The organism is Xanthobacter sp. NM-59 (assembly GCF_021401125.1).
Lineage (GTDB): Bacteria > Pseudomonadota > Alphaproteobacteria > Rhizobiales > Xanthobacteraceae > Xanthobacter.
Genome location: NZ_JACBFQ010000010.1, coordinates 56,922 through 113,989, shown reverse-complemented (window position 1 = coordinate 113,989; position 57,068 = coordinate 56,922). Strand labels below are relative to the sequence as shown.

General features: G+C 68.7%; 48 protein-coding genes (1 of these 48 only partly in view). 33 read left to right on the top strand and 15 right to left on the bottom strand.

The annotated features are described in order from the left end of the window. The 10 genes from galU to L0966_RS17060 form a co-directional block, all read left to right on the top strand. Window positions 1-167: the final stretch of a UTP--glucose-1-phosphate uridylyltransferase GalU gene (gene galU, locus L0966_RS17105; protein WP_234053179.1), read on the top strand. It extends 718 nt beyond the left edge of the window; only the last 167 of its 885 coding nucleotides appear in the window; its start codon lies off the left edge, out of view; the stop codon is at window positions 165-167. 142 nt (window positions 168-309) lie between these two features. Continuing rightward, window positions 310-945 carry a DUF1007 family protein gene (locus tag L0966_RS17100; RefSeq protein WP_370640786.1) on the top strand — a complete coding sequence of 212 codons (636 nt, stop codon included), beginning with the start codon at window positions 310-312 and terminating at the stop codon, window positions 943-945. Next, window positions 942-1,991, top strand: coding sequence for a nickel/cobalt transporter (locus L0966_RS17095; protein ID WP_234053178.1), 1,050 nt, complete (start codon window positions 942-944; stop codon window positions 1,989-1,991). Before L0966_RS17100 ends, L0966_RS17095 begins: the two co-directional genes overlap by 4 nt. Window positions 1,992-2,310: 319 nt before the next feature. Beyond that, window positions 2,311-5,796 (top strand): indolepyruvate ferredoxin oxidoreductase family protein, encoded by a 3,486-nt coding sequence (locus L0966_RS17090; protein ID WP_234053177.1) that lies wholly within the window; start codon window positions 2,311-2,313, stop codon window positions 5,794-5,796. Window positions 5,797-6,995: 1,199 nt separating this feature from the next. Continuing rightward, a complete protein-coding gene (locus L0966_RS17085; RefSeq protein ID WP_234053176.1) occupies window positions 6,996-8,225 on the top strand; it encodes an ArgE/DapE family deacylase in 1,230 nt (409 codons plus the stop codon). A 1,314-nt stretch (window positions 8,226-9,539) separates the two neighbouring features. After that, entirely contained in the window at window positions 9,540-10,631 is a 1,092-nt protein-coding gene (locus L0966_RS17080) for an LLM class flavin-dependent oxidoreductase (RefSeq protein ID WP_234053175.1), read from the top strand. A 93-nt stretch (window positions 10,632-10,724) separates the two neighbouring features. Then, complete coding sequence (locus L0966_RS17075; protein WP_234053287.1) at window positions 10,725-11,528, top strand: ABC transporter permease subunit; 804 nt, start codon at window positions 10,725-10,727, stop codon at window positions 11,526-11,528. Continuing rightward, window positions 11,525-12,235 carry an ABC transporter ATP-binding protein gene (locus L0966_RS17070; protein ID WP_234053174.1) on the top strand — a complete coding sequence of 237 codons (711 nt, stop codon included), beginning with the start codon at window positions 11,525-11,527 and terminating at the stop codon, window positions 12,233-12,235. Before L0966_RS17075 ends, L0966_RS17070 begins: the two co-directional genes overlap by 4 nt. Before the next feature lie 42 nt (window positions 12,236-12,277). Beyond that, window positions 12,278-13,273, top strand: a complete 996-nt coding sequence (locus L0966_RS17065; protein WP_234053173.1) for an NrtA/SsuA/CpmA family ABC transporter substrate-binding protein — start codon at window positions 12,278-12,280, stop codon at window positions 13,271-13,273. A 36-nt stretch (window positions 13,274-13,309) separates the two neighbouring features. After that, window positions 13,310-14,536, top strand: coding sequence for an acyl-CoA dehydrogenase family protein (locus L0966_RS17060; RefSeq protein WP_234053172.1), 1,227 nt, complete (start codon window positions 13,310-13,312; stop codon window positions 14,534-14,536). Window positions 14,537-14,766: 230 nt separating this feature from the next. Here L0966_RS17060 and L0966_RS17055 read toward each other — a convergent pair whose 3' ends face one another. The 6 genes from L0966_RS17055 to L0966_RS17030 form a co-directional block, all read right to left on the bottom strand. After that, the gene (locus L0966_RS17055) at window positions 14,767-15,660 is read right to left on the bottom strand and encodes an ABC transporter permease (RefSeq protein ID WP_234053171.1); all 894 of its coding nucleotides are present in this window, start codon (window positions 15,658-15,660) and stop codon (window positions 14,767-14,769) included. Then, complete coding sequence (locus L0966_RS17050) at window positions 15,653-16,456, bottom strand: ABC transporter ATP-binding protein (RefSeq protein WP_234053170.1); 804 nt, start codon at window positions 16,454-16,456, stop codon at window positions 15,653-15,655. Before L0966_RS17050 ends, L0966_RS17055 begins: the two co-directional genes overlap by 8 nt. Before the next feature lie 10 nt (window positions 16,457-16,466). Further along, window positions 16,467-17,732 (bottom strand): ABC transporter substrate-binding protein, encoded by a 1,266-nt coding sequence (locus tag L0966_RS17045; RefSeq protein ID WP_234053169.1) that lies wholly within the window; start codon window positions 17,730-17,732, stop codon window positions 16,467-16,469. A gap of 42 nt (window positions 17,733-17,774) precedes the next feature. Next, a complete protein-coding gene (locus L0966_RS17040) occupies window positions 17,775-19,010 on the bottom strand; it encodes an acyl-CoA dehydrogenase family protein (protein WP_234053168.1) in 1,236 nt (411 codons plus the stop codon). Window positions 19,011-19,044: 34 nt separating this feature from the next. Further along, complete coding sequence (locus L0966_RS17035) at window positions 19,045-19,389, bottom strand: DUF3088 domain-containing protein (protein WP_234053167.1); 345 nt, start codon at window positions 19,387-19,389, stop codon at window positions 19,045-19,047. Between the two features lie 116 nt (window positions 19,390-19,505). Continuing rightward, window positions 19,506-20,480, bottom strand: coding sequence for a TauD/TfdA family dioxygenase (locus L0966_RS17030; RefSeq protein WP_234053166.1), 975 nt, complete (start codon window positions 20,478-20,480; stop codon window positions 19,506-19,508). Between the two features lie 194 nt (window positions 20,481-20,674). Between L0966_RS17030 and L0966_RS17025 the strand changes: the two genes are divergently transcribed. The 14 genes from L0966_RS17025 to L0966_RS16960 all read left to right on the top strand — a co-directional run bounded on the left by L0966_RS17025 (window position 20,675) and on the right by L0966_RS16960 (window position 37,195). Continuing rightward, window positions 20,675-22,339, top strand: a complete 1,665-nt coding sequence (locus L0966_RS17025; protein WP_234053165.1) for an ABC transporter substrate-binding protein — start codon at window positions 20,675-20,677, stop codon at window positions 22,337-22,339. A 35-nt stretch (window positions 22,340-22,374) separates the two neighbouring features. Further along, window positions 22,375-23,361 (top strand): ABC transporter permease, encoded by a 987-nt coding sequence (locus L0966_RS17020; protein WP_234053164.1) that lies wholly within the window; start codon window positions 22,375-22,377, stop codon window positions 23,359-23,361. Continuing rightward, complete coding sequence (locus tag L0966_RS17015) at window positions 23,361-24,368, top strand: ABC transporter permease (RefSeq protein ID WP_234053163.1); 1,008 nt, start codon at window positions 23,361-23,363, stop codon at window positions 24,366-24,368. Before L0966_RS17020 ends, L0966_RS17015 begins: the two co-directional genes overlap by 1 nt. Next, window positions 24,365-25,366 (top strand): ABC transporter ATP-binding protein, encoded by a 1,002-nt coding sequence (locus L0966_RS17010; protein WP_234053162.1) that lies wholly within the window; start codon window positions 24,365-24,367, stop codon window positions 25,364-25,366. The genes L0966_RS17015 and L0966_RS17010 overlap by 4 nt, the downstream gene beginning before the upstream one ends. Continuing rightward, window positions 25,347-26,297 carry an ABC transporter ATP-binding protein gene (locus tag L0966_RS17005; protein ID WP_234053161.1) on the top strand — a complete coding sequence of 317 codons (951 nt, stop codon included), beginning with the start codon at window positions 25,347-25,349 and terminating at the stop codon, window positions 26,295-26,297. The genes L0966_RS17010 and L0966_RS17005 overlap by 20 nt, the downstream gene beginning before the upstream one ends. Before the next feature lie 11 nt (window positions 26,298-26,308). Then, window positions 26,309-27,424: an aldo/keto reductase gene (locus L0966_RS17000; protein ID WP_234053160.1), complete on the top strand. Its 1,116-nt coding sequence runs from the start codon at window positions 26,309-26,311 to the stop codon at window positions 27,422-27,424. Window positions 27,425-27,477: 53 nt separating this feature from the next. Continuing rightward, on the top strand, window positions 27,478-28,845 hold the full coding sequence (locus tag L0966_RS16995) for an LLM class flavin-dependent oxidoreductase (protein ID WP_234053159.1): 1,368 nt from the start codon (window positions 27,478-27,480) through the stop codon (window positions 28,843-28,845). Window positions 28,846-28,955: 110 nt separating this feature from the next. Beyond that, on the top strand, window positions 28,956-30,161 hold the full coding sequence (locus tag L0966_RS16990; RefSeq protein WP_234053158.1) for an LLM class flavin-dependent oxidoreductase: 1,206 nt from the start codon (window positions 28,956-28,958) through the stop codon (window positions 30,159-30,161). Window positions 30,162-30,206: 45 nt separating this feature from the next. Beyond that, the gene (locus tag L0966_RS16985; protein WP_234053157.1) at window positions 30,207-30,809 is read left to right on the top strand and encodes a nitroreductase family protein; all 603 of its coding nucleotides are present in this window, start codon (window positions 30,207-30,209) and stop codon (window positions 30,807-30,809) included. 170 nt (window positions 30,810-30,979) lie between these two features. Beyond that, window positions 30,980-31,828, top strand: a complete 849-nt coding sequence (locus tag L0966_RS16980; protein ID WP_234053156.1) for a MetQ/NlpA family ABC transporter substrate-binding protein — start codon at window positions 30,980-30,982, stop codon at window positions 31,826-31,828. A gap of 39 nt (window positions 31,829-31,867) precedes the next feature. Continuing rightward, the gene (locus L0966_RS16975; protein ID WP_234053155.1) at window positions 31,868-33,070 is read left to right on the top strand and encodes an acyl-CoA dehydrogenase family protein; all 1,203 of its coding nucleotides are present in this window, start codon (window positions 31,868-31,870) and stop codon (window positions 33,068-33,070) included. 34 nt (window positions 33,071-33,104) lie between these two features. Beyond that, window positions 33,105-34,529 carry an LLM class flavin-dependent oxidoreductase gene (locus tag L0966_RS16970; RefSeq protein WP_234053154.1) on the top strand — a complete coding sequence of 475 codons (1,425 nt, stop codon included), beginning with the start codon at window positions 33,105-33,107 and terminating at the stop codon, window positions 34,527-34,529. Window positions 34,530-34,547: 18 nt separating this feature from the next. Continuing rightward, window positions 34,548-35,366 carry an NADPH-dependent oxidoreductase gene (locus tag L0966_RS16965; RefSeq protein WP_234053153.1) on the top strand — a complete coding sequence of 273 codons (819 nt, stop codon included), beginning with the start codon at window positions 34,548-34,550 and terminating at the stop codon, window positions 35,364-35,366. A 470-nt stretch (window positions 35,367-35,836) separates the two neighbouring features. Beyond that, window positions 35,837-37,195 (top strand): LLM class flavin-dependent oxidoreductase, encoded by a 1,359-nt coding sequence (locus L0966_RS16960; RefSeq protein WP_234053152.1) that lies wholly within the window; start codon window positions 35,837-35,839, stop codon window positions 37,193-37,195. 21 nt (window positions 37,196-37,216) lie between these two features. On the opposite strand, the gene L0966_RS16955 is transcribed toward L0966_RS16960, so the two are convergent. Both L0966_RS16955 and L0966_RS16950 read right to left on the bottom strand, forming a co-directional pair. Next, the gene (locus L0966_RS16955) at window positions 37,217-38,389 is read right to left on the bottom strand and encodes a cytochrome-c peroxidase (RefSeq protein ID WP_234053151.1); all 1,173 of its coding nucleotides are present in this window, start codon (window positions 38,387-38,389) and stop codon (window positions 37,217-37,219) included. 41 nt (window positions 38,390-38,430) lie between these two features. After that, window positions 38,431-39,300 (bottom strand): transporter substrate-binding domain-containing protein, encoded by an 870-nt coding sequence (locus L0966_RS16950; RefSeq protein WP_234053150.1) that lies wholly within the window; start codon window positions 39,298-39,300, stop codon window positions 38,431-38,433. 186 nt (window positions 39,301-39,486) lie between these two features. Between L0966_RS16950 and L0966_RS16945 the strand changes: the two genes are divergently transcribed. From L0966_RS16945 to L0966_RS16930, 4 genes are all read left to right on the top strand, one after another. Further along, entirely contained in the window at window positions 39,487-40,563 is a 1,077-nt protein-coding gene (locus tag L0966_RS16945) for an ABC transporter substrate-binding protein (protein ID WP_234053149.1), read from the top strand. 73 nt (window positions 40,564-40,636) lie between these two features. Continuing rightward, the gene (locus L0966_RS16940; protein ID WP_234053148.1) at window positions 40,637-41,485 is read left to right on the top strand and encodes an ABC transporter permease; all 849 of its coding nucleotides are present in this window, start codon (window positions 40,637-40,639) and stop codon (window positions 41,483-41,485) included. A gap of 25 nt (window positions 41,486-41,510) precedes the next feature. Continuing rightward, on the top strand, window positions 41,511-42,290 hold the full coding sequence (locus L0966_RS16935; protein WP_234053147.1) for an ABC transporter ATP-binding protein: 780 nt from the start codon (window positions 41,511-41,513) through the stop codon (window positions 42,288-42,290). Between the two features lie 89 nt (window positions 42,291-42,379). Continuing rightward, complete coding sequence (locus L0966_RS16930) at window positions 42,380-42,769, top strand: M48 family metallopeptidase (protein WP_234053146.1); 390 nt, start codon at window positions 42,380-42,382, stop codon at window positions 42,767-42,769. 155 nt (window positions 42,770-42,924) lie between these two features. On the opposite strand, the gene L0966_RS16925 is transcribed toward L0966_RS16930, so the two are convergent. Genes L0966_RS16925 through L0966_RS16910 form a run of 4 tightly spaced genes read right to left on the bottom strand, consistent with a single transcriptional unit; the run spans window position 42,925 to window position 46,157 of the window. Beyond that, window positions 42,925-43,743 (bottom strand): ATP-binding cassette domain-containing protein, encoded by an 819-nt coding sequence (locus tag L0966_RS16925; RefSeq protein ID WP_234053145.1) that lies wholly within the window; start codon window positions 43,741-43,743, stop codon window positions 42,925-42,927. Beyond that, a complete protein-coding gene (ssuC, locus tag L0966_RS16920; RefSeq protein ID WP_234053144.1) occupies window positions 43,740-44,618 on the bottom strand; it encodes an aliphatic sulfonate ABC transporter permease SsuC in 879 nt (292 codons plus the stop codon). The genes L0966_RS16925 and ssuC overlap by 4 nt, the downstream gene beginning before the upstream one ends. Before the next feature lie 11 nt (window positions 44,619-44,629). After that, entirely contained in the window at window positions 44,630-45,589 is a 960-nt protein-coding gene (locus tag L0966_RS16915; RefSeq protein ID WP_234053143.1) for a sulfonate ABC transporter substrate-binding protein, read from the bottom strand. Window positions 45,590-45,617: 28 nt separating this feature from the next. Beyond that, window positions 45,618-46,157, bottom strand: a complete 540-nt coding sequence (locus tag L0966_RS16910; RefSeq protein ID WP_234053142.1) for a flavin reductase family protein — start codon at window positions 46,155-46,157, stop codon at window positions 45,618-45,620. Window positions 46,158-46,366: 209 nt separating this feature from the next. Between L0966_RS16910 and ssuD the strand changes: the two genes are divergently transcribed. Together ssuD and L0966_RS16900 are read left to right on the top strand one after the other, a co-directional pair. Then, window positions 46,367-47,566: an FMNH2-dependent alkanesulfonate monooxygenase gene (gene ssuD / locus L0966_RS16905; protein ID WP_234053141.1), complete on the top strand. Its 1,200-nt coding sequence runs from the start codon at window positions 46,367-46,369 to the stop codon at window positions 47,564-47,566. Window positions 47,567-47,593: 27 nt separating this feature from the next. Next, entirely contained in the window at window positions 47,594-49,048 is a 1,455-nt protein-coding gene (locus L0966_RS16900) for an FAD/NAD(P)-binding protein (RefSeq protein ID WP_234053140.1), read from the top strand. Window positions 49,049-49,344: 296 nt separating this feature from the next. Here the strand turns inward: L0966_RS16900 and L0966_RS16895 are convergent, their stop codons facing one another. From L0966_RS16895 to L0966_RS16885, 3 genes are all read right to left on the bottom strand, one after another. Next, window positions 49,345-49,608 (bottom strand): hypothetical protein, encoded by a 264-nt coding sequence (locus L0966_RS16895; RefSeq protein ID WP_234053139.1) that lies wholly within the window; start codon window positions 49,606-49,608, stop codon window positions 49,345-49,347. A gap of 91 nt (window positions 49,609-49,699) precedes the next feature. After that, window positions 49,700-52,861 carry an efflux RND transporter permease subunit gene (locus L0966_RS16890; protein ID WP_234053138.1) on the bottom strand — a complete coding sequence of 1,054 codons (3,162 nt, stop codon included), beginning with the start codon at window positions 52,859-52,861 and terminating at the stop codon, window positions 49,700-49,702. A 10-nt stretch (window positions 52,862-52,871) separates the two neighbouring features. Further along, window positions 52,872-54,083, bottom strand: coding sequence for an efflux RND transporter periplasmic adaptor subunit (locus L0966_RS16885; RefSeq protein WP_234053137.1), 1,212 nt, complete (start codon window positions 54,081-54,083; stop codon window positions 52,872-52,874). 265 nt (window positions 54,084-54,348) lie between these two features. Here L0966_RS16885 and L0966_RS16880 point away from each other — a divergent pair, with 265 nt between their 5' ends. Genes L0966_RS16880 through L0966_RS16870 form a run of 3 tightly spaced genes read left to right on the top strand, consistent with a single transcriptional unit; the run spans window position 54,349 to window position 57,027 of the window. Beyond that, window positions 54,349-55,026, top strand: coding sequence for a response regulator transcription factor (locus tag L0966_RS16880; RefSeq protein ID WP_234053136.1), 678 nt, complete (start codon window positions 54,349-54,351; stop codon window positions 55,024-55,026). Further along, window positions 55,019-56,467, top strand: a complete 1,449-nt coding sequence (locus L0966_RS16875; RefSeq protein WP_234053135.1) for a HAMP domain-containing sensor histidine kinase — start codon at window positions 55,019-55,021, stop codon at window positions 56,465-56,467. Before L0966_RS16880 ends, L0966_RS16875 begins: the two co-directional genes overlap by 8 nt. A 20-nt stretch (window positions 56,468-56,487) precedes the next feature. Continuing rightward, on the top strand, window positions 56,488-57,027 hold the full coding sequence (locus L0966_RS16870) for a hypothetical protein (RefSeq protein WP_234053134.1): 540 nt from the start codon (window positions 56,488-56,490) through the stop codon (window positions 57,025-57,027). Window positions 57,028-57,068 lie beyond the last annotated feature (41 nt).

Sequence of the window (57,068 nt, the reverse complement as noted above, 5' to 3'; positions counted from 1 at the left end):
AGCTGAAGGAGCAGGAGAATTTCTACGCCGTCACCTTCGACGGCGCCATCTATGACTGCGGCTCCAAGATCGGCTTCCTCATGGCCAATGTGGCCTATGCCCTCTCGCGGCCCGACATCGAAAGCGACTTCCGTGTTGCCCTGAAGCAGATGCTGGAGAGCAACTGACGGGGCGCGCCCGGGTGGCCGGCTGGCGTGGGGCGGCCTGCGCCGCCACCATTCCGGCACGTTTCCAGGCGAGAGCAGCAAAGCGAGCCGGTGCCGGGCGGAGAATCAGCAAGGGTGAGGCAGGGGTGAGGATGGAGCGAACATGATGGTGCGTTTCGCGCTGTTGGCCCTTGTGCTGACGATCGCCGCCGCGATGCCGCGCCCGGCATCCGCCCACCCGCACGTGTGGGTCACCATGCGCACCGAGCTCGTCTACGGGCCGGACGGCGACCTGACCGGGCTGCGCCAGGCCTGGACCTTCGACGAAGCCTTCACGGCCTTCGCGCTCCAGGGGCTCGAGAAGCAGAAGGACGGCACCTATGGCGACGATGTGCTGAAGCCGCTCGCACAGGTGAACGTGGATTCGCTGAAGGAGTATGACTATTTCGTCACGGCCAAGTCGGCCACCGCGAAGCTCGCCTTCGATGATCCCGTCGACTACTACCTGACCTATACCGACGACGCGCTGACCCTCCACTTCACGCTGCCTTTGAAGAAACCCTTCCCCGCCAAGGGAACGCTGACGGTGGATATCTACGACCCCACCTACTTCATCTCCTTCACCTTCGCCGAGAAGGATCCGGCCAAGATGGTGGACGCCCCCGCGAGCTGCAGCATGAAGGTGGATTCGCCTGAACAGCAGAATTCGCCGCTCGACGAATCCTTCTTCGCGAAGCTGTCGGCCTCCAGCAATTACGGCGCCCAATATGCCGACAAGATCACGGTGAAGTGCCCGTGACGCCAAGCACCTGGATGGCTCCGGCCTCTGCTTCGGCCAAGTGGCTCGCCGGCGCCGTGCTGGTGGCGGTGAGCCTTGCGGCGTTCGCCCTGCTGGTGGCGCTTCTGTTCTTCCCCGATTTCGCTTTCGCCCAGTCCCTGGGACAGGCGGTGAGCCAGGGGGCGGCGCCCGGCGGCGCCCGGGCCACGCCGTTCGGGCTTGGGGGTGGGGTGCATCCGTCCGGCATCGGCGGCTACATCATCGCCCGACAGGCGGAATTCTATCGCGCCCTGGTGCAGGCCGTGCGGGCCGCCAAGACCGATGGCCACGGAGCGTTCTTCCTGGTGGGCCTCTCATTCGCCTATGGCGTGTTCCACGCGGCCGGTCCCGGCCACGGCAAGGCGGTGATCTCCTCCTACCTGCTGGCCGATGGCGGCACCCTGCGCCGCGGCGCGCTCTTGTCGCTGGCGGCGGGCATGGTGCAGGCGGTGGCGGCCATCGCTTTCGTCGGCATCTTGGCGGTGCTGCTCGGAGCCACCGCGGTGTCCATGGCGCGGGCCATGAACGTGGTGGAAATCGCGGCCTATGGCGGCATCGCCCTGTTCGGGCTCTATCTCACCTTCACCAAGGGGCGAAGCCTGCTGCGCGCCCTGCGGGGTGATGAGCCGCATGGCGCCGATTGCGGCTGTGGCGATGTCCATGCGCCCGACCCGGTGCTGGTCGCCAGCGGCGGCTGGCGGCGGGCCCTGGTGGCGGTGGTCTCGGCCGGCGCGCGGCCCTGCTCCGGCGCGATCCTGGTGCTCACCTTCGCCCTCTCGCAGGGGGTGTTCATGAGCGGGGTGATGTCCGCCTTCGCCATGGGGCTGGGCACGGCCCTCACTGTCACCGGCATCGCCGCCCTGGCCGTGTACGGCAAGCGCTTCGCGGTCTGGCTGGCGGGCGGAGACGGGCGCTGGGGCAGCATCCTGCGCGGTGGGGTGGAACTGAGCGCCGCCGTGCTGGTCATGCTGTTCGGCCTTGCCCTGCTGACGGGCTACCTGGAAAGCGAGCGGCTGCTGCCGGGCTGACGCTCGCCACGCGGCCATATCCTGCGGCAATGCCGGGCGACCATGCGGGCGAGGGGCGATTCTCGCTGCGCTGCGGGGGCGGCGGGGCCTTGCGCGTGCTGCGCCGCCGTCCTTTCCATCTTGCATTGCACTAAAATTCGTCATGCCCGTTTTTGGAGCAATTTCGTTGCGCCGGGAGCGGAAACAACGAAATTGCCGGGTGCGACACTCCGTGTCAGCCTAAAGTTGAACGGCTGAGGGCCGCCCATCTGGCCGCAGTCCGGAGCGATCCGGGCGGGGGCGGGGGCGGCCGAAAGACGAGCCGGCACGGAGGCGCCCCATGGCATTGAAGTCGGTCTCGCTGGACGACAAATACGACCTTTCACAGGAACGGCTGTTCGTCTCTGGCACCCAGGCGCTGGTGCGCCTGGCCCTGATGCAGAAGGCGCGCGACCGGCAGGCGGGCCTCAATACGGCGGGCTATGTGACCGGCTATCGCGGCTCGCCATTGGGCGGGCTCGACCAGCAGTTCACGCGCGCCGAGAAGATCCTCAAGGCCAATGACATCAAGTTCCAGTCGGGCCTTAACGAGGATCTCGCCGCCACCGCTTTGTGGGGCTCCCAGCAGGCGGAACTGCGGGGCGAGGGGCGGTTCGACGGCGTGTTCGGCCTTTGGTACGGCAAGGGGCCGGGGGTGGACCGTTCCGGCGACGTGTTCCGCCACGCCAACAATGCGGGCACCTCGAAGCATGGCGGCGTGCTGGCTTTGATGGGCGATGACCACACCTGCGAGAGCTCCACCACCGCCCACCAGAGCGAGTTCCATTTCGTCGACGTGATGATCCCCGTGCTGAACCCGGCCGGCGTTCAGGAGATCATCGATTACGGCCTTTATGGCTGGGCCCTCTCGCGCTTCTCCGGCGCCTGGGTGGGGCTGAAGGCGGTGAAGGACACCATCGAGTCCACCGCCATCGTGGACGGCCGGCTGGACCGGGTGGAGATCATCCATCCCGCCGATTTCATCATGCCGCCGGGCGGGCTCAATATTCGCCTGGGCGACACCGCCATCGCCCAGGAAGAGCGGCTGCAGGAGCACAAGCGTGATGCCGTGCTGCACTTCCTGCGGGCCAACCGGCTCAACCGCCTTGTCACCTCGGGCGGGCCGCGCGCGCGCATCGGCATCGCCACGGTGGGCAAGAGCTATCTCGACGTGCGCCTGGCGCTGGACGAATTGGGCATCGACGAGGTGCGCGCCAACGACCTGGGCATCCGCATCTGGAAGGTGGGCTGCCCCTGGCCGCTGGAGACCGAGGGGCTGAGGGACTTCGCCCGCGGGCTCGACCTCATCATGGTGGTGGAGGAAAAGCGCTCCCTCATCGAGGTGCAGGTGCGCGAGGAGCTCTACGGCACCGCCAACCAGCCGGTCTGCATCGGCAAGAAGGACGAAAGCGGCAACTGGCTCTTCCCCGTGAAGGGCGCGCTCGACCCCAACGACATCGCCATCGCGCTCGGCAGGCGGCTTCTGGCCTATGGGCCCATCGCGGATATCGCGGCCCGCGTGGCGCGGCTGGAGGAGGCGCAGAAGGCGCTTGCGGCAACCCAGGACGTGGCCACCCGCATTCCCTATTTCTGCTCCGGCTGCCCGCACAATTCCTCCACCAAGGTGCCGGAGGGCATGCGCGCTTATGCGGGCATCGGCTGCCATTACATGGTGCAGTGGATGGACCGGGAGACCACCGGCTTCACCCAGATGGGCGGCGAGGGCGCCAATTGGGTGGGCGAGGCGCCCTTCTCCAAGCGCGGCCACGTGTTCCAGAATCTGGGCGACGGCACCTACAATCACTCGGGTTATCTCGCCTTGCGCGCCGCCATCGCCGCCAGGGTGAACGTGACCTACAAGATCCTGTTCAACGACGCGGTGGCCATGACCGGCGGCCAGCGCCACGACGGGGACCTCACCGTGCCCGTCATCGCCCGCCAGGTGGCGGCGGAGGGCGCCGAGCGCGTGGTGGTGGTGACCGACGAGCCGGAAAAATACCCGGCCGGCACCCTCTGGCCGGCGGGCCTCACCATCCATCACCGGGACGAGCTGGACGCGGTGCAGCGCGAACTGGCGGCCATTCCCGGCGTTACCGTGCTCATTTACGACCAGACCTGCGCGGCGGAAAAGCGCCGCCGCCGCAAGCGCGGCGCGTTCGCCGACCCCGACATGCGCGTCATTATCAATGAGCGGGTGTGCGAGGGCTGCGGCGATTGCGGCGTGAAGTCCAACTGCGTCTCGGTGCAGCCGCTGGAAACCGAATGGGGCCGCAAGCGGGAGATTGACCAATCCTCCTGCAACAAGGACTTTTCGTGCGTGAATGGCTTCTGCCCCTCCTTCGTCACCGTGCACGGGGCGAAGCCGAAGAAGGCGGAAGCCATTGCGGGTCGGGCTGGGGCGTGGCCTGAGCTGCCCGAGCCGGCGCTGCCGCAGATCCACGGCACCTATTCCATCATCGCCACCGGCGTCGGCGGCACCGGCGTCGTCACCATCGGCGCGCTGCTGGGCATGGCGGCGCATCTGGAGGGCAAAGCCTGCGGCATGATCGACATGGCCGGCCTCGCCCAAAAGGGCGGGGCTGTCTACAGCCACATCCGCCTTGCCAACGATCCGGCGGACATCACCGCCATCCGCGTTCCGGCGCGCGGCGCCGATGTGGTGCTGGGCGGCGACATCGTGGTGGCGGGCACCCGCAAGGTGCTGGCGGCGGTGAAGCCGGGCGAAACCCTGGTGGTGGTGAATACCCACGAGGTGATGCCCGGCGATTTCACCCGCAACGCCGACTATTCCCTGCCCACCGCGCGCATCCGGAGCACCATCAGCGCGGCCGCGGGGGAGGGTAACACCCATTTCGTGGAGGCGAGCCGGCTGGCGACCGCCTTGTTCGGCTCGTCTTTGGCGCAGAACATTTTCATGCTGGGCTATGCCTACCAGTTCGGCGCCCTGCCGGTCTCCGCCGAGGCGCTGAACCAGGCCATCGCGCTCAATGGCGAGGCGGTGGCCATGAACCAGGCGGCCTTCCTGTGGGGCCGTCGCGCCGCCCACGATCCCGCCGCCGTCGAGGCCCTGGTGGCGCCCCAGAGCGGGGCGGGGGCGCAGAGCGATGCCCGCCGCCTGTCCCAAAACCTCGACGAGGTCATCGCTCGGCGGGTGGAGGAGCTCACGCGCTATCAGGATGCCGCCTATGCCGCGCGCTATCAGGCGCTGGTGACCAAGGTGCGCCGGCGCGAGGCGGAGGCCGCCCCCGGCCGCACCGACCTGACCGAGGCGGTGGCGCGCAACCTCTTCAAGCTCATGGCCTACAAGGACGAATACGAAGTGGCGCGGCTCTATGCGGACGGCGCTTTCCTCAAGCAGGTGGCCTCGGCCTTCGAGGGCGATCTGAAGTTCGAGTTCCATCTCGCCCCGCCGGTGTTCGCCCGCCCCGATCCGGCAACCGGCGAGCCGCGCAAGATGCGCTTCGGGCCGTGGATGCTGCGGGCCCTGGGGCTGCTGGCGAAGCTGAAGGGGCTGCGCGGCACGGCGCTGGATCCCTTCGGACGCAGTGCAGAGCGGCGGACCGAACGGGCGCTGATCACCGATTACGAACGGCTGATGGGAGAAGTGCTCGCCGATCTCGACGGCGGCAATCACGCCCTGGCCGTGGCGCTGGCCTCGATCCCGGAGAAGATCCGGGGTTATGGTCCGGTGAAGGTACGGCAGCTCCAGGCGGCCAAGGCAGAGGAGGCGGAACTGCTCATGCGCTTCCGTGCCCCGGCGCCCATCCGCGCGCAGGCGGCGGAATAGCCGCGCCGGCAAGTGGGCCGCCGCGCGCGGACCCCCCATGGCACGTGCGCGCTGATCGCCATCCGGCGGTTGCCAGGGCAATGGCACGCCGCCCCTCCACCCGGGCATCCTGGTTCAAACCCCTCCCTCCCTCCCGCTTGCGGGGGGAGCGGGCTGTGGTGGCGGAGAGCCCGCGCGGATCACGGATCGCCCCGCGTACGGCTGACGATCCGGCCGCCACGGTCGAGCGGCTCTTCAATGCGACGGGCCAGGCAATGCAGCGGACGACCGCCCGGTCGCTCTCTCCGCCTGCGGGAGAGGGGTGGAGAACCGGCCGCAGTGGCGGAGAGCCAGCGCGGATCACGGGTCCTCCGCGTGCGGCTGGAGGTTCGGCCGTAGTTGTCAGGTGGCTCTTCATGGCGGGCCAGAGCAATGCGGTGGTTGGCCGCCCGGTCGCGCCTTCCCCGCATGCGGGGAAGGGAGCGGGCTGCGGCGGGGAGAGCGGCGCCTGATCACGGATCGCCCCGCGTGCGGCTGGCGATCCCGCTGCCACGGTCGGCTGGCTCTTCAATGCGGGCCGGACCCGCACGGCCGTGGGCCGCTCCCCCTCCCGCTTGTGTGGGAGATTTTGGGGGCACAGCGGTGGTGGGCGAGAAGCGCCGATCGGGGGGAGCGCCCGGCGTGGCGGTCAGAGGTCCGGCGGCTTCTGAAGGCGAGCGCGCGGGGGGGGGGGGCGGCCGTGGATCGGCCGGTCGCCTTCCGTGCCGGACGTTGGTGGGATGAGCGCGCGCCTCAACGCGGTTTCCGGCTCGGCGGGGTTGCTTGAACGTCAAGCGACCGGAGAGGCTCGTGCCCCTCGTCTGCGAGCTGCCGTGGCGGGAAAAACACCTTTGCCAGTGTGCGCTGCAATGCCCTCCGTGATCGGTCCCGTCTATGCCGTTTCCGCCCTGTGCGAGGCCGGACAGGGCACGGCCGAATGGGGCGCAGAGTGCGGAAAGTCCAGTATTTTCCACTGCGGGCGGGGCGGACCGGAGACGCTCCGCGTGTCATTGTGCTTCCCGCTCACCGTGCGCGGGGAGAAGCGGCGAGCACTTGCGTTGCCACCGGGCGCCGTTGCACCGGGGAGCGGCGCGTGCCATGCCGCCGCACCTGCGCTGCCGTCCCCAAAAGCGCCTTGGCTGCGGGATGACCGGCGGCATCTGCCATTCGAGGATCGATCCATGACCATCACCGACGCCGATCTGCTGCGGCGCCTCATCGCGGAGCGCGCCGATGACCAGCGCCGCTTCCTGGCCGAGCTGGTGAAGGTGCCTTCCGACAACCCGTCCGGCGACTGCGCCCCCCATGCCGCCCGCGCGGCCGAGCTGTTGGAGGCGCTGGACTTCACCGTGGAGCGCCACCAGGTGCCGGACGCGGTGGTGAAGGCGGCGGGCATGATCTCGGTGACCAACCTCATCGTCCGCCACCGCTTCGGGGAGGGGCCCACCATCGCCCTCAATGCCCATGGTGACGTGGTGCCCCCGGGCGAGGGATGGACCCACGATCCCTATGGCGCCGAGGTGGTGGACGGGGTGATGTATGGCCGGGGCGTCGCGGTCTCCAAGTCGGATTTCGCCACCTATGCCTTTGCCCTCGACGCCCTGAAACGCTCGGGCCTGCCGCTGAAGGGCACGGTGGAGCTGCATTTCACCTATGACGAGGAGATTGGCGGCGAGGTGGGGCCGGGCTGGATCCTGGCCCAGGGGCTCACCAAGCCCGACTATGCCGTTTCCGCCGGCTTCGCCTATTCCGTCGTGTGGGCCCACAATGGCTGCCTGCACCTCGAGGTGGAGGTGACGGGCAAGTCCGCCCACGCCGCCATTCCCGCGACCGGCATCGACGCCCTCGAGGCGGCCACCGGCATCCTTTCCGCCCTCTATGCCTATCGCGACACGTTGAAGGACAAGGTGTCGGAGGTGGGGGGCATTGGCGCGCCGCAGCTCAATGTGGGGCTCATCTCGGGGGGCATCAACACCAATGTGGTGCCCGACCGCGTCACCTTCCGCCTCGACCGGCGCATCATTCCGGACGAGACGCCGGAGCAGGTGGAAGAGGAGGTGCGTGGCGTGATCGCCCGCGCGGCGGCGGCTTCGCCGAAGGCGCGGGTGGAGGTGCGGCGCATTCTGCTGGCGCGGCCTTTGGTGCCGGGGGAGGGGGCGAAGCGCCTCGCCGACATCATCTGCCGCAACGCTTCGGCGGTGACGGGCGAGGAGGTGCGCGCCACCGGCGTGCCGCTCTACACCGACGCGCGGCTTTACGCGGAAGCGGGCGTGCCCGTGGTGCTCTACGGCGCCGGGCCGCACACCATCGAGGAGGCCAACGGCCACCGGGCGGATGAGAATCTGCGCCTTTCCGACCTCGATAAGGCCACGCAAGTCATCGCCCTCACGCTCAAGGACCTGCTGGGCTGAACGCGACGCGGCGGGGGAACGCCCGCGCCGCGCGATAATGAGGCTGGCTTTTCCCGCGCTCCGATCGGTGCTGCTGCATCCTCATCGAGCGCGCGGGCGGTGAAGCTCGGCCATGCTGCGTCGGTCATCGCGCGGTCTGGCGCGGGCCGCCGCGAAATCACGCTTGAACCGACTCACGCCGTTTGCTGCGACGGCGGAAGGCTGTTGCCGGAGCCGGCGCCTGTCCCGGCCACTTCGGCGCGGCGCGCTCCACCGGAGCTTGCGCGGATCGACAGCCAGGGCGCATGGAGGGGCAGGGCTCCGCTCCCCCCCCGCACGCGGGAGAGGCCGGCGCGGCGCGAGGAGCGTCTGGGTCCACAAGCCAAGAGATCAGCCAAGAGATCAGGCATGTGGTCGGCCATGTGCCGGGCATGGCCTCGCCCCCGACTGGCCTCGCCCCCGACTGGCCTCGCCCCCGACTGACCTCGCCCGTGACCGGCTTTGCCCCTGAACCGAATGTTGGCTGGGCCGAGCCATGCGGCTTTGTCTTCGCTTAGCTGGCGTCGGCCCGCGCCACCTGACCTTCCGCGCCACCTAAGCTTCCGCGCCATGACCGCCCCTGGGCGGAGAATGGGCATTCAAGGTCCCGGGAGGCGTTGCCCTTCGCCTCGCGGCCGGGCCGGCATTCCCGATCTTTTGGTTGCCCCCTGAGAAAGCGGCGGAGGGGACGGCGCACGATTGCGGTCTTGGTAGGCCGGCGCCCGCCTCGCCTCGGAGGCTGCCTCCATTCGCCTAGGCTTTGAATTAACGCCGCAGCTTCCTGAGAGCCGGTATCCCTGGGCTCGAAGACCAAGCTCGGTACTGACGAGAGGATGCCACGCCGCCGCCCGGTAATCCGTCGCCGTGGTGCAGGGCCATGTGCATTCCGCCTTCGGGAAGGGCGCCCTTGATAAGGGATCGAGACGCCCGCGCGCCGGCCGACGCGCGCCGTATCGGTGCCGGGATCGCAGCCCTGCCCCCTCTCTCCCCGCTATCCCAATCCGGGACCGCCCGCGCCGCCCGTGGGCCATCACGTGTGCTGTGCCTCAGGCCCTTCGCCGCGATCGAACCCTTGGCCGGAGCGCTGCGGTGTCTCGTGCTGCATCGTCGCCGGCTTAGCTCCGGATGGACGCCGGTTGTGTCCGACGTCGCGCAGCATCGGACCGGAGCGATGCCGTTGCTCTCGCCGCTCTGCAGGGCCGGGAGCGGTCTGCCAGTTGCCATCGACGCAAGCGCGGGGTTGACATTGGCCAATAATATATCTTTTCTATCGATATTATAAATTATGGTGACGAGATGACCTCTTCCCCGTTGCGGCTTGGTGTCTGGGCGCCTGTGCATGGGCCGCGCGCGGCCTGGCAGGACACCGCCGAGCCTTTTGATGCCTCGTGGGCCCACAATCGCGACACCGTGCTTCAGGCCGAGGCGCTGGGCTATGACGCCACCCTGGTGGCGCAGCACACCGTCAATCCGCATCTGCCCGAGAAGGACCAGCTGGAAGCGTGGACGGGTTGCGCGGCCCTCGCCGCCCTCACCAGCCGCATCGAGATCCTGGCTGCCATCAAGCCCTATCTCTACCACCCGGTGGTGCTGGCGAAGATGGCGCTGCAGATCGAGAACATCTCCGGCGGCCGGTTCGGCTTCAATCTGGTGAATGCCTGGAACCGGGCTGAATTCGAGAAGGCCGGCATCCCCTTCGGCGAGCATGATGCGCGCTATGCCTATGGGCGCGAATGGATCTTCGTGGTGGAGAAGCTCCTGCGCGGCGAGAGCGTGACGCACCAAGGCGAGCATTTCCATATCACCGACTATCGTCTGGCGCCCACCAGCCCCACCCGCGCGCGCCCGCGCATTTATCTCGGCGGAGAGTCGGAGGCGGCGCGGGCGCTCGCGGCCGATCATGCCGATGTCTTCTTCATCAATGGCCAGCCCATCGCGGACGTGAAGGCGATCATCGCCGATGTGGCCCGCAGGCCGCGTCGCGGTGCGCCCCTGGGCTTCGGTCTCGCCGCCTTCGTCATTGCCCGGGAGACCGAGCGCGAGGCGGAGCAGGAGTATCAGCGGCTGCTCGCCCTGGCCACGAAGGATGCGGCCGCCAAGGCCGCAATGACCGCGCGCACCGACCCCAATGTGGTGATGATCCAGACCTTCGCCAAGGCGCAGGGCGTCGGCACCAATGGCGGCACCGCGGCCGGGCTGGTGGGCAGCTATGACCAGGTGGCCGAGCGCATCGCCGCCTTCCACGCCGCCGGCGTCGAGCTGTTCATGCTCCAGTTCCAGCCCCTGCGCGCGGAGTTGGCGCGGTTCGCCGCGGAGGTCTTCCCCCGCCTGGGCCGGCGCCCGGCAACGGGCGGGCCGGTGACCGCCGCCCCCGCGCAAGCGGTCTGACGCCCCCATCCCTGCTGAACCGAGGTCCCCGTGAGCCAGGTCGAAACCGTCACCCCCTTTGTCTTATCCCGTTCCGACCCGGCCCCGGGCACGCTGGCGCGGCCGCGCAGGCGCGCGGCGCGGCTGGGCGGGCGGGGGCTGTTCCTGCTGTCCTGGGCGGTGCCTGTGGCGCTGCTCGCGGTCTGGGAATTCCTGGCCCGGCAAGGCTATGTGACGCCCCAGGTGCTGCCAGCGCCGAGCAAGGTGCTCGCCACCGCCGTGAAGCTCACCATTTCCGGCAGCCTCTTGTCCGATCTTGGCACCAGCCTGCTGCGGGCGGCCATCGGCTTTGTCATCGGCGGCTCGATCGCGTTCGCGCTGGGCGTGCTGGTGGGCTTTTCCCGGATCGCCGAGGCCCTGCTGGACCGCAGCGTGCAGATGGTGCGCGCCATCCCCTTCCTCGCGCTGCTGCCGCTGGTGATCGTCTGGTTCGGCGTTGGGGAAGGGCAGAAGATCTTCCTCGTGGCGCTGGGTGTCGCCTTCCCCATCTACATCAACACCACCCTGGGGATCCGGCAGGTGGATCCGAAGCTGCTGGAGCTCGGCCGGGTGCAGGGGCTTTCCACCTTCACGCTCATCCGCCGCATCGTGCTGCCGGGCGCCTTGCCGTCTATCCTCACCGGCGTGCGCTATTCGCTGGCGACGGCGTGGCTGGCGCTGGTGGTGGCCGAGACCCTCGGGGCGGAGGCGGGCATCGGCTTTCTGGCCATGGATGCGCGGGAGTTCCTGCGCACCGACGTGGTGGTGCTGACCATCGTCATCTACGCCCTCATCGGGGTGGCGGCGGATTCCGCCGCGCGCCTCCTGGAACGGCGGCTTCTGGCCTGGCATCCCAATTTCGGCGGGACGGGACGATGAGCGGCGCGCTCCTTTCCCGCCGCCCTGCGGTCCGCGTCACGGGGCTGCGGCGCGCCTATGGGCCGCGCGTCATCATCGACCGGCTGGACCTCGTCATTGGCCGCGGCGAGTTCGTGGCGCTCCTGGGTGAGAGCGGCTGCGGCAAGACCACCCTTCTGCGGGCCCTGGCTGGGCTCGATCCCATCGACGGCGGGAGCATCGAGGCACCCGGGCGGCCGGCGGTGGTGTTTCAGGAACATCGCCTTCTGCCGTGGGACAGCCTGTGGCGCAACGTGGCCCTGGGCCTGAACGCGGCCGGGGCACGGCAAAAGGCCGGGGCGGCGCTGGCGGAAGTGGGCCTGAGCGGGCGGCTGGACGACTGGCCGCGCAACCTGTCCGGCGGGCAGGCGCAGCGCGTGGCCCTGGCCCGCGCGCTGGTGCAGGAGCCGGAGCTGCTGCTGCTCGACGAACCCTTCGCCGCCCTCGACGCGCTCACCCGCATCCACATGCACGGGCTGGTGAAGGCGCTGGTGGCGCGCCACCGGCCCGGCGTGATGCTCGTCACCCACGACGTGGATGAGGCCATCGCGCTCGCCGACCGCATCCTGGTGATGCGTGGCGGCGCCATCGCGGCGGAGCATTGCTCGCCGGAACCCGGCGCGCCCGCCGCCAGCCGCGCGCAGCTGCTGGCGGAGCTCGGTGTCGCGCACGACCCGGCTGCGGCCTGAGTCTCAACCCCCAGATCTTGAAGAATGAGCCAAGAGAACCCCATGTCGAGCTTCCTCATCCCTTCCCGCCGCGCCTTCCTCTCTTCCGTGGCGGCGGGCCTCGGCGCCGCCGTCCTCGCGCCCACCCTCGCGCGGGCGGCCGCGGATACGCGCAATACGGACACGGTGCGTCTCACCTGGGGCTTCCATGGCCTCACCCTGATCGCCAAGGAGCGGGGTGTGTTCGAGAAGACGCTGGCCGACCAGGGCATCAAGGTGGAATGGCTCGGGCCCTTCCCCAACCATGCGCCGACGCTGCAGGCGGTCACCGGCGGCAGCGCTGATTTCGGCTTCGGCGGTTCCACCACGCCGGCCTTGGCCGCCATCATCGCCGGCTCGCCGCTGGTGTTCACCCAGTTCGTGCTCTACGAGCCGCGTACCACCGCCATCATCGCCAAGGACGGCTCGGGCATCGACAAGGTGGAGGATCTGGTCGGCCGCTCGGTGGCGGTCAACCGCTCGGGCCTGGGCGAGTTCCTGCTCGTGGCCGCCCTGGAAAAGCACGGCATCGACCGTTCCAAGGTGAAGTTCGTCTATCTCAATCCGCCCGATGCGGCTCCCGCGCTGGCGTCCGGCAAGGTGGATGCCTGGTCCATGTGGAGCCCGGGAGTCGACATCGCGCGGCTGGATTACAAGGCGCACGATGTCTTCGTCGAAGGCCGCGACCTCGATTTCTTCATCGATTACAGCTCGTATCTCACCAGCCGCGCCTTCGCCGAGCAGAATTCGCAGATCGTCAAGGCGGTGGTGGCGGCCTATGAGGCCGAGGCCCGCTGGACCAACGCCAATGTGGTCGAGGCCGAGACCATCGTGCAGAAGCGCGCCGGCTACAGCGACATCATCCGCGACCAGTTCATCGCGCGTCAGCGGCACTACACGCTGATCCCGGTCTCCGACAAGAAATTCGTCGCCGACCTGCAGCAGGCGGCGGACTGGCTGGTGGCGCGGAAGATCCTCCCAGAGCCCATCACCGTTTCCGACCATCTCGCCCAGCTCTGACCGGTCTGCGCTCTGCCCCTCATCCCAGGAACTGTCATGAACAAGCCCGTCATTCCCGCTTCCGTCCAGCCCACGCACCCCCTTGGCGCCGACCCGGCGCAGTGGAGGAGCCTGTTCGACCAGATCGGCGCGGGCGCGTCCGAGCGCGAGCGCGACCGCGTCCTGCCGTTCGAGGCCATTGAACTCCTGAAGCGGGCCGGCTTCGGCGCACTGCGGCTCGCCAAGGTGGATGGCGGCGCCGGCGCCACTTTCCGGCAGGTCTATGGGCTCACCCTGGAACTGGCGGCGGCCGATGCCAATGTCGCCCACATCTTCCGCAACCATTTCACGGTGGCCGAGCAATATGCCCGCCAGCCCTTTGATGCCCGCAGCCGGGCGTGGCAGGCTTTGGTGCGCGAAGGCGGCATCTTCGGCCTTGCCTCCACCGAGGCCGGCTCCCTGCCCGCCGGCGGCTTCGCACCGGACACCCGCCTCATCCCCGAAGGGGAGGGCTTCCGCCTGGAGGGGGTGAAATACTATTCCACCGGCACGCTGTTCGCGGATTCCATGCTGGTGCGCGCGGCCGACGACAAGGGGCGGGTGGCGGCCGTCATCATCCCCACCCGGCGCGAGGGCATCGAGATCCTCGACGACTGGGACGGGGCGGGCCAGCGCCTCACCGCTTCCGGCACCACCCGCTTCCACAATGTGCGGGTGGAGGCGGACGAGGCGGTCTTCGACACGCCGGAGCGCGGCTATGGCCTTGCCTATTCCAACACCCAGGCCCAGCTCTTCCTCACCACTGTGGTGGCGGGCATCGTGCAGGCCATCCTCAACGATGCCATAGCCTTGGTGAAGCGGCGCAAGCGCAGCTTCTACTATGCGCCGACGCCGACGCCGGCGGATGACCCCTTCCTGCAGCAGGTGGTGGGCCAGCTTTCGGCCAGCGCCCTCGCGGCGCGATCCCTCATCCTCACCGCCGCCGAGGCCCTCGACCGGGCGAGCGATGCCCGCGACCGCGGCGAGGCGGCCGCGGAATTGGGGGCGCAGGCCGCGCGGACGGCAGCCCAGGCGAAGCTGGTGATCGACGATCTGGCTTTGCGTTCTGGCTCGCTGCTGTTCGATGCGGGTGGCGCCTCCGCCACGGAGCGCAGCGCCAATCTGGACCGGCACTGGCGCAATGCGCGCACCATCGCGTCCCACAATCCCTCGAGCTACAAGGCACAGGCCATCGGCGCCCTGCTGCTGAAGGGCACGCCGCTTCCCGCCAAGGGCTTCTTCTGAAATCCCTTTCGGCTTCCGGCGCGCCGTGTTCCCCCGGGGGCGACCAAAGCCAGCCCCCCAGCTGGCCGGCTCCCCGGGGGCCGAGCTTCAAGGCCCCCGGGGGGCATCCGCGCGCCTCCCAGCGGTGACGGGTGCCGTTCAAGCCCCTCTCGGGTGCCGCTCTCCGATCGCCTGTCCATGGGCCTCGGCATGGTGTTGGCGGTGTGGGGTGAGGTTCTTGCCCCCTCCGTTCAGCGCTGGAGGCCCCAGCGGTGCACCGTGCCCTGCTCGATGGCGCGGAAAATCACTTCTACCGCAAGCCCGATGAGAATCACCGAGACGAGGCCGGCGAACACCTTGTCGGTGAGCAATTCGTTGCGGTTACGGTAGATGTACCAGCCGAGCCCGCCCGAGCGCGAGGAGACGCCGAACACCAGCTCCGCCGCGATCAGCGTGCGCCAGGCGAACGCCCAGGCGATCTTCAGCCCCGACAGCAGCGAGGGCAGCGCCGCCGGGATCAGGATGAGCACCACATAGGAGGGGCCCCGAAGGCCGTAATTGCGTCCCACCAGGCGCTGTGTCTCGGGCACCAGCTCAAAGCCGGTCAGGGCCGCGAGCGCGAATGGCCACAGCACGGCGTGCACCATCACCAGCAGCAGGCTGGCCTCACCGAGACCGAACCAGAGCATGGCCAGGGGCAGCAGCGCGATGGCTGGCAGCGGATTGAACATGGCCGTCAGCGTCAGCAGCACTTCCCTGACGAAGGGCAGGGCTATGGCGGTCGAGACCAGCGCGAGCGCCAGTAGGATCGCAATGGCATAGCCCTTCACCAGAACGCAGAGCGACGCCACTGCGGAGGGAAACAGGTCTTCGTCCCTGAGGCCGGTGACGAGCGCCTGCGCCATGTTGGTGAAGGTGGGAAACAGCAGCGGGTTATTCTGCCACAGCGCGGCCGCCTGCCAGAGCGCGGCCAGCGCCGCGAGGATCACCAGCCGGCGCACGAGCGTGGCTTTCCAGAGCCGGCGCAGGCCATCGCTGAGCGTGGATGCCCACGGTTGGACGGACCCCTTGCTGTCGCGGGCTTCGAACGTGATGACGCTGTCGGCTCGCCCGAGCGCGTCATCAGGAGCGGCTTGGTCAGACATGGAGAGCTCCGCCGGTGAACAGCAGGTCATGGACTTGACGAACGACATCCTCGAACGGCGCGGTGCCGCGCTCCGCAAGACCGAGGCCCGAGGTGTCGAACGTGGCGATGGTGCGGCCGGGATGAGCCGCCAGCAGGTGCAGTCGGGTGCCCAGCAGCACGGCCTCGTCGATGGCATGGGTGACGAACACGAGGGTGAAACCCTGCTCCTGCGCGAGCGCCAGCAGGTCCTCCTGCAGCGTGCGGCGGGTCAGGGCATCAAGGGCGGCAAAGGGCTCGTCCATCAGCAGCACGTCGGGCTCGGCCGCCAGCGCCCTGGCAATCGCGGCGCGCTGCTTCATGCCGCCCGACAGGGTGTGGGGATAGGCGTCGAGGGCGCGGCCCAGGCCTACTTTTGTCAGCGCCACGGCGGCACGGGCGCGCGCCTCCCTCAAGCCGAGCCGGCGCGCGGCCCGCAGAGGGAAGGCCACATTGTCGCGCACGCTCTTCCAGGGCAGGAGCTGGTCAAACTCCTGGAACACCACGAGGCGGTCCGGCCCCGGGCCGGCGATGGTCTTGCCGCGGATTTCCACGGCGCCGGCCGCCGGCTTCAGGAAACCCGCAAGCGCCTTGAGGATGGAGGATTTTCCGCATCCTGACGGACCCAGCAGCACCAGCCGCTCGCCGGCCGCGACGCGGAAGCTGACATCCGTCACCGCGCGCGCCGGGCCCTGGGGGCTCGGGTAATCCAGGGTGAGGCCGCGCGCCTCCAATACTGGCGGCTGCGGACGCGGCAGCGTGGATGGAAGGGGGCTCATCCGCAACGGCTCACGATCCGGAGCCGGCGTGCAGGTCCTCGAAAGTATAGTCCTTGAAGCTTGCGGGCTTGGACTTGATGGCGCCGATACGGTTCATGAAATCGGCAAACTTGAGCGTACCACTCGGAACGAGGGTGTATTGCGTGTCCGGACTGGAGAGCACTTCTTCGATGAAGGCCGAATCGAGCTTCGACTGCTCGACCTGCACATAGATCGCGGCCGCTTCCGTCTTGTGCGCCTTCACCCATTCGGTTGCCTCGGCAAAGGCGTCGAAGAAGGCTTGGTAGGTCTTGGGATTTTCCTTCCGGAACTTCTCCGTGGCATAGGCCACGGTGGGCGTGATCGGGCCACCAAAGATGTCGTAGGACGAAAACACCTTGTGAATGTTGGGACTTTTCAACGCCTGGTTCTGGAATGGCGGATTGGAAAGATGAGCCGTGATCTCCGTGCTGCCGGAGATCAGCGCGGCGGTGGCGTCGGGATGCGGCAGCGTCACCATCAAGGGGTCGAGCGTCTTGGCCTTGCCGGGCCCGAATGTCTGCTCGCTGGCCAACTGGAGAATCCGCGCCTGAACCGAGACGCCAGCCACCGGCATGGCGATCTTGTCCTTCTCGGTGAAGTCCTTGATGGTCTTTACGTTGGGATTGTTGGTGAGCAGATAATTCGGTTGTGCGCCGAACGCGCCGACGATCTTCACTTCGTTCGGCGTGCCCCGTGTCTTGTCCCACAAGATGAGAAACGGCCCGATGCCGGCGGATGCGATGTCGATGTTGCCGGCGAGCAGGGCATCATTGACCGCGGCGCCGCCGGACAGGCGCGTCCAGTCCACCGTGATGTCGACGCCCAAAGCTTTGCCATGCTTCTCGATAAGCTTCTTCTCTTTCATGACATGAAAGGGCGTGTAGAGGGTGCCGAACTGCTGCGAGATGCGCAACACGCCTTCGGCGAAGGCGGGCACGGCGCATAGCGCGCCGCCAACGGCAAGACCGAGCGCGAGAAGGCGTCCGAGGATCCGGCGGGTCGGCATCTGTCTTTTCCTTTCGCCTGTGTTCATGTGGGGTCGGCAGCGCCCGGTCGGGGAGGGCTGGTCAGGGAATGCCTGGTGCGGCGTCGCCGGGGCGCGTGGCGGGCGCTTCGACTGGTTGGGGGCGCCGTGGCGAGGAGGGAGCGCCGACGGGGGCTGCAGCCTTTTCAGATGATGGTTGTTTATAATATATAATGTCAATTGATTTAATTTAAAATCGTGGCGGGCGGCAGAACTGCCCCTCTCGGGCACACCCGCGCGCCCGGGGCGGATCCGGATGCGCGGGTGTGTGTGTCAGCGCGCATGGCCAGCGGCGATGCCCACACGGTAGGCGCCGGGCGGCCAGGTGCCGTTGACCGCAAAATCGCCGACGATCCGCTCGCGATAGATGCGCGGATTGTGCGAGGAGAGGGTGCGGGCATTGCGCCAGTGGCGATCGAGCCCCACGCCGCGTTTGGCCGACGAGGCGCCGAGGGCGTCGAACAGAAGGGTGGTGGCGTCGAGGATGAGAGAGGTCACCACCGTGACCGCCTGGTTCACTTCCAGGTCCGCGACCGCGGCGGTGAGGTCCTGTCCCTCGGAGCCTTCCCGCTCCCGTGCCTCAAAGGCGCGCTGCAGCGCCTCGGCGGCCTTCAGCACGGTGGCGCCGGCGCCATAGGCGCTGGCCCGCACCTTGCCGACCATCTGGAGAATCTGTGGATCCGCGCCGGCGCGATCCGCATTGCCGTGGCTGAACACGCGCTTGCGGGCGCCCACCAGCCGCGCCACATCGCCCGCCGCCGCCCGCCCGATGCCGGCCAGGGTGGCGAGGTGGACCAGCTGGTAGAAAGCCACCGAATAGCGGAAGCGCTTGCGCTGCGGATTGATGAGGTCGTCGCTCAGGGTGACGTCCTTGAACCGCGCCGTGCCCGAGGCGGTGAGCTGTTGGCCGAAGCCGTCCCAGTCATCGAGAATGGTCACGCCGGGGGCGCTGGTGGGCACTTGGGCCAGGATGAGCTCGCCATTCTCGTCATCGGCGCCGAGATTGATCCAGTCGGCGAAGAGCGAGCCGGTGGTGTAGTATTTCTCGCCGTCGAGGCGCCAGTTGTCGCCGTCGCGCACGAGGCGGGTGGAGAAGTGCCCCACCGTGTTTTCCGCCTCGGAGAAGCCGCTGCCGGTGGTTTCCTTCGCGGCGATGCGCTTCACCCAGCGGTCGCGATAATCCTTGAAGGGGGAGTTCAGCACCTCCTCGGTGAAGCCAAAATGGGCGCGCAGGGCATTGGTGACGTTCGGATCGGCTTCCGCCAGCTCGATCAAGAGGTTGAACAGCTCGGGCAAGGTGGCGCCGAAGCCGCCTTCGTCCTGCGGCAGCCGCAGCGTGGTGAAGCCGGACGCCTTGAGGGCGGCGATTTCCTCGCGCGGCAGGCGATGGGTCTGCTCGCGGTCCACCGCGCTCTCGCGGATGGTGCGGAAGATGGAGCGGAACCGGCTCGCGAGCGTTTCATAGCGTTCGGAGGGGCCGGCGCCCCAGGCGTCGTCGATCTGGCTCATGTGACAGGTCCTTGTGGGTGGGCGACGGCGTCGCTCAATGGGGGAGGGGCACGCCGTGGCGTTCGGCGATCAGCTCCAGGATGCGGCGGGTGTCGGTGACGAAGCGCAGGTCCTGGTGGCTGAGGGCATCGGCGGGCGCGGGGGCCGTATCGCCGAAAATCAGCACCGGCAGGCTCTGATTCTCCTCGCCAAGCAGGGCGACGACGGGCGCGCGGGGTCTTGCGAACGGCACCCGCACCACGTCGATCGCCTCGGTGAGCCTGGGGTTGGCGGCGAGCAAGCCTTCCACCTGGTTGCAGTCAGGGCAGAAGAAAGTGCGTCCGGGGACGGCGGGGTCCTCGAAGCCCGGGGAAATCAGGAACAGGCGGTCACGGCTCATGGGGGCAAGCGCTTCTGTCTGTGTCGGTCGGACGGGTCGGTCCGCCGGTGAAGGAAAAAAAAGGCCGGGCCTGCGGTTCAGGCAGGCCCGGCGAGGTTCGCCGGGAGGGATCGCTCTCAGGAGTGGCCGGCGGAAAACGCATCGAGGGGATCGCCCTCGATGGCGGTGGAGGGGTGCCCGTCCACGCCCAGCGGCACCTCGCCCTTGAGGGTGATGCGATAGAGCTGGCGGTCGAAATCGAGGCTGTAGATGTCGCGTGGGGCGAGATGGGCGGTGGTCCGGTTGTCCCAGAAGGCGATGGAGCCTTCCCGCCAGCGGAAGCGCACGGTGAATTCCGGCCGGGTGATGTGCTCGAACAGCAGCTCCAGGATCTGCTGGCTCTCGCGCGGCGACAGGCCGGTGACGCGCTTCAGGAAGGAAGGGCTGACGAACAGCACCCGCTCGCCGGTCTCCGGAATCACCCGCACCAGCGGGTGCTCGCTCTCCAGCGGGCGGCGCCGGTTCCGGTCGTTGAAGTCCGCGGTCGCGCTCTGGCCTTCAGGCGGGGAGAACGCGTGGACGCCGCGCAGCGTGTCGATGAAGCCCCGCAGGGTGGGAGAGAGCGCCTCATAGGCCACCGCGAGATTGGTCCAGAAGGTGTCGCCGCCATAAGGCGGGATCACCACGCCGCGCAGGATGGAGGCGGCAGGTGGGTTCACCGCGGCGGTGACATCCGTGTGCCAGCCGGTCCAGGGGCGGATCAGCGGCTCGCCCGTATGGCGGGTGGCGAAGCGATCTCGGCCGATGGAATAGACCTCCGGATGACCCTCCACGAAGCCGAACACGGGGTGACCAATGGTGGGGGCGCCAAAGGCGCGCGCCAGCTGGACATGCTGCGCGTGGGTGAGCGGCTGGTCGCGGAAGAAGACCACCTTCCACTTCAGGAGCGCGGCGCGGATCTCGTCCACCACGTCCTGCGCCAGCGGTTGGGTCAGGTCCGGCCCCTCGATTTCGGCACCGATATGGCCGGTGAGCGGATGCACGGCGATGTGACGGGGCACGAAGGCGGGTGCCTCCGCGGAGTGGGCGAGGGCGGGCGTGGCACTGCTCATGGGCCTTCCTTTCGCGGGCTTCGGGGTATGGCGGGCAGCCCCGGGTACGGGTCCGCGGGCAAGCACGTCGCCGGGCGACGGCACCGTGATCGCGCTTTAGTTCAGTTAATGCATCGATTTTATATAAAATCAATTGACGAAATGTGCCGTGCCCCTATCGTTGGCTTCCCGATCAGCCTCGAAGGAGATGGCAGATGCCCTTGCCTCCCGCCCCCGCCTCGTCCGCGAAGTCTTTGACTTTCCGTGGGGAAATCCACCGGCGCACGGTTCTGGCCGGGGCTGCCGCGCTGTTTCTCGGCGGCGGTGGCGCCTTCGCGCCGGCCTGGGCCAAGGATGAGGCGGAGGGGGCGGGATCAGCGCCCGTCAAGGGCGGCGTGCTGCGCTTCCTGGTCGAGCATGAGCCGTCGACCCTGGTGACCATCGCCCACACGGCAGGGCCGACTCAGCGCATCTCGCCCAAGGTGACGGAGGGGCTCCTCACCTATGACCTCAACTTCAATCCCCAGCCCGCCCTTGCCACCCGGTGGGACGTCAGCGCCGACGGGCTCACCTACACCTTCAAGCTGCGCGAGGGGGTGAAGTGGCACGACGGCCAGCCCTTCACGGCGGCGGACGTGGCCTATTCCCTCGATCTCCTGAAGAAGATTCACCCGCGCGGACGCGGCACCTTCGCCTCGGTCACAGCAGTGGAGACGCCGGATGACCATACGGTGATCATCCGCCTGTCGAAGCCGGCGACTTATCTTCTCACCGCGCTCGACGCCAACGAATCACCGATCGTTGCCAAGCATATCTATGAGGGCACCGACCCTCTCACCAACAAGAACGGTTCCGCGCCCATCGGAACCGGCCCTTTCCTCTTCAGGGAGTGGGTGCGGGGCAGTCACATCATCCTTGAGCGGAACCCCGATTACTGGGATGCGGGCAAGCCCTATCTCGACCGCGTGGTGGTGCGCTTCATCGCCGACCAGAGCGCCCGTTCCGCTGCATTCGAGGCCGGCGAGCTCGATCTCGCCGGTGGCCCGCCGGTGCCCTATGCGGACCTGGCGCGGGTCTCGGCGCTGCCTGGCCTCGGGGCGGAAACGAGGGGCTATGACTATGCCGGGCGCATGACCCAGCTCTATTTCAACTTCGAGCGGCCGCAGCTCCAGGACCGGCGCGTGCGGCTGGCGATCGCCCAGGCCATCGATCTGCAGAAGCTGCTGGACGTGGTCTATTTCGGCTATGGCAAGGTCGCGGCCTCGGTCATCAGCCCCAATCTGAAGGCTTTCGTCGATCCTTCCCTCGAGCCCTACGGCTACGACCTGAAGGCCGCCAACGCTCTGCTGGACGAGGCCGGCTACCCGCGCAAGGCCGACGGCACGCGCTTTGCGCTGCGCCTTTATGCCAATCCGTTCAACACCCAGGCCGCCGGTGACTTCGTGAAACAGTCCCTGGCCAAAGTGGGCATTCCGGTGGATTTCCAATTCTTCGATTTCGCGACCTATATCCAGAAGACATATACCAGCCGCGACTTCGACATTACTCTGGAATCCCTGCAGAACCTTTTTGATCCCACCCTCGGCGTGCAACGCACACTGTGGTCCAGGAACTTCCGCATCGGGCTGCCCTTCTCCAATGCCTCGCACTACAGCAATCCGGAGGTCGATCGTCTCCTGGAGGCGGCGGCGATCGAGAGGGATCCGCAGGCGCGCCGCCAGCTCTGGTTCGATTTCCAGAAGCTGGTGCACGATGATGTCGCCGCCGTCGGCCTCCTCGCCCCCGACGGCGTGACGATCTTCAATCGGAAGGTGAAGAACCACACCATCGGCGTGACCGGCGTCGATGCGTCCTTCGCCGACGTCTATATCGAGGCCTGAGCCATGGGCCGCGACAGCATCTGGCGGGGCCGGCCATGAGGCAGCTTCCCCGCATCCTCACGGCGGTGCGCCGCACGGCCTTGCAATCGGTGCCGACCATCGTCGGCATCGTCATCCTCAACTTCTTCCTGCTCCGCCTTGCGCCCGGCGATGCCGCCGACGTGCTGGCGGGTGAAGCGGGCGCGGCGACGGAGGAAACCCTGGCGGCGCTGAAGGCGAAGTTCGGTTTCGACCTGCCGGTGCTGCAGCAGCTCGGCACCTATCTGTGGAACCTCGCTCATTTCAGCCTCGGCATCTCGCCCCGCTACAACCAGCCGGTGGCTGAGCTCATCGCGGAGCGCCTGCCCAACACCTTGAGCCTCATGGGCGCCGCGCTCGGCTTCGCGCTGCTGACGGGCATCGCCCTCGGCGCCGTGATGGCGAGCTTTGCCGGGCGCGTGCCGGACAAGGTGCTGAGCGTGCTCTCGCTGCTGTTCTATTCCATTCCCAGCTTCTGGATCGGGCTGATGCTGATCGTGCTGTTCGCGGTGAAGCTGGGCTGGCTGCCCAGCGGCGGCGCCGAGACCATCGGCGCCGGGTTCTCCGGTGGCGAAATGCTTCTGGATCGGGCGCGTTATCTGGTGTTGCCGGCCTTCTCCCTGGCGCTGTTCTATGTGGCTATCTATGCCCGCCTCACCCGCGGCGAGATGCTGGAGGTGAAGGCCCAGGACCATGTGCGAACCGCACGGGCCAAGGGGCTCTCGCCGTTCGCTGTCGCCACCCGCCATGTGCTGCGCAACGCGCTCATCCCCGTCACCACCATGGCCGGCATCCATCTTGCGGGATTGCTCGGCGGAGCGGTGGTGGTGGAGACGGTCTATAGCTGGCCGGGGCTGGGGCGGCTCGCCTATGAGGCGGTGCTGGGGCGCGATTTCCACGTGCTGCTGGGCATCCTCCTGCTCTCCTCTTTGCTGGTGGTGGCCATCAATGCGGCCATTGACATCCTGCAGGCCGCGCTCGACCCGCGGATCGAGGTGCGCTGATGCACGGCACGGACACCTTCAATCCAACCGCCGGCGCCCGCATCGCGGCCAGCCGCGAGCAGAACCTGCCGCCTTCCCCCGGGGCCGAGGCGTGGCCCAATGTCCATGCCCCCGACGCAGCCCGCGCGGCGACGCAGGAGGTGCAGCGCCTCACACCGGCCCATGGCCGCCGGGCGCTCCGGGCCTTCCTCGCCAATCCGACCGCGGTGGCCGGTTGCCTCATCCTTGTTTTCGTGACGGCCGCGGCACTGCTGGCGCCGCTGCTCTTCCCGGACGATCCGCTGGAGCTGGCGGGCCGCCCGCTGCTGTGGCCGGGGCAGGATCCGCGCTTTCCCCTCGGCACCGATGCCCTGGGGCGCAACGTGCTGGCGGGGCTGGTCCACGGGGCGCGGGTGAGCCTCCTCATCGGCGCGTCCGCCGCCATTGTGGGGCTCCTCGCCGGCATTCTCATCGGCGCCACCGCCGGCTATTTCGGCGGGGCGGTGGATGACGGGCTGGTCAAGCTGGTGGAGATCTTCCAGACCATTCCCAGTTTCATCCTGTTGATCGTCCTGGTGGCCATCGCCGAGCCGTCCATTCCGGCCATCGCCCTGGCCATCGGCGCGGTGTCGTGGCCGCAGGTGGCGCGGCTGGTGCGGGCCCAGTTCCGGGCACTGAAGGAGAAGGAGCTCGTGGCCGCCGCCCACGCGCTGGGCTACGGGCATGCCCGTATCATCTTCCGCGAGATTCTGCCCAATGCGCTGCCGCCGGTGATCGTGCTCATCTCGGTGACGGTGGCCACCGCCATTCTTATGGAAAGCGCGCTCTCCTTCATGGGGCTGGGCGACCCCAATGTGGTGAGCTGGGGGTCCATGATCGGCGCCGGGCGGGAGCTGCTGCGCACGGCCTGGTACCTCGCCGCCGTGCCGGGGCTTGCCATCGTCGCGACCGTGCTCGCCCTCAACCTCATCGGCGACGGCCTCAACGACGCGCTCAATCCGCGCCTGTCGGGGGAGGGCCAGCAATGAGCGCCCTTCTCGACGTGCGGGGCCTTTCCATCGCCTTCCCGAAGGCGACGCCGGTGCGCGATGTCTCGCTCACGGTGGAGGCCGGCGAGACGGTGGCACTGGTGGGCGAGAGCGGCTCAGGCAAGTCGCTCACCGCTTTGGCGCTGCTGCGGCTGTTGCCCGAGCGGGCGCGCATCGCCTCCGGCGAGGTGCTGTTCGGCGGGCGCGACCTTGCCCGTCTGGGCGACCGGGAGCTGCGCGACGTGCGCGGGCGCGACATCGCCATGGTGTTCCAGGAGCCCATGACCGCCCTCAACCCGGTGCTCAGCGTGGGCGACCAGATCGCCGAGGTGGTGCGCCTCCACCAGGGCCTGTCGCGCGGGGCGGCGCGGGCGCGGGCGGTGGAGCTCCTCGACCTCGTGCGCATCCCGGAGCCGCAGCGGCGGGTGGCGGAATATCCCCACGAATTGTCGGGCGGCATGCGCCAGCGGGTGATGATCGCCATCGCGGTGGCCTGCTCGCCGCGCCTGCTCATCGCCGACGAGCCCACCACGGCGCTGGACGTGACCATCCAGGCGCAGGTGCTGGACCTTCTGGACGCGCTGCGGCGGGACCTTTCCATGGGCCTGCTTCTCATCACCCACGATCTGGGCGTGGTGGCCGAATGGGCGGACCGGGTGGCGGTGATGTATGCGGGCCGCAAGGTGGAGGAAGCGCCGTTCGAGGTGCTGTTTGCTACTCCCCTGCACCCCTATACGCGCGGCTTGCTCGCCGCCTCGCCCCGGCTTGAGGCGGGGCAGCATTGTTCGGTGGGCCCGCTGAACGAGATCCGTGGATCCATCGCCTCGGCGGCCGGAGAGAAAGGCTGCGCCTTTGCCCCGCGCTGCCCGCTGGCGCGTGCCGCGTGCCGCATCGCCGTGCCGGACCTCGTGAGCATCGCGCCCGGCCGCCTGTCGGCCTGCCCTGTCACCACAGCAGCACCTGTCTCGGAGGCGTGCCATGCCGCTCCTGTCGGTTGAGGACCTTCATGCCGGCTATGCCGTGGGTGGCCAAATGCTGCGCGCGGTGGATGGCGTCTCGTTCACGGTCAACACCGGGGAGACGGTGGGCCTTGTGGGTGAATCCGGATGCGGCAAGTCCAGTCTCGCCAAGGTGCTGATGCGCCTCGTGGCCCCCTCGGCGGGGCGCGTCCTGTTCGACGGGACGGATGTGGCGCCGTTGAAGGGCGGCCCGCTCAAGAGCTATCGCCGGCAGGCGCAGATGGTGTTCCAGGACCCCTTCGCCTCCCTGAACCCGCGCCACACCGTGGCCGAGATCCTCAAGGGGCCGCTGGAGGTGCACGGCCTCGGCAGCCGCGCCGAGCGGGCGCAGGCGGCGGGCGCGGCGCTCGAACGGGTGGGCCTGCCGCGCGCGGCACTGTCGCGCTATCCGCACGAATTCTCGGGCGGCCAGCGCCAGCGGCTCGGCATTGCCCGCGCGCTGATCCTGTCGCCCCGCCTCGTCATCTGCGACGAGCCGGTCTCCGCGCTCGATCTGTCCATCCAGGCGCAGATCCTGAACCTTTTGTCGAAGATGAAGGCCGAGCTTGGCCTCTCCTATCTCTTCATCTCCCATGACCTGTCGGTGGTGCGTTATTTCGCCGACCGGGTGCTGGTCATGTATCTCGGCCGCATCGTCGAGACCGGGAGCTGGCAGGAGATCTTCAGCCGCCCGCTCCATCCCTATACCCGCGCCCTGATGGAGGCGGTGCCCACACCCGGGCGCCGGCGCCATGCCGCGCCCCTTTCCGGGGACCTGCCGAGCGCGCGCAACGTTCCCGCCGGATGCCGCTTTCATCCCCGCTGCCCCCTCGCGACGCCTTTGTGCACCGAGGCCGATCCGGTGCTGCGCCCGGCCGGGGACGGCCAGCAGGTGGCCTGCCATCACGCGCCCACGGGCGCCCCCCATTGAAGGATGCTCCCATGACCTCCTCGCTGAGTTCCCCCGATTATCGCTATCTCGGCCGAAGCGGGCTCAAGGTGCCGAAGCTGGCGCTAGGCACCATGATGTTCGGCGGCCCCACCGACGAGGCCACCTCCCACCGCATCATCCACCAAGCCAAGGCAGCCGGCTTCTTCTTCATCGACACCGCCGACGCCTACCAGAAGGGTGCGACCGAGGAGGTGGTGGGCCGCGCCATCAAGGCGGATCGCGATGCCTATGTGCTCGCCACCAAGCTCGCCAATCCCGGCGGGGAGGGGCCGAACCGGCAGGGCCTGTCGCGCAAATGGGTGATCGAGGCGGCCGAGGCCAGCCTCAGGCGGCTCGGCACCGATTATATCGACATCCTCTATTTCCACCGCGCCATCTTCGACCAGCCCCTGAGCGAGGCGGTGCGGGCGGTGGCGGACCTCATCCGCGCCGGCAAGGTGCGCTATTTCGCGGTGTCCAACTTCCGCGGCTGGCGCATCGGCGAGGTGGCGCACCTGGCCGATCAGCTCGGCATCGACCGGCCCATCGCCAGCCAGCCGCTCTACAACATCGTGGATCGCACCGCCGAGGTGGAGCAGCTTCCCGCCGCCCATCATCACGGCCTCGGCGTGGTGTCCTATTCGCCGCTGGCGCGCGGCGTGCTGACCGGGAAATACCTTCCCGGCGCCGCGCCCGCCGCCGACAGCCGCGCCGGGCGCGGCGACCGGCGCATCCTGGAAACGGAATGGCGGCCGGAATCCGTCGCCATCGCCCAGGCCATCGCCCGCCACGCGGCGGAGCGCGGCATCTCGGCCGCCACCTTCGCCCTCTCCTGGGTGCTGAACAACCGGCTGGTCACTTCCGCCATCGCCGGCCCGCGCACTCCGGAGCAGTGGCAGGCCTATGTGGCGGCCCTCGATTACGACTTCACCGCCGAAGACGAGGCGCTGGTGGCGTCCCTTGTGCCAGAGGGGCACGTCTCGACCCAGTTCTACACCGATCCCAGCCACCCGGTGGAGGGCCGCGCGCCCTTGACCGGGGGAGGCGGTGCCGCCGCGCGCGTGGCCGAGCGGGCGCGGGCGCGCGCCGTCGAGCATGCCGCCCCCGCCATCGCCCGCGCCGGCTGAGCCGGCCCCCTGTTCTGCCCCGTCACGCCTTGAGCGATCAAAGGAGAGATCCCATGGCACCCACCCTGAACCGTACGGCCGCCGGCCGCCAGCTCGTCCTCAATCTGTTCATCTATCCGGGCGGCCACCACGAGGCCGGCTGGCGCTATCCCGGCGCGCGGCCGGAGCGGCTCCTGGACATCGGCTTCTACCAGGACCTCGCTCGCTCGGCGGAGGCGGCGAAGCTCGATGCGGTGTTTTTCGCCGATGGCCCGGCGCAGGTGGACAATATCCGCTACGCCTCGCGCTTCCGCCTGGAACCGCTGACCTGGCTTTCGGCCATCGCGGCGGCCACAAGCCATATCGGCCTCATCGGCACCGCCTCCACCACCTATTACGAGCCTTATAACCTCGCCCGTCTCTATGCCTCGCTGGATCATCTTTCCGGCGGGCGCGCGGGCTGGAACATCGTCACCACCGCCGTGCCGCAGGCGTCGGGCAATTTCAGCCTCGCGGAGACCCCGAGCCATGCCGAGCGCTATGCCCGCGCGGCCGAGTTCGTCGATGTGGTGACCAAGCTCTGGGACAGCTGGGAGGACGATGCCCTCGTCGCCGATCCCCGATCCGGCCTGTTCGCGGACGATCGCAAGATCCATCCCATCGACCATGTGGGCCGGCACTTCCGGGTGAAGGGCGCCCTCAACATTCCGCGCAGCCCGCAGGGCCGCCCGGTCTATGTGCAGGCGGGCTCCTCCGACGACGGGCGTTCGTTCGCCGCGCGCTATGCCGAGGCCATCTTCACCGCCCACCAGACGGTGGAGAGCGCCCGCGCCTTCTATGCGGACATCAAGACGCAGGCGGAGGGGCTGGGCCGCAATCGGGACCATGTGAAGATCCTGCCCGGGATCAGCCCCTATATCGGATCGAGCGAGTTCGAGGCGCGCCAGCTTCATGACGCCTTCAACGAGCTGATCCAGCCCGAATATTCGCTGACCCAGCTGAAGCAGATCACCGGCGTCGATTTCTCCGGCGCTCCGCTGGACGGGACGGTGCCGCTCGACGCCTTCTCCGACGCGGCCGAGACCAGGAAGGTGGCGAGCCGCTTCCAGCTGGTGGTGGACATCGTGAGGCGGGAAAAGCCCACCCTGCGCCAGCTCATCGACCGTCTCGCCGGGGCGCGCGGCCATTATGTGGCGGTGGGCACGCCGGAGAAGATCGCCGACGAGATCCAGCTCTGGTTCGAGAGCCGGGCCGCCGACGGCTTCAACGTGATGCCGCCCTGGTATCCGGCCGGCTTCGACCTGTTTGCGTCGGAAGTGGTGCCGATCCTGCGGCGGCGGGGGCTGTTCCGCACCGAATATACTGGCCGCACCCTGCGCGAGCATTACGGCCTGCCCCGGCCGCCCAGCCTCTACGCCGCCGAGGCCCGCGCCACCGCGTGATCCCCCTGTTCCGCACCGCTTCCGCCGGAAGCGGCGCGGCCGCGATCAGGGCTCTTCCTCGTCCATCCGGGGAAGGCCCGCGCCCATGTCCGTCTTGCCGGAGGTCTGCCATGTCCCTCGCCGTCTCCCCTGTCCCGTCTCCCGCTTTGGAGCCCGCCGCTGTCGGGTCAGGGGCGCCCCGCGCGCCCGGGCCGCTCGATCTGCCCGACAGCCCGCTGTCGCGGGCGGCGCGCCAGCCGCTCATGCTGGGCCTGTTCCTGGACCTGCAGGACATCCATTTCTCGGATCACCCCACCAGCAACAGCTGGACCTACGACTACAACGCGGCCCTGGTGCAGAAGGCCGACGCGCTGGGCTTCGACATCGCCTTCTCGCGCACCCAGTGGCTGCCCAAGGGCGGCTATGACGGGGAAGCCTCCCTCGACAGCTTCGTGGCGCTTGGCGCCATGGCGGCCACCACCCGGAACATCTTGCTGATCTCCACCCTCCACGTGCTCTACGGGCCGTGGCACCCCCTGCACATCGCCAAGATCGGCGCCACCTTCGACCACATCTCCAAGGGGCGATGGGGCATCAACATCGTCACCGGCCATCGCGCCATCGAGCACGAGATGTTCGGCTGGAACCGCATCGAGCACGACCAGCGCTATGAGATGGCGGGGGAGCTGTTCGAGGTGCTCGGCCGCCTGTGGCGCGACACCGAGAATTACTCCCACGAGGGCCGGCTCAATCCGTGGAAGATCGTCAACGGCTACATCACGCCGAAGCCCAGCTACGGGCGGCCCATCCTGGTCACCGCCACCGGCTCGGAGGCGGGCATGGATTTCGCCGCCGAGCATTCGGACCTCGTCTTCATCACCTCGCCGGGCGGGGCCCATATCGACAGCGCCCTCGAGACGCTGCCGGCCCATATCGCCGCCATCAAGGCGCGGGCGCGGGCCAGGGGCCGGGAGGTGAAGACCATCATCAACCCCATCGTGGTGAGCGGCGACACGGAGGCCGAGGCCCATGCCTATGCGCGCGCCATCGCCGCGGGGGTGCCCAAGCCGACCCACACCTCGTTCGGCCATCGCGGCTATGAGAGCGATGCCGTGGCCTGGAAGGGCCGCAGCGATGCCCGCCACAAGCAGGGCCTCAACCTCGGCGGCAATATCGAGATCATCGGCACGCCCGAGCAGGTGGTGGAGCAGCTCGCCGCCCTCAAGCAGGCGGGCATCGATGGCGTGCAGTTCAACTTCCACGACTTCGCGCCCGATCTCGATTACTTCGCGCAATCCACCTTGCCGCTGCTGAAGCAGGCCGGGCTCCGGCTGTGAGCCTCCGCGCGCCTCCTTTCAACCTCCCACAAGGTTCCTGAAGCCATGGCCATTGCCGTCACGCCGCGCCAGGCGGAACACCCCATCGATCCCCTGTTCCTCGACCGCTGGTCGCCGCGGGCCTTCACCGGGGAGGAGATCCCGCAGGGCGAGCTCAACGCCGTGTTCGAGGCGGCGCGCTGGGCGCCATCGAGCTTCAATTCGCAGCCCTGGCGCTGCCTTTACGCCCGGCGCGGCACGCCCGAGTTCGAGACCTTTCTCGGCCTGCTCATCCCCTACAACCAGCAATGGGCGAAGAATGCGGCGGTGCTCATCATCGCCCTTTCCGCCAGGACCTTCGTGCGGCCCGGCACCACCGAGGCGCAGCCGGCGCGCAACCATTCCTTCGATACGGGCGCAGCCTGGGCGAGCCTCGCCCTGCAGGCGACCAAGCTCGGCTGGCACGCCCACGGCATCGGCGGCTTCGACGTGGAAAGGACCCGCAGGGAACTCAAGGTGCCGGACGATTACGAGATCGAGGCGGCCATCGCCATCGGCCGGCATGGAGACAAATCCATCCTGCCGGAGAGCTTCCACAAGGGCGAGAGCCCCAATGGCCGCCGCCCCATCACAGAAACCGCCTTCGAGGGCGCCTTTCCGAAGGCGTGAGAAGGGCCCCCGATGCCTAGTCGCGGCAGGGCCCTAATGACGGCAGGGGCATCGGGTCGTCGTTGATTTTAATTTACTAAATCGATTAAATTAATTAAATATAGACGTGCTGCCATCGTCGCCGCCCGATATTTCCGGCCGCGCCGCCCGGCCCCAACCCAACGGATCCCATGATCAACATCCTTCCTCCCCGCCTGTTCCGTTTTCTCGCCCCCGCTTTGGTCGCCCTGTCCCTGGCCGCGCTCGCCAGCCCGGCGGCTGCCCAGCCGGGAGCGCAGCCGCCGGGCACCGACAAGCCGCTGAAGGTCGGCGTTTCGGCCGGGCCCTATGGGGACGTACTGCGCGAAGCGGCGCGGCTTTCGGCCCAGCAGGGTCTTCCGGCCGAGATCATCGAGTTCAGCGACTGGAACCAGCCCAATGCGGCGCTGGAGGCCGGCGACCTCGACCTCAACAATTTCCAGCACAGGTTCTACCTCGCCAACCAGGTCAAGGCGCGCGGCTATCACTTGGTGGGTCTTGAGGAATCCCTGCTGGTGCCGGCCGGCATCTATTCAAAGACCTTCAAGAAGGCCGGGGATATCCCGGCCGGCGCGAAGATCGCCATTCCCAATGATCCCACCAATGCGGCGCGCGCGCTGCTGCTGTTCGAGAAGGCGGGCCTCATCAAGCTGAAGCCCGGCGCCGGCCTCAATGCCAGCATCCTCGACGTGGTGGAGAACCCGAAGAAGCTTCAGATCGTCGAGCTCGACGCCGCCCAGCTCCCGCGCTCGCTCGATGACGTGGCTGCCGCCTTCGTGTCCTCCAACTACGCCTATCTGGCCGGCCTCGACCTCAACACGGCGCTGGTGGCGGAGACCACGGACGCGGAGGCCAAGCCCTATTTCACCCTGATCTTCGCCGCCCGCGCGGATCGCAAGGATGATCCGCGCATCGCCAAGTTCATTGAAATCTACCGCTCGGAGCCGGTGAAGGAATTCATCCTCGCCAAGTTCAAGGGAACGATCCTGCCCGCCTGGTGAGCGCATCCATCCCCGATTTCCGTGACAGGAGCCTTTCTGATGAACCAACCCCTTCCTCGCTCATCCCTCGTGCCCGCGCGAAGCCCCGGCACCGACTGGGTAGACATCGCCCGCACGGTGGCCGACGCGCTGGCTCCCGACGCCGCCGCGCGCGACCATGCCGGCGCCTCGCCGGTGGCCGAGGTGGCGCTGCTGCGCGAGGCTGGCCTGCTCAGCCTGCTCAATCCCGTGGAGCATGGCGGGGGCGGCGGCCGCTTTACCGATGCCCTGCTGGCGACCCGCGTGGTGGCGCGCGCCGATGCCTCCATTGCCCAGCTTTTGTCCTATCATTACCTGCACCTCACCAATGCCCTGTGGCGCGCGGACGCGGCCCAGGCGGAGCGCCTGTCCCGGGCCTCGGTGGCGGGGCAATGGTTCTGGGGCGGGGCCTCCAACCCGCGCGATCCGGAATCGCAGCTCACGCCCGATGGCGAGGGTTTCCGCCTTGAGGGGCGCAAGACCTTCGCCTCCAACGCCGCCCTGGCCGACCGCATCACCCTGCGCGCGGCGCTGGGCGATGGCTTCGCGGTGCTGGTGGTTCCAGGCGACCGGGCGGGCGTGAGCCATGGCCACGACTGGGACGCCTTCGGCCAGCGCCTGTCGGAAAGCGGCACCATCACCTTCGACCATGTGAAGGTGGAGCGCGACGAGGTGCTGGGCGATCTCTCCGCCCCGCCACCGGCGCGCACCAGTCTGGTCGTGCCGTTCCACCAGCTCCTCATCGTCAATTTCTATCTCGGCACGGCGGAGGGGGCGCTGGCGGAGGCCAACCGCTATGTGCGCACGATCTCCCGCCCCTGGCAGGCCTCCGGCGTGGAGCGGGCAAGCGAGGATCCCTATATCCTCGAGCATTACGGCAATCTCGACGTGGCGCTGCGCGCCTCGCTGGCGCTGGCGGACGTGGCCGCGGGCGCGTTCGAGACGGCGGTGGCGCGGGGCAATGCCCTCTCGCCCGACGAGCGCAACGTGGCCGCCGCCGCCATCTATGCCGCCAAGGTCCAGGCCAGCCGCACCGCCCTGGAGATCACCTCGAAGATCTTCGAGCTGATGGGCGCGCGGGCCACCGCCAGCCATTACGGCTATGACCGCTTCTGGCGCAACATCCGCACCCACACCCTGCATGACCCGGTGGTCTACAAGGCCCGCGAGGTGGGCAATTACGCCCTCAACGGCCGCATCACCCCCACGCCCCTCTACAGCTGAGAGCGCGCCTCGCGACGCGTCAGGAGGACCTGTCATGAGCCGATCGCGGCCCTTGCGCTTCAACGCCTTCAACATGGCGGCCCCGAGCCACACCTGGGCCGGCCTGTGGACCCATCCGCGCGACACGGCGGCGGACTACAACACCCTCGATTATTGGGTGAAGCTGGCCCGGACCGCCGAGCGCGGCCTGTTCGACGGCGTCTTCATCGCCGACGTGTTCGGCATCTATGACGTCTATGGTGGAAGCCCCGACACCGCGCTGCGCACCGCCGCGCAGACCCCGCAGATCGACCCGACACTGGTGGTGCCGACCATGGCCCATGCCACGCGGCATATCGGCTTCGGGGTGACCGCCAATCTCACCTACGAGCACCCCTATGCGTTCGCCCGCCGCTTCGCCACCCTGGACCACCTGACCGGCGGCCGGGTGGGCTGGAACGTGGTGACGGGCTATCTCGACAGCGGCGCCAAGGGCATGGGCCAGGCGGCCAACCGTGCCCACGATGCCCGCTATGAGGCGGCCGAGGATTTCCTCGCCGCCGTCTACCAGCTGTGGGAAGCGAGCTGGGAGGATGGCGCCGTGCGGCGCGACCGGGCGCGGGGCGTCTTCACCGATCCCGCGCGGGTGCATCGCATCGTCCATGACGGGCCCTATTACCAGGTGGACGGCATCCAGCTCACCGAGCCCTCGCCCCAGCGCACGCCGGTGCTGTTCCAGGCCGGCACTTCCGGGCGCGGGCGCGTCTTCGCAGCGCGCCATGCCGAGGGCATCTTTCTCAATGGCCAGACCCGGCCCATCCTCGCAGATGCGGTGAAGTCCATCCGCCAGGAGGCCGCCGCCGCCGGCCGCGATCCTTACGACATCCGCCTGTATGCGGGCGCCACCGTCATCGTGGCGCCGACCCGGGCCGAGGCCGAGGACCTGCTGGCGGATTATGCGCGCCATGTGGATACGGCCGGGCAGCTCGCTCTGCTGTCCGGCTGGACCGGGGTCGACCTGTCGAAGGCCGATCCCGATGAGCCCATCGCCTATGTGCAGAGCAATGCCATCCAGTCCACCCTGGAAAACCTGACCCTGCGCAGCACGGTGCCGCTGAAGGTGAAGGATCTGGCCACCCTGTCCGCCACCGGGGCGCGGGCGCCGTTCATCGTCGGCTCGCCGCGGGACGTGGCCGATGAGCTGATCTCCTGGGTGGAGGACACCGACGTGGACGGCTTCAACCTCAACCGGCTGGTCTCGCCGGAAACGCTTGAAGCGTTCGTGGATCTGGTGGTGCCCGAGCTCCAGGCGCGCGGCGTTTATCCTACCGCCTATGGCGAGGGGACATTGCGGCAGAAGCTGTTCCCCGGCCGCGGCGCGCGCCTGCCGGTCACCCATCCGGCGGCGGCCTTCCGCCGCGCGGGGGCGGCGGGCGCAACGGATGCCGCCGCGCCGGTCCCGAACGCCGTTTCCGCCTGATCCCCCGTGGAGGTTGCCATGTCGAACGCCAGATCCCTGCTCGACGCCCGCTACGGCGCGGCCGAGACGCCCCAGGGCATCCTGATCAATCCCACCATTGCCGGCCTCATCGCCCACCGCTCGGTGCGCGCCTTCCTGGACCGGCCGCTGCCGGAGGGACTGGTGGAAACCCTGGTGGCGGCGGCGCAATCGGCGCCGTCCTCCTCGAACCTGCAGACCTTCAGCGTGGTCGCGGTGGAGGATCCGGCCACCAAGGCCCGCCTGGCCGAGGTGGCCGGTGGCCAGAAGCATGTGATCGAGGCGCCGCTTGTGCTGGTCTGGCTGGCCGATTTGGCGCGGCTGGAGGAGATCGGCCGTCGCGCCGATGCCCCCACCGAAGGGCTGGATTATCTCGAGACCCTGTTCGTCGGCATCATCGATGCCGCATTGGCGGCGCAGAATGCTTTGGTCGCGCTCGAATCCCTGGGGCTCGGCGGGGTCTATATCGGCGCCCTGCGCAACCGGCCCCAGGAGGTGGCGGAGTTGCTGGGCCTGCCGCCCAATGTGCTCGGCGTGTTCGGCCTGTGCGTCGGCTATTCTGATCCCGCCCGCCCGGCGGAGGTGAAGCCGCGCCTCTCGCAGAAGCTGGTGCTGCATCGCGAGCGCTATGACGCCAGCCTGCCCGCCGCACCGCTGGAGCGTTACGAGGAAGCCCTGGCCGCATTCCAGCAGGGGCAGGGCCTGCCGCAGGTGGGCTGGGCCCGGACCGCCCTCCATCGCGTGCGTGGTCCGGGAGCCTTGAGCGGGCGCGACCGCATGCGCGAGGCGCTGGAGACGCTGGGATTCGGCCTGCGCTGAACCGATCCGGGTCGGCCCCTCCGCTGGCAAGGCATCGGCCCCGTCCGCGCCGGAGCGCGGGGCCGCCCGCGCGCTGCGCCCGGCGGTCCGAGCGCATGCGGGCCCCGGCCCCCGGCTCCGCCGCCTGAGCGGCCAATGATGGGCGCGGCGGCATGAACCGGGGGGTTGAGGCGTGCGGGGGTGGGGCGGGCGCCTGCCGGGGGCCGCAACGCGGATCGGCGCCCTGCCCCCACGGCCCTTCAGCTCACCGTCGACGGGGACGGCGGAGCGCGCCGGCGGATGGGGGGAGGCGGGCCTTGTTCTAAATACAATAAATTTTATTGATTTTATCAAATATAGAGATCAGGGTGGCTGCTCTCCCGCTGGTGGCCGCGCTCGAAAGCCGCCGCGGAAGCTGACCGCTTCACGAACGGTGGAGGGGCGAGGGGCTAGATGCCCTCGGCCCTCCCGAACGGCAATTCGAGGACGTTATGGCCAAGACCCGGCAGATCAAGCTCGGCGCGTTCCTGATGACGGACGGCCACCATATCGCAGCGTGGCGCCATCCCCGTTCGCCCGCCAATGCCCATGTGCGGGTTGACCATTATCTGCGCCTTGCGCGCCTGGCCGAGGCGGCGAAGCTCGACGCGCTGTTCCTGTCCGATGCGCTGGGCATCCGCGACACCAATATCCGCTCGGTGAGCCGGACGTCCCGCAATGTGGGCTTCGAGCCGCTGACCCTGCTGTCGGCCCTCTCGGTGGTGACCCACAATATTGGCCTCATCGGCACCGCCTCCACCTCCTTCAACGAGCCGTTCAACCTGGCCCGCCAGTTCGCGTCCCTCGACCTCATGAGCGGCGGGCGCGCCGGGTGGAACCTCGTCACCTCCGCCGGAGACGAGGAGGCGGCGAACTTCCGCGGTGATGGCCACCCGCCCCATGCCGCGCGCTATGACCGCGCCCGCGAGTTCGTGGAGGTGGTGAAGGGGCTGTGGAACAGCTGGGAGGACGACGCCTTCATCCGCGACAAGGTCTCGGGCGCCTTCTTCGATCCGGAGAAGCTCCACCCGCTGAACCACCATGGCCGTCATTTCTCGGTGCGCGGGCCGCTCAATGTCGCCCGCTCGCAGCAGGGCCATCCCGTGATCGTGCAGGCCGGCGCGTCCGAGGATGGGCGCGATCTGGCCGGCGCCAGCGCCGAAGTGGTGTTCGCCGCCCATCGCACCCTGGCCGAGGCCCGGGCTTTCTATGCCGACATCAAGGCCCGCGCCGCCAAGGCCGGGCGCGACCCGGACCATGTGAAGATCATGCCCGGCGTCTTCCCCGTCATCGGCCGGACGGAGGCGGAGGCGCGGGAGAAGTTCGAGGAACTGCAAGGGCTCATCGAGCCGCAGGTGGGGCTCCAGCTCCTGTCCACCATCATGGGCGTGCCCGACCTGTCCGGCTATGACGTGGACGGCCCGCTGCCCGATCTGCCCGAAACCAACGGGCCGAAGAGCCGCCAGCAATTGGTGATCGACGCCGCGCGGCGCGACAATCTCACCATCCGCCAGCTCTATCTGTCCATTGCCGGGGCGCGCGGCCATTGGCAGGTGGTGGGCACGCCGGAGCAGATCGCCGACCAGCTGGAAGAGCGCTTCGCGAAGGAGGGCGCCGACGGCTTCAACATCATGGCGCCGCACCTGCCGGGCGGGCTCGAGGACTTCATCGAGCAGGTGCTGCCCATCCTGCGTCGCCGGGGCCTGTTCCGAAAGGAATATGAGGGCACCACGCTACGCGAGAATCTCGGCTTGCCCTTTCCCGTCCACCCGGCCCACCGGGCGAGCGCCCCGGCCGTGGCGGCGGAATAGAGCCCCGTTGCGCTGGGCCCCTCATAATGTCCGGAGGAAGGCCACCAGCGCGGCTTTCTCCTCGGGCGAGAGGCCGAGCGGGCGGATGTGCGGGGAGCGCCGGGCCGCGTCCTGATGGAGCCGCCGGGCGGCCTCGGCGGCATCGCGCGCCCACACCTCGCCGCCGCCCCGGTCATAGAGGTTGACCACGCCTTCGAGGGTCGGAAACAGGCCGTTGTGCATATAGGGCGCGGTGGCCGCCACATGCCTCAGGCTGGGCGTGCGGAACCGGCCCGCATCCTCCGCCCGTCCGGTGACGTCGTGGCGCCCCAGATCCTGCGCCGGCTCGCCGAAGAAGGAGAGGCCGAGATTGTGGAAGCCCTCGTCGGTCAGCAGCGGCCCGAAGTGGCAATTCATGCAGCGCGCCTTGGTGCGGAAGAGGTGAAGGCCGTGCAGCTCGGTGCCGGTGAGCGCTGAGCGATCGCCGCGCAGGAAGCTGTCAAAGCGGCTCTGTGTGTCGAGGGTTTCGAGATACGCCACAAGCGCCGCCGCCAGGGTGCGCGGCGAGGCGCCTTCAGCGCCGTAGAGCGCGGCAAAGGCGGCGCCGTAGGTGCCGCGCGCGAGCTTGCCGCACAGCGCGCGCATATCCGCCGGCCCCATCTCCCGGGCGTCGGCGAGAGGGACCAGGACCCGCGCGGCCAGAGCGTGTTCGAACGAAGTGGATACCGGTTCGCGTGAAGAAAGCGCGTTGATGTCACGTTCCAGCGCGGTGCCGCGGCCGTCCCAGTCGAGATGGGTCCGTCGTGCTACCGAAAAGAGCGCGGGCGGGTTGCGCCGGCCCGGCTGGCCACCGACGCCAAGGCCCACCTTCCGCCCGACCGTGAAGCCCTGCGCCGGATCATGGCAATCGGCGCAGGCCACGCGCCCGTCGACAGACAGGCCGGGATCCGAGAACAGCCGCGCGCCCAGAGCGGCCTCTGGGCCGGGTGCCGGTGGCGCAGGCGGTGCCGCGAGTTCGCGGATGGTGCGACCCGGATCGATGGCGGCCGCCGGCCAGGTTTCCGGCGGCCCGGAATAGGCCTGGCGCAAGTCGGCGAGAAAGGCGGGTGGGGCGCCGTCCGTCCGTGGCCGGGGGGCGCTCGCGGCATTGGCCGGCATGGCGCGCAACCCTGGCCGCTCCGCCCCGGCATCCGCTCCAAGCAGGGTGAGCAGCATCAGCGCGGCCGCGGGGCCAGACCCGCGCGAGGCATGATGGTTCAATGGCAATCGGCAGCCACCTGATCGCGATAGACCTCGAACGAGACCGTCGAGGCCCACTTTTCAACCCGCTGGCGCCAGCGCGGGGGCGCGGCTGCGGTGGCGAGGATGCGTCCCATGGCCTCCGCGAGCCGGGCGTGCGCCGGCGCCACCGCCACCACCAGCGCGGTGGACTCCACCGGCGGCAGGGTGGCTGAGAATTTCTGCCACGAGGCCTTGGCGAGCAGTGGTTCGAGCAGCGCGCGGTCGTGGAGCGCCGCCACGCAGTCGCCGGTGCGCATCTGCATGAGCGCTGGGGCCGGCGCGCGCACGCTGGTCACCCTCGCCCCCAGGCGCTCGGCGAGTTCGCGGCCCTGGCCATTGGCCTGCGAGACGCAGACCGTCTGCCCCTTCAACGCGCCCCAGGATGTCAGCGGCCGATCCGAACGGGTGGCGAGGCTCTGGCCGGACTGGTAGCCGGTCTCGACGATGAGGGCGGCCTGGCGCAGCGGGTCATCCTCCGCGATGCGGGCCAGCACAAGGTCCACCTCGGTGGAGGCGAGCGCCCGAGCGGCGTCGCCGGGCGCGATGCGGACAAGCCGGTGCTCCACCCCGAAGCGCCCCGCGATCTCGGCGGCCAGGTCAAGCTCGAACCCCTCCTCCACATAGAGCCGCATGTCGGGCGTATCCGGCGGCGGCAGCCAGGGGACGCCGATCCGCAGCGGACGCTCGCCCAAAGCGCGCGCCAGGAGGGCTCCATCAATCCGCTCCGGCGGGGCGTCGACAACATGGGCTTGGAGTGGCCGCAAAGCGAGGGCGACTGTGATCGCGGCCCCGGAAAGCAGGAGAACCAACGCAAGAACAATGGGATGACGGGAAAGGAAGATCATTCTCGGACCACCGGCGAACACAGGGCGGGGGCTGGCTTTCGGGGCAGAGAAGGCACCGGTGCCGGACCCGTCAGGGGGAAAGGGACGAAAGACCGCTTGCTTTTGTACATAAAAATGATCGAATATATATAAATAGCAAGCCGGCTCATGCCGGAGCCCCCGATTTTCCTGCCAAGAGAACCCGCGATGCCCTCCTTCCGCACCCCGCCTGCCGGCCCGTTCAAGAGTGTTCTGTTCGGCCTTGGGCTCACCGTTGCCGCCGGTCCCGCTGGCGCCGCAGAAGCGCTGCCCGCCATCAATCTTCAGCTGACGCCCTGGACCGTGGTTGCGCAGGAGAAGGGCTTTTTCAAAGAAGAGTTCGCGCCCATCGGCACCACGAAGGTCAATCTCATCGCGTCGGGCGCGGCGGATCTGCTCGGCGCGGAATCGGCGGCGGTGAATGGCGGCGCCATCGCCATCGCCCAGCGCATGATTTATCCGGCGACCGTGCACCGGGCCAACGGGCTCGACGGCGTGGTGATCTGGGCCTCGGAGCCCTCCAACCGCTACCGCGCGCCCATCCTGGCCCGCGCCGACAACGACAAGATCAATTCAGTGGCCGACCTCGACGGCAAGTCGTTCGGCTCGTCCCGCATCTCCTGCTACTGGTCGTCGCCGTTCGAGATCACCACCAAGGCCGGCCTGCCCTTCGACTCCCGGGAGAAGAAGGGGCGCATCCGCTACACCTCCATCGACAATTCGGCGGTGGCCATCTCCTCCGTGCTCTCGGGCGCGACCGACGCGACCACCGCGCATCTCGCCGCCGGCGCCTTCACCGGGGCGTGGCTTTCCGGCCGGCTGAAGGTGGTGGGCCATTCGCCCGACGATGGCGTGTACGTGAACAATGCCGGGCGGGTGACCTACTTCGCCCGCAGGGACTTCGTGAACAAGTATCCCGAGGTGGTGAAGGCCTTCCTCGCGGCCCGCGAGAAGACCCGCGCCTGGACCCTCGACCATGTGGACGAGGCCGCCCAGATCATCTCCGACAAGACCCGCGTGCCGCTGGAGGTGGCCAAGTTCCAGATCACCCATGCGGGCGAGTGGGAGTTCATGGCCGGCGAGCCCAATGCCGACCGCGCGCGTTCCGCCATCAAGGCCTTCCAGGCCTGGTACGTGGCCAATGGCGACGACATCCTCGCCGAGCGGCAGCTGTCCGATGAGCAGGTGAATGCCTTCGTGGACGGCCGCTTCTTCGTCGGCGGCCCGTATTCCATTTACAACTGAGCGGCCGGCGGGAGCCCGGCTCCCGCCTGCTTGTCCTCATCGCCTGGTCGCGACACAGCACGACGAGACAGATATGGCCCACACTTCCGACACCATCGAGGCCGCGGCGGTCGAAGCCGGCACGGTGGACCTGCCGGCGCCCGCCGCTCCGGCCTGGGCCGGCTTGAGGCTGCCCAACCTCACCGGCTTCATCCTGCCCTTCCTCATCCTCGCCTTGTGGCAGATCGCGGCGGCCAACCGCTGGATCGATCCGGTGTTCCTGCCTGCTCCGCTCACAGTGGTCACCGCCTTCTGGACCATGGTGACCAAACAGCACCTGGCCTTCGATTTCCTGGCCTCCATCCGGATCGTGGGCCAGGCTTTCCTTTATGGCTCCCTGGCGGCGGTGGCGCTGGGCATCGCGGCGGGCCTGTCGCGGCGCGTTGAGGAATTCTTCGGGCCTACCTTCGACACCATCCGCCATATTCCCGGCATCGCCTGGCTGCCGCTGATCGTGCTGTGGCTCGGCATCGGCGCGCCGGCCAAGATCCTGGTCATCGCCAAGTCGGTGTTCTTCCCGGTGTTCCTCAATACTTTGCAGGGCATCCGCAATGTGGAGAAGAACTATATCGAGCTGGCGCAGGTGCTGACGCTCACGCGCTGGCAGCTGGTGCGCCGCGTGATCCTGCCCGCCGCCATGCCTTCCATCATGGTCTCGCTGCGCTATGCGGCGGGCCTCGCCTGGGCGTTGGTGGTGGTGGCGGAGGGCCTGTCGGGCCTCGAGGGGCTCGGCTTCCTCATCTTCCGCGCCCAAGGCCTGCTGCTCACCGATCAGCTGCTCGTGTGCATGATCATCATCGGCCTCGTGGGCTTTGCCATCGACCGCTCCATGTTCCTGGCCCAGAAACGGGTCCTGAAATGGAAACAGGGCTATGACGGCTGACCCCCGGAGCGAGAAAGGACCACCCATGGCCTCCCCAGCGCATCTTGAAATCCGCAATGTGTCGAAGACCTATGCGGTGCCCGGTCGCCCCCTCGTCCACGTGCTCTCCGGCGTCAGCTTCGACGTGGCGCCGGGCGCGTTCGTGTCCATCGTCGGCCCCTCGGGCTGCGGCAAGTCCACGCTGCTGCGGCTCATCATCGGCCTCGACGACACCTATCGCGGCGACATTCTGCTGAACGATACGCGCATCGCCGGCACCGCGCTCTCGCGCGGCATCGTGTTCCAGGACCACCGCCTGCTGCCCTGGCTCACATTGGAGCAGAACATCGCGCTGAGTTTGGAAAATGCGCGCCTGAGCGCGAAGGAGAAGGCCGCCACCGTGGCCGAGCATATTGCCCTGGTGGGGCTTTCGGGCTTCGAGAAGGCCTATCCCCACGAGCTGTCCGGCGGCATGGCGCAGCGCGCCGCCATCGCACGCGGGCTCGTCAACCGGCCGGAGATCCTGCTGCTCGACGAGCCGCTGGGCGCCCTCGATGCGCTCACGCGGGTGCACCTTCAAGGCGAGCTGCAGCGCATCTGGCAGGCGGAGGGCACCACCATGATCCTCGTCACCCACGACGTGGACGAGGCCATTTTTCTCAGCGACAGGGTGGTGGTGATGGCCGCCGGGCCGGGCCGCATTGTCGAAGAGGTTGCCGTGGATCTGCCCTTCCCCGGCGACCGGGCGGCCGGCGACTTCGCGGCCGTGAAGCGCCGCATCCTCACCGCCATGGGAGAGGACGGGCGATCCGTGCACGCCGCGTGAGGCGGCGCGCGGCACGCCGGACGGGCGGCCTTTGCGCCGCCCTTCTCGCAGCCCTTCTCCCCCTTGCGCTGGCGGTTGAAGCCGCCGCCATGGACACGGCGCCCTCCACCGACCTGCCGGATCTGTCGGAGAGCCGCGCGGCGGTCTATGCCGGCGATTATGAGCGCGCGCTGGCGCTGCTGATGCCGCTCACCGCCACCGTGCGGCACGCCGACCTCTATAATCTGCTGGGCTTCGCCAACCGCAGCCTCAAGCGAAATGACGAAGCCGCACGCTGGTACAAGGAAGCGCTGTTCTATGATCCCGGCCATCGCCCGGCGCTGGAATATCAGGGCGAGCTGTTCATCGCGGTCGGGGATTTCGACCGGGCGGAGAAGAATCTGGAGCTGCTGCGGCTGCTGTGCTTCCCCGACGGGTGCGAGCCCCATGAGAGGCTGCGCAAGGCCCTGATCGCCGCCGGCCGACCCCAAGGGGGATAGAACTTCCTCACACCACGCGCGCGTCGGCTCGCATAAGACAGACGCGCCAACTCAACACGCGAGGGCATGTCATCCACCCCGCAAAAAGGGGGAGATGCTCCCCCTTCTCCGCAGAACCTGCGCCTCCGCACGCTGCTCTCGTGCTCGCCCGGGTGTCACACGGCGGCGAGGATGCGGCGTTGCAGCTCCAGAGCTTCGGTGGTGGCGGACGCGCGCGGGCGGGGCAGGTCCACGCTCACGTCGAGGGCGACCTCGCCCTGGCGGAGCACCACCACCCGGTCGGCCAGGGCCACCGCTTCGGCTACGTCATGGGTGATGAGCACCGCGGTGAAGCCGTGCTCGGTCCAGATCCGCTCGATGAGGCGGTGCATCTCGCTCCGGGTCAAGGCGTCGAGGGCGCCGAAGGGCTCGTCCAGCAGCAGCACGCCGGGGCGGGACACGAGCGCCCGCGCCAAGGCCACGCGCTGCTTCTGCCCGCCCGAGAGCACGCTGGGCCAGTCGCGCCCGCGGTCGGCAAGGCCCACATCGCGCAGCGCGGCATCGGCCGCCTCGCGCCAGCCGGGACCACGGGCGATGCCCACATTGGCAAGCACACGCTGCCAGGGGGCCAGCCGCGGATCCTGGAACAGCAGCCGCACCTGGGGCATCAGGCCGTTCACCTTCGTGTCGCCCACGAAAACCTCGCCGGAGGTCGCGAGGTCAAGACCGCAGACGAGGCGCATGAGCGTGGTCTTGCCACCGCCGGAGCGCCCGACCACGGCGACGAACTGGCCGGCGGGGATGTCCAGATTGAGCCGGCGCAGCACCGGCCGGTCGCCGAAGCTCTTGGTGACGCCGTCCAGCCGAACGGGTGAGCCCGCCCAGCGGAGGGAGGGCTCGGGCGGCGGCGCGGCGGGGCGGAAGGTGCCGCGGATGTCCGCCGATTGGGCGGGTGCCGTGGCGGAGCCGGGCCGTGGAGCGAAGGCCTCGCTCATGCGATGCCTCCCGCCTCGCCTTGATAGGCGGGGTGCCAGGCCAGCGCCCGGCGCTCGATGGCACGGGTGAGGCTGTCGGCCAGCTTGCCGAGCAGGGCGTAGGCGACCACCCCCAGCACCACCACGTCGGTCTGCAGGAATTCGCGGGCGTTCATGGTCATGTAGCCGATGCCGGAGGTGGAGGAGATGGTTTCCGCCACGATCAGCGTCAGCCACATGATGCCCAGCGCATAGCGCAGCCCCACCAGGATGGAGGGCAGCGCCCCAGGCAGCACGATGCGCAGGAACAGGGCGCCGGGCGGGAGCCCGTAGACCCGCGCCATCTCCACCAGCCCCCGGTCGACCGTGCGGATGCCGTGGAAGGTGTTGAGATAGATGGGGAAGGCGACGCCGATGGCGACAAGGAAGATCTTGGCTTCCTCATCGATGCCGAACCACAGGATCACCAGCGGGATGATGGCGAGGTGCGGCACATTGCGCAGCATCTGCAGGGTGGAATCGAAAATGGTCTCCGCGGGCCGCCACACCCCGTTGAGCACCCCGAGGGCGAGGCCGACGGCGCCGCCGATGGCGAGCCCGACCAGAGCCCGCCCGGTGGAGACGGAGATATTGGCGAGCAGTGATCCGTCCTTCAGCGTCCGCCAGAAGGCCAGCGCGACATCGCTGGGGGCCGGCAGCACCCGCGTGGACAGGAGGCCAAGGCTCGCCGCCGCCTGCCAGGCGATCAGCGCACCGAGCGGCAGGGCCCAGGGCAGCAACGCGCGGCTGACGGACCGGACGTAAGCCGTTATCCGGGGCACGCTGGGCTCCCTGGCCTGGGGGTGGCTTTCGGCGGCGGAGGGAGATGCCGCCGCCGAAGTCAGGGTGGAGCTCATGGCCGGTGCCTTCAGGACTTCGGCGGCCGGAGCGCGTCGGAAATGCGGATGGGCTTGGGAATGAGGCCCAGGGTGAAGAAGGCGTCCGCCACCTTCTGCTGCGCCGCCGCCACCTCGGGCGTCACCGGCTTCACATCATATTGCTGGCGGGCCAGGGTCACTTCCAGGACCGGCGCGGGAATCCCGATGAGGGGCGAGAACTGCGCGGCCGCCGCCTTCGGATTGGCCGTCACCCAGGCCCCGATCTCGGCGACGCCGTCGAGGATCGCGTCCACCACCTGCGGCGCGCGCTCGGCGAACGCCTTGGTGGTGAAATAGAACTGGTAGTTGGAAACGATGCCGGTGCCGTCGGCCAGGGTGCGGGCCTCAATGGTCTTTTCAGCGGCCGCCTGGAACGGGTCCCAGATGGCCCAGGCGTCCACCGAACCGCGCTCGAAGGCGGCGCGGCCATCGGCCGGGGTCAGGAAGGCGGTCTTGATGTCGGCATAGGGCACGCCCGCCTTCTCCAGCGCCTTCACCAGCAGGTAGTGCACGTTGGAGCCCTTGTTGAGGGCCACCGTCTTGCCCTTGAGATCGGCCACGCTCTTCAGCGGGCTGTCCTTGGGCACCAGGATGGCCTCGCCGGTGGGCGCGGCGGGCTCGTAGCCCACATAGACCAAAGGCGCGCCGGCCGCCTGGGCGAAGATGGGCGGTGCCTCGCCGGTATTGCCGAAGTCCACGGCCCCGGCATTGAGCGCCTCCAGCAGCTGCGGACCGGCCGGGAACTCGGCCCACTTCACGGTGTAGCCCAAGGGCTTCAGCCGCTCTTCCAGCAGGCCCTTGTTCTTGAGCAGGATGAGGGTGCCGTACTTCTGGTAGCCGATGCGCACCACCTTTTCCTGCGCCAATGCGGGCGCGGAGGGGAGGGCAAGGCTGCCGGCCAGGGCTGCGGCGGCGAGGGCAAAGCGGCGGCGGGTGATGCCGGATGTCATGGGCGAAACCCCTTGCTTCAAGACTGGATCAGAGGGCGAGGCTGCGATAGCCGCCGGCCCAGTAGAGGAGCGGCTCGGCATTTTCGGTGACGCGCGAGGCCACCACCCGGCCGATGACGATGACGTGGGAGTGCCGCTCGATGGCGTCTTCCAGCTCGCAGTCGAAGGCGGCGAGGGCGTCGGCTAGCACCGGGGCGCCGGTGGAAAGGCGGGTCCAGTCGGCGCCTTCATAGCGCGCGGGGCCCTTCAGTCCGTCCTGGCCGGCGAAGCGGCCGGCCACCTCCTCGTGCTGCGGGCGCAGCACATTGATGGCGAAGGTCCGGTGCTTCAGCAGCGCCGCCAAAGAGGAGGCGGTGCGGTTCACGCAGATGAGCAGGGTCGGCGGTTCCACCGACACCGAGCTCACCGAGGTCGCGGTGAGCCCCGTGCGCTCTTCGCCCGCGCCGACGGTGAGGACGCTCACCGCCCCGGCGAGCTTGCGCATGGCGGCGCGGAAGGCGAGCGAAGCCGGCGGCAGCACGGCGGTCGTGGTGGCGGCGGCAGCATCCGCAGTGGAGTGAGCGTTCATCTTTAAGCTCTCGGTAGGCATGCGGGCACCGGACCTGCATCGGCGATGCCGGCCCCTCGGGTGGTCTGAACCGCCTTCGGAACGGGCCGAAAGCGGCGGATCGGAAAAAAGGATAGACAGGCTGCCTTCATGTAGTCAATAATTTCTACGGATTTTATAAATTATAGATCGCGCGCGGTTCCCGTTGCCGATCCGCCTGGAGCACGCCCATGTCCGTGAACGCCGTCGAGCCGTCCCTGCCCGCTGCCGAGCAGGCCAATGTCCTGTGGTTCCTACCCACCCACGGCGACGGCCACTATCTTGGTACCTCGCACAAGGCGCGTGAGGTGAACCTTGCTTATCTGAGGCAGATCGCGCAGGCGGCGGACCAGCTCGGCTATTACGGCGTGCTGATCCCCACCGGGCGCTCGTGCGAGGATTCCTGGATCGTCGCCTCGGCGCTGGCGGGCTTCACGGAGCGGCTGCGTTTCCTGGTGGCGGTCCGGCCGGGCCTGCTCTCGCCGGCGGTGGCCGCGCGCATGACGGCAACGCTGGACCGCATCTCTGGCGGGCGGGCGCTGATCAATGTGGTCACCGGCGGCGATCCGGTGGAGAATCGCGGCGACGGCTTCTTCTCCGACCATGCGGAACGTTATGAAATCACAGCCGAATTCATCGACGTCTACACCCGCCTGCTGAAGGGCGATGAGGTCACCTTCGAGGGCAAGCACCTGAAGGTGGAGGGCGGCAAGCTGCTCTATCCGCCGGTGCAGCAGCCCCATCCGCCGCTGTATTTCGGCGGCTCCTCCGCGCCCGCCCATGATGTGGCGGCACGGCAGGTGCAGAAGTATCTCAGCTGGGGCGAGCCGCCGGCGCAGGTGGCCGCCAAGATCCGCGATATCCGCGCCCGCGCCGCCGCCCTGGGCCGGGAGGTGACGTTCGGCATCCGCCTGCATGTGATCGTCCGTGATACGCAGGCCGAGGCCTGGGCGGCGGCCGACGAACTCATCCGCTACGTGGACGATAAGACCATCGCCGATGCGCAGCAGGTGTTCTCGCGCATGGATTCGGAAGGGCAGCGGCGGATGAGCGCGCTGCACGGCGGGCGTCGTGACCGGCTGGAGGTTGTCCCCAACCTGTGGGCCGGCGTCGGCCTCGTGCGCGGTGGCGCGGGCACGGCCCTGGTGGGCGACCCTGAGACGGTGGCGCAGCGCATGAAGGAATACATGGCCATCGGCATCGATACCTTCGTGCTCTCCGGCTATCCGCATCTGGAGGAGGCCTACCGGTTCGGCGAGAGCGTCCTGCCGCTGCTGCCGCGCGCCGCCGAAACCGGGGCCCCGGGGGCGGTGACCAACCATCGCGGGCCGTTCGGCGAGATCATCGGCAATGCCATCGTCCCGGTGGAACGCCGCGCGTCGGCGTCCTGAGCCTGGCCCGAGGGGAGCGGACGAGGCATGTTGAATCGGGTCAGGTCGCGGCGATCCGCGATTATCGTCGGCGGTGGCTTCAGCGGAACTCTGTTCGCACTCCTGGCGGTCGCCTCGCGCGGCCTCGACGTGGTGCTGGTGGAGCGTACCCGGGAGGCCGGGCGGGGGCTGGCCTATGGGGCCTGCGACCCCATCCACCTGCTCAATGTGCCCGTGGCGCGCATGGAACTGGGGCTGAAGCCCGGCTTCGCGCAGTGGTTGGCGGCGTCGGGCGCCGACCTTGCGGAGGCGCTGGAGGAAGCCGGCGGGGATCTCGCCTCCGCCTACGTGCCGCGCGCCCTGTTCGGCGCCTATCTCGCCGAGCGGCTCGAAGAGGCCATCGCGGCCCATGATGGACGGCTTCGGCGTGTGCGCGGGCAGGTCGTGCGTGTCGGTGACCGCCCCATGCCCTTCGTCCAGCTTGCCGACGGTCGGCGCATCGAGGGCGACCATGTGGTTCTTGCGACCGGAAACCTTCCGCCAAAACCGCCGCGATCGCGCGACCATGGGGTGTATGACAGTCCGCTATTCGTGCCGGACCCGTGGTGCCGGGCGGATCTGAACACCGTGCCGTCCGATGCGCCGGTGCTGCTGATCGGTTCCGGGCTGACCATGGTGGATGTGGCCCTGAGGCTTGCGGCGCGCGGGCACCGTGGGCCGCTCTGGAGCGTGTCGCGCCATGGCCTCCTGCCACACAGCCATGTGGCGGCCGGCAATCCCGGTGTCGAGCCCTTTCTCGACCCGGCCGAGGCCGGCGATCCGGCGCGAGCGCTGCGCCTGGTGCGGGCCATGGTGGCGCAGGCGGCTGAAAAGGGCGTGCCCTGGCAGAAGGTGATGGACGCGGTGCGCCCTTCGGCGGCGGCTGTCTGGAGCAACTGGACGCGGGTGGCGCAGGCCCGCTTTCTGCGGCATGCCCGCACCTATTGGGACATCCACCGCCACCGCATGGCCCCGCGCATCGCGCGGCGTCTGCGCGGCCTTGTCGAGGCCGGTCAGCTCCGGGTCATGGCGGGGCGCCTGTCCGCCCTGGAGCCGGTGCCGGGGGGCATCGCGGCAACCTTGAAGCTGCAGCGCACCGGCCGAACGCTGACCTTGGAGGTGCTGCGGGTCATCAACTGCACCGGTCCGCGGTCCGATTTCGCCGGGCTCGCCGTGCCGCCCTTCGACGGACTGCGTGAGGCGGGACACATTGTCCCCGATCCCTTGGGGCTTGGCATCTCAACCCGGGCCTCGGCGGTTCTGGATCGCTACGGCCACCCCTCGGACTGGCTGTTCGCGGTGGGGCCCCTCACGCGCCCATCCTACTGGGAGGTCACCGCCGTGCCGGAAATTGCCGTGCAGGTTCAGCGGCTGGTGGAAGCTCTCTGCCGGACGTCGGGGCCGTTGCGCCGGAACGAGGCGCAGCTTCTCAACGACTTCGTCAATCTTGGCGAAGGCATATGATGTCTCTGGAGGGAGCGTCGTGAGACGGTCTCAGCGAGTTCATTGCGATGCGGCGGGGCGCCAATATTCGATCCGCTCGCGCGTGCCGGTCCAAATAAACGCTTGGTCGTGGATGACAGGGAGATCTCGTGGGGGCTTTGTTTTGCATTCCGCACGACAAGCCACTTCCTAAGCTTTCTTGACGGGTCTCCACCTCGCGCGAAAACGCTCTCAGCCCCCTTCCCCAAGGCCGCCGACGCGAGGCGGGTCGCCTGTGGCGCTCGGCCTGCGGCCCTGGGGTGGGCAGGACGGTTTGTTTATTTGGCGTTGCCGTCCTGTTTCACTTCGAGCTGCCGGCGGGCCTCGCTGCATTTGGTGGACTTCGCGTTGCCGCTGCCGTTCGCCGGATGGCAGAGCCCCAGCTGGACATCGCGGAAGTCGTGCTTGGCCCGCGCGCGGTAGGTCTGCGGGCGAGGATCAAGGGCGTTGGCGGTGTCGGCCAGGGGCACGGACAGCAGCATCACCGACGCGAGGGCTGCTCCCGCCGACATGGTCGGCCGCATGCGGATGGAGTTCTTCATTTTATTTTTCCTTTTGGAATGAAGGGGAAGGGGCCGGCCGCAGGCGACGCGGGCCTTGCTTTCGCGGTTCTGGCGCGGAGCGCGGACGCGTTCATGCGGCGTGCTCCTCGATCCGGGCCGGGGCGCTCGCCGGGGCTGCCGGCTGCCCCGGCCAATGCCGGCGGCGGGCCTGGCGCGCCCAGGGGCGGCGGAAGTCGAAGGTGGCGACGTAAGGGTAGATGACCGGCAGCACCACCAGGGTGAGCAGGGTGGCCGAGACCAGCCCGCCGATGACCACGGTGGCGAGCGGGCGCTGCACCTCGGCGCCGGCGCTGGTGGACACCGCCATGGGCAGGAAGCCGAGGCTGGCCACCAGGGCCGTCATCATCACCGGCCGCAGGCGCATGGCGGCGGCCTTCTGGGCGGCGGCGCGGGGCGAGAGGCCGTGCGCCTCCTCGTCGCGCACATAGCTCATCAGCACCACGCCGTTCAGGATGGCGATGCCGAAGGTGGCGATGAAGCCGATGGCGGCGGAGATGGAGAACGGCATGTCCCGCAGATAGAGCGCGATGATGCCACCCGTGGCCGCCACCGGCACGTTGAGGAAGATGAGCGCCGCGACCCGCGCGTCACCGAACATCACCACCAGCGCCACGGCGATGGCCGCCATGGCTGCCGGCACCACGATGGCGAGCCGCGCGGTTGCCGCCTGCATGTTCTGGAACTGGCCGCTCCAGACCATGGAATAGCGCGGCGGCAGCTTTACCTTCGCGGCGACGGCGGCTTCCGCCTCGGCCACGAAGCTCTGCACGTCGCGGCCGCGCACATTGGCCTGCACCGAGATGCGGCGCTGCAGGCGGTCGCGGCTTATCTGGGCCGGGCCTGAGGCCACTTCCACCGAGGCGACGCGGGACAGCGGCACCATGGCGCGCCCGGAGCGGCCCACCGGCAGGTTGCGCAGCCGCTCGGCATCGCCCCGGTCCTCGGGCGGCACCCGCACCACGATGTCGGTGATGGAATTGTCGTCGCCATAGACCATGCCGGCGGTGCGCCCACCGATGCTCTCGACCACGTCGAGGATCTCGGACACGTTGATGCCGTAGCGCGCGGCCATGGCGCGATCGATGGTGATGGAGAAGGAGGATTGGCCCGCCTGGGATTCCGCCTTCACGTCGGCGGCGCCCTCGATGCCGGAGACCACCCGCACGATCTCGTCTGCCTTCTCGCGCAGCACCTTCAGGTCATCGCCATAGAGGCTGATGGCCACGTCGCCGCGAATGCCTTCCAACAGGTCGTCCATGCGCATCTGGATCGGCTGGGAGAAGCTGAAGGAGACGCCGGGCACCTTGGCCCGCAAGCGCTCGTCCATGGCGGCCACCAGCTCGTTCTGGGTGTGGGCGGTGGTCCAGGTGGAGGGGTCGTTGAGGGTGATGAAGGTGTCGGTGGCCTCGACCCCCATGGGGTCGGTGGGGATCTCGGCGCTGCCGGTGAGGGACACCACGCGCTTGACCTCGGGAAACTCCTTCAACACCTGCTCCATGCGCGTCACCGTGCGGATCGACGCTTCGAGGTTGATGCCCGGCAGCTTCTCCGAGGTGATGACGATGGAGCCCTCCGACAGCTTGGGCAGGAACTCGCCGCCCAGCCGGCTCGCCAGGAACACGCTGACGCCGAACACCGCGAGCGTCAGCGCCACCGTCATCGCCGGATGGCGGGTCGCGCGCTGGAGCGTGGGCGTGTAGAGCCAGCGGGCGCCGCGCACGAGCCGCGTCTCATGCTCATTGATGCGCCCGCGCGCCAGGAACAGGGCGGCCAGGGCGGGGACCACCGTCATGGTCAGCACCAGCGATCCGGCGAGCGCCAGGATCACGGTGATGGCCATGGGGCGGAACATCTTGCCCGCCACCCCGTCCAGCGACAGGATCGGCACATAGACCACGATGATGATGGCCACCGCGAAGGCGATGGGCTTGGCCACCTCCGTGGTGGCATCGCGGATCACCTCATAGGCATTGCGGCCCGGCTCCTCGGCCCGGCGGCGCATCACGTTCTCGATCATCACCACCGCGCCGTCGACGATCAGGCCGAAGTCGATGGCGCCCAGGCTCATGAGGTTGCCGGAAAGGCCCAGCGCCCGCATGCCGGCGAAGGCGATGAGCATGGACAGCGGGATGGCGGCCGCCACGATGAGGCCCGCGCGCAGATTGCCGAGGATCAGCAGCAGCACCACGATGACCAGCACCGCGCCTTCCACCAGATTGTGCGTCACCGTGGTGATGGTGCGCTCCACGAGGGTGGACCGGTCGTAGAAGGGGCGGATCTCCACCCCCGGCGGCAACTGGGCGTCGAGGTCGGCCACCGTTTCCTTGATGGCGTTGACCACGGCGCTGGCATTGGCGCCGTACTGCATCATCACCACGCCCACCACGGTCTCGCCGGCGGCATCGTGGGTCACCGCGCCCAGGCGCACCTTGGGGGCCTCCACCACCTCGCCCAGGGTGCGCACGGTGATGGGCACGCCGCCTTCGCCGGTGGCCACCACGATTTCGGCGATATCGTCCATGGTCTTCACCAGGCCAAGCCCGCGAATGACCTCCTGCTGGTCGTTGTGGCTGAGATAGGCGCCGCCGCGCGCGGAATTGTTCTGCTCCAGCGCGGCGAAGAGCTGGGCCATGGTGACGCCGTAGCGGCGCAGGGCGTCGGACGAGACGCGCACCTCATAGGTGGGCATCTCGCCGCCATAGATGTTCACGTCGGCGACGCCGGGGGTGAGGCGCAGGCGGGGCGCGATGGTCCATTGCAGCAGGCGCCGCAGGGCCATGGGCGAATAGCCGGGCCCGCGCACCTCGAACTGATAGACCTCGCCGAGGCCGGTGGCCATGGGGCCCATCTGCGGATCGCCCACGCCGGGCGGCATCATGGCCTTGGCCTGGGTGAGGCGCTGGAACACGTCGTCGCGCGCCTGGGCGAGCGGCATCCCTTCCTCGAACGTGGCGTAGACCGCCGAGACGCCGAACCGGGACACCGAGCGCACGCTCTCCAGTCCCTGCGCGCCGGCCAGGGCGTTCTCCACCGGGAAGGTCACGAGGCGTTCCACCTCCAGCGGGCCGAGGCCGGGCGACTGGGTGAGGATCATCACCTGCTTGGGCGAAATGTCGGGAACCGCGTCCACCGAAAGGGATTTGACGCTGATGAGGCCGGCAATGGCACCGGCCAGCACCAGCACCAGGATGAGCCGGCGGCGGGCGATGAGGAGGGAGAACCAGGCTTTCATGGATGTGTCCTCACTCCTCGGAGCCGAGCAGGGCGCGCAGCAGCACCGCCTTCAAGGCGAAGCTGCCGGTGCCGGCCACGGTCTCGCCGGCGGCGACACCCTCGCGCAGCTCCACCCAGTCGGTGCGCTGCAGGCCGAGCTTCACCGGGCGGCGCTCAAACGTGCCGTCGGGGCGCTCCACGAACACCACGGGGCCGTCCTCGGTCTGCTGGACGGCGCCCGCGGGCACGGTGACGCCGCGCCGGCCGAGATCGGCGGTGATCTCGGCGGTGACATACATGTTGGCCTTCAGCGCCCCGCCGGGATTGGCGATCTCGATGCGCGCGGGGGCGGTGTTGGTGGTGGGGTCGAGCGCCGGGTTCACCGAGGCGACGCGGCCTTCATATTGCCGCTCCACCACGCCGGGCGCCGTCACCACGGCCGGGTCGCCGGCCTTCACGACCGCGATGTCGTCGCCGAACAGGTTGGCCTTCACCAGCACCTGCGAGGGGTCGGCGATGGTGAGGGCGTCGCGGCCCGTGTCCACCACGTCGCCGAGGGTCACGGCCAGGTCCACCACCACGCCGGAAATGGGGGAGATGATGGCGCTGGTGCCGGGATCTTCCCCCGGTGGGGGAGCCAGGCGCTCATACTGGGCGGCGTAAAGGTCCACCTGGGCCTGGGCGGATTGGACGGCGGCGCGGGCCTTGGCGGCATCCACCTGCCGCCGCTCCAGGTCGATCTGCGCCACGCGCCCGTTCTGGATGAGGACATTGCCACGGTCGAGCGCGGTCTCGGCGATCTTGGCGGCAACCTGCGCCTCCGCCAGGGCCGCCTTGGCGGCGGCGAGGCCATTGCGCGCGTCGAGCACGCCGCTGGCGTCGAGGGTGGCAAGGACCGCGCCAGCCTTCACCTGGTCGCCGGGACGCACGGCGAGGGACAGCACGCGCCCCTGGGTGCGCGGCTTCACACGGGCCACGCGCCGCTCGTCGAAGGCGACCATGCCGGGGGTGCGGATGACCTTCCGGATCTCGCGCTCTTGCGCCTTGGCGGTGGTGATGCCGAGCTCCTCACGCAGCTGGGGGGCCAGGCTCACCACATTGCCGTCGACCTGCGGGGGCGCGGCCTGCGCGGCATTCGCCGGCGGCGCCGCGGTGGCGGCGGGCGGTATGTAATGGGAGGCGGTTGCGCCCAGCGCGGCGAGTGCAGCACTGACGATAATGCCTTTTTGAATTGTATTCATGCGTCTTCAGTCCACGCAGACAGTTGTCGTCATGTGATGCGGATCGCCGATTTGCTTCGTCTGCACGAGGGTGGCGTCATTCGACAGGCGCACCTCTTCCGTTCACCGGCCACACAGGCCCGGCAGCGGATCGCAGCGATGTCTTTAAACGTCATGGCGCCGATCGGAGCCATTAAATTCGAGTTTAGAGTTATCTCGCCCGGGAATGCGCTATGACTTTAGGCATCAGCCGGCCATGCGAGGAAAAACCGGCGAAGGACGTGGGATGGCCAAGGTATTATTGATCGAGGATGACCGGGAAACCGCCGAGGAGGTGGTTGCGGACCTGCGCGGGCGCGGGCACGAGGTGCAGTGGGCTGACACCGGCCCCACCGGCCTCGACCTCGCCCGGGACCGGAGCTGGGACATTCTCGTCACCGACCGGCTGTTGCCGGGGCGGGACGGGTTGAGCGTGCTTCAGGATTTGCGGAGCGAGGGGGTGCGCACGCCGGCTTTGGTGCTGAGCGCGCTCAGCAGCGTGGACGAGCGCATTCGCGGTCTCCGCGCGGGCGGGGATGACTACCTCGTCAAGCCGTTCGCCTTCGCCGAGCTGGCGGCGCGCATCGAGGCGCTGCTGCGGCGGCCGGCGGAGCCGAAGGAAACCCTGCTGCGTGTGGGCTCGCTGGAGCTGGACCTCATCTCCTCCACCGCCAAGCGCGGCGGGCGCGAGATCGAGCTTTTGCCGCGCGAATACAGACTTTTGGAATACATGATGCGGCGCCCGGGCCAGACCATCACGCGCGCCATGCTGTTCCAGGATGTGTGGAACTATAATTTCGTGCCGAAATCCAATCTCGTGGATGTCCATATCGGGCGTCTGCGGCACAAGCTCGATGGACCGGGTGAGCCGAGCCTGATCCAGAACGTTCGCGGTGTCGGCTTCGTCTTCAGCCCCGATGCATAGTCTCTTCAAGACCACCGCTTTTCGCTGGGCATTCGCCATCGCGCTCTGGTCGGCGCTGCTTTCGCTCGCTCTGTTCGCCTTCGTGTATTGGCGCACGGTGACGTTCGCGCGCGAGCAGCTCGACCATATGGTGCTGCACGAGGCGCAGTTCGCCGCCGCGGCCCCCGCGGAAAGCGCGCACCGGCTGCAGATGTGGCTGATGGAAGACCTGCACAGCGTGCGCTTCGCCGCCTTGTTCGCGCCCGATGGGCGGCCGGTCGCCGGCAATCTGGGATACTTCCCGGCGGGGCTGCCCACCGACGGCGTCGCCCGGCGCATCCAGATGACGGTGCAGCTTGCCGGGCAGAGCGTTTCCGAGGAGCTTCGGGCGGTGGCCGTGCGGCTCGACGACGGGCAGCGACTGGTGGTCGCCCACGATTTGGACGAGGTGCAGCGTGGCCGCAGCGTGATGATGCGGGCCCTGGCGCTGGCGGCGGCGCCGACGCTGCTGCTCTCCATTCTCGGCGGCGTGGTGCTGGCCGCGCAGGCCCGCCGGCGCGTGTCCTCGGTCGAAGCGGTGCTTGCCAAGCTGATGCGCGGGGATCTGCAGCATCGCCTGCCGGTGAACGGGACGGGCGATGAATTCGACCGGCTGTCCGCCGGCGTGAATGTGCTGCTGGCGGAGATCGAGCGGCTCATGGACGAGGTGCGCGGGGTGGGCGACAGCATTGCCCATGACCTGCGCACGCCGCTCACCCGCCTGCGCGCGCGGCTGGAGCGCAGCCGCGACGGGGCGCGGAGCATCGAGGAGTTCCAGCAGACCATCGACCAGGCGCTGGTCTGGCTCGACCAGACCCTGGCCCTCATCACCGCCGTGCTGCGCATCGGCGAGATCGAGCACGAGCGCCGCCGGGCTGCTTTCCAGCCCTTCGACCTCGCCCCGATGCTGCGCGAGGTGGCTGAGCTCTATGAGCCGACGGCGGAGGAAAAGGCGATCCGCATGACCGTCGACATCTCGGCGCGGGATGCGGTGGTGACCGGCGATTGCGACCTGATCTTCGAAGCCGTGGCCAACCTCGTGGACAATGCCGTGAAGTTCACGCCCGAGGGTGGCGCCGTGCGGCTGGGGCTTCAGGAGGTGGAGGGCGCACCGGTGATCAGCGTGGAGGATACCGGGCCCGGCATTCCGGTGCAGGAGCGGGACCAGGTGTTCAAGCGCTTCTACCGCTCGGCCCCGGAACGGCACATTGATGGCAACGGGCTGGGCCTCAGCATCGTCGCGGCCATTGCCGCACTCCATGACTTCACTGTTCGGGTGGTGGAAGCGCCCGGCGGCGGCTGCCGGTTCGAGCTGGTCTGCCCCCGCTCGCCCGACGCCGACCGTGATGGGGGACGCGGCCGCGGAGCCAGGCGCATTGGGACCGGCGACGGCCTCCTGGCCTGCCGCCCGGCGCGAACCTGAGCCGGAGTTTCAACGACGCGATGGCCTGGACCGACAAGATGAAGCGCGTGGTGCCATTGATGCTGGTGGTCGTGGCGGTGGGGATGGGACCGGGCCGCATGGCCCTTGCCGCCTCCTCCGCCTCCTCCGCCGCCTCCTCCTCCTCCGCGCCCGAGGGCCGGGCTGAAGAGCCGGGTGCGGACCTGGCCAGGCGGCGCATGGTGGCCGAAGGGCACCTGAAGTTCCTCTATGCCATGTATTTCGCGGTGAAGGGCTGCACCGAGGCGGCCCGCGAATTCTCGAAGCCCGATTTTTTGCCCCCGGTGAGCCTGGACGAGGTCCGGCGCCTGACCGCCACCGCCGATGCCGCCGCGCGCGAGGTGGGCGTGGATGTCGACCGCGCCTGGATCGTGGCGTCCCCCATCGGCCAGGCAACCGGCGAGGCGCTGAAGAAGGATACGCCGGAGAATCTGAAAAAATGCCGGCAGACGGGCACCTTCGTGCGCTCGGTCCTGGCGCAGCTTCAGCTTTCCCTCACCGGCCTGGGCAGCAAGCGCTCCATCATCGAGAAGGACTTCTAGTTCGTTTTCCGCGTTTTCCTATCGGGTGGACGCTTGTTCTT

Excerpts from the sequence above, each read along its gene's own strand:
- L0966_RS16890 (WP_234053138.1), bottom strand. The coding sequence starts at position 52,861 with ATGAAAGCCTGGTTCTCCCTCCTCATCGCCCGCCGCCGGCTCATCCTG.
- L0966_RS17020 (WP_234053164.1), top strand. The coding sequence starts at position 22,375 with ATGAGGCAGCTTCCCCGCATCCTCACGGCGGTGCGCCGCACGGCCTTG.
- L0966_RS16990 (WP_234053158.1), top strand. The coding sequence starts at position 28,956 with ATGTCCCTCGCCGTCTCCCCTGTCCCGTCTCCCGCTTTGGAGCCCGCC.
- L0966_RS17030 (WP_234053166.1), bottom strand. The coding sequence starts at position 20,480 with ATGAGCAGTGCCACGCCCGCCCTCGCCCACTCCGCGGAGGCACCCGCC.
- L0966_RS16965 (WP_234053153.1), top strand. The coding sequence starts at position 34,548 with ATGTCGAACGCCAGATCCCTGCTCGACGCCCGCTACGGCGCGGCCGAG.
- L0966_RS17090 (WP_234053177.1), top strand. The coding sequence starts at position 2,311 with ATGGCATTGAAGTCGGTCTCGCTGGACGACAAATACGACCTTTCACAG.
- L0966_RS16960 (WP_234053152.1), top strand. The coding sequence starts at position 35,837 with ATGGCCAAGACCCGGCAGATCAAGCTCGGCGCGTTCCTGATGACGGAC.
- L0966_RS17060 (WP_234053172.1), top strand. The coding sequence starts at position 13,310 with ATGAACAAGCCCGTCATTCCCGCTTCCGTCCAGCCCACGCACCCCCTT.
- L0966_RS16995 (WP_234053159.1), top strand. The coding sequence starts at position 27,478 with ATGGCACCCACCCTGAACCGTACGGCCGCCGGCCGCCAGCTCGTCCTC.
- L0966_RS16970 (WP_234053154.1), top strand. The coding sequence starts at position 33,105 with ATGAGCCGATCGCGGCCCTTGCGCTTCAACGCCTTCAACATGGCGGCC.
- L0966_RS17015 (WP_234053163.1), top strand. The coding sequence starts at position 23,361 with ATGCACGGCACGGACACCTTCAATCCAACCGCCGGCGCCCGCATCGCG.
- L0966_RS16875 (WP_234053135.1), top strand. The coding sequence starts at position 55,019 with ATGCATAGTCTCTTCAAGACCACCGCTTTTCGCTGGGCATTCGCCATC.
- L0966_RS17065 (WP_234053173.1), top strand. The coding sequence starts at position 12,278 with ATGTCGAGCTTCCTCATCCCTTCCCGCCGCGCCTTCCTCTCTTCCGTG.
- L0966_RS16895 (WP_234053139.1), bottom strand. The coding sequence starts at position 49,608 with ATGAAGAACTCCATCCGCATGCGGCCGACCATGTCGGCGGGAGCAGCC.
- L0966_RS17035 (WP_234053167.1), bottom strand. The coding sequence starts at position 19,389 with ATGAGCCGTGACCGCCTGTTCCTGATTTCCCCGGGCTTCGAGGACCCC.
- L0966_RS16870 (WP_234053134.1), top strand. The coding sequence starts at position 56,488 with ATGGCCTGGACCGACAAGATGAAGCGCGTGGTGCCATTGATGCTGGTG.
- L0966_RS16955 (WP_234053151.1), bottom strand. The coding sequence starts at position 38,389 with ATGCTGCTCACCCTGCTTGGAGCGGATGCCGGGGCGGAGCGGCCAGGG.
- L0966_RS16910 (WP_234053142.1), bottom strand. The coding sequence starts at position 46,157 with ATGAACGCTCACTCCACTGCGGATGCTGCCGCCGCCACCACGACCGCC.
- ssuD (WP_234053141.1), top strand. The coding sequence starts at position 46,367 with ATGTCCGTGAACGCCGTCGAGCCGTCCCTGCCCGCTGCCGAGCAGGCC.
- L0966_RS17010 (WP_234053162.1), top strand. The coding sequence starts at position 24,365 with ATGAGCGCCCTTCTCGACGTGCGGGGCCTTTCCATCGCCTTCCCGAAG.
- L0966_RS17005 (WP_234053161.1), top strand. The coding sequence starts at position 25,347 with ATGCCGCTCCTGTCGGTTGAGGACCTTCATGCCGGCTATGCCGTGGGT.
- L0966_RS17040 (WP_234053168.1), bottom strand. The coding sequence starts at position 19,010 with ATGAGCCAGATCGACGACGCCTGGGGCGCCGGCCCCTCCGAACGCTAT.
- L0966_RS17070 (WP_234053174.1), top strand. The coding sequence starts at position 11,525 with ATGAGCGGCGCGCTCCTTTCCCGCCGCCCTGCGGTCCGCGTCACGGGG.
- L0966_RS16885 (WP_234053137.1), bottom strand. The coding sequence starts at position 54,083 with ATGAATACAATTCAAAAAGGCATTATCGTCAGTGCTGCACTCGCCGCG.
- L0966_RS17025 (WP_234053165.1), top strand. The coding sequence starts at position 20,675 with ATGCCCTTGCCTCCCGCCCCCGCCTCGTCCGCGAAGTCTTTGACTTTC.
- L0966_RS16880 (WP_234053136.1), top strand. The coding sequence starts at position 54,349 with ATGGCCAAGGTATTATTGATCGAGGATGACCGGGAAACCGCCGAGGAG.
- L0966_RS16925 (WP_234053145.1), bottom strand. The coding sequence starts at position 43,743 with ATGAGCGAGGCCTTCGCTCCACGGCCCGGCTCCGCCACGGCACCCGCC.
- L0966_RS17080 (WP_234053175.1), top strand. The coding sequence starts at position 9,540 with ATGACCTCTTCCCCGTTGCGGCTTGGTGTCTGGGCGCCTGTGCATGGG.
- L0966_RS17085 (WP_234053176.1), top strand. The coding sequence starts at position 6,996 with ATGACCATCACCGACGCCGATCTGCTGCGGCGCCTCATCGCGGAGCGC.
- L0966_RS17100 (WP_370640786.1), top strand. The coding sequence starts at position 310 with ATGATGGTGCGTTTCGCGCTGTTGGCCCTTGTGCTGACGATCGCCGCC.
- L0966_RS16940 (WP_234053148.1), top strand. The coding sequence starts at position 40,637 with ATGGCCCACACTTCCGACACCATCGAGGCCGCGGCGGTCGAAGCCGGC.
- L0966_RS16915 (WP_234053143.1), bottom strand. The coding sequence starts at position 45,589 with ATGACATCCGGCATCACCCGCCGCCGCTTTGCCCTCGCCGCCGCAGCC.
- L0966_RS16930 (WP_234053146.1), top strand. The coding sequence starts at position 42,380 with ATGGACACGGCGCCCTCCACCGACCTGCCGGATCTGTCGGAGAGCCGC.
- L0966_RS16980 (WP_234053156.1), top strand. The coding sequence starts at position 30,980 with ATGATCAACATCCTTCCTCCCCGCCTGTTCCGTTTTCTCGCCCCCGCT.
- L0966_RS17055 (WP_234053171.1), bottom strand. The coding sequence starts at position 15,660 with ATGTCTGACCAAGCCGCTCCTGATGACGCGCTCGGGCGAGCCGACAGC.
- L0966_RS17000 (WP_234053160.1), top strand. The coding sequence starts at position 26,309 with ATGACCTCCTCGCTGAGTTCCCCCGATTATCGCTATCTCGGCCGAAGC.
- L0966_RS16935 (WP_234053147.1), top strand. The coding sequence starts at position 41,511 with ATGGCCTCCCCAGCGCATCTTGAAATCCGCAATGTGTCGAAGACCTAT.
- L0966_RS16945 (WP_234053149.1), top strand. The coding sequence starts at position 39,487 with ATGCCCTCCTTCCGCACCCCGCCTGCCGGCCCGTTCAAGAGTGTTCTG.
- L0966_RS16975 (WP_234053155.1), top strand. The coding sequence starts at position 31,868 with ATGAACCAACCCCTTCCTCGCTCATCCCTCGTGCCCGCGCGAAGCCCC.
- L0966_RS17050 (WP_234053170.1), bottom strand. The coding sequence starts at position 16,456 with ATGAGCCCCCTTCCATCCACGCTGCCGCGTCCGCAGCCGCCAGTATTG.
- L0966_RS16950 (WP_234053150.1), bottom strand. The coding sequence starts at position 39,300 with ATGATCTTCCTTTCCCGTCATCCCATTGTTCTTGCGTTGGTTCTCCTG.
- L0966_RS16985 (WP_234053157.1), top strand. The coding sequence starts at position 30,207 with ATGGCCATTGCCGTCACGCCGCGCCAGGCGGAACACCCCATCGATCCC.
- ssuC (WP_234053144.1), bottom strand. The coding sequence starts at position 44,618 with ATGAGCTCCACCCTGACTTCGGCGGCGGCATCTCCCTCCGCCGCCGAA.
- L0966_RS16900 (WP_234053140.1), top strand. The coding sequence starts at position 47,594 with ATGTTGAATCGGGTCAGGTCGCGGCGATCCGCGATTATCGTCGGCGGT.